53 protein-coding genes and 1 tRNA gene (1 of these 54 cut by a window edge) are annotated in these 55582 nt (G+C 71.3%); 36 read left to right on the top strand and 18 right to left on the bottom strand.

Annotation, left to right across the window (positions count from 1 at the left end):
• A protein-coding gene (locus tag GUI43_RS20050; RefSeq protein WP_112699505.1) for a cation-translocating P-type ATPase crosses the window boundary here: on the bottom strand, window positions 1-796 show its 5' end (the start). Its footprint begins 3677 nt before the window's first position; only the first 796 of its 4473 coding nucleotides appear in the window; its start codon is at window positions 794-796; the stop codon falls past the left edge of the window.
• Window positions 797-1014: 218 nt separating this feature from the next.
• On the opposite strand from GUI43_RS20050, the gene GUI43_RS20045 reads away from it, so the two are divergent.
• The 6 genes from GUI43_RS20045 to GUI43_RS20020 all read left to right on the top strand — a co-directional run bounded on the left by GUI43_RS20045 (window position 1015) and on the right by GUI43_RS20020 (window position 5166).
• Complete coding sequence (locus tag GUI43_RS20045; RefSeq protein WP_112583944.1) at window positions 1015-1275, top strand: hypothetical protein; 261 nt, start codon at window positions 1015-1017, stop codon at window positions 1273-1275.
• 59 nt (window positions 1276-1334) lie between these two features.
• On the top strand, window positions 1335-2723 hold the full coding sequence (locus GUI43_RS20040; protein WP_112583945.1) for an MFS transporter: 1389 nt from the start codon (window positions 1335-1337) through the stop codon (window positions 2721-2723).
• A gap of 51 nt (window positions 2724-2774) precedes the next feature.
• Window positions 2775-3428, top strand: coding sequence for a GAP family protein (locus GUI43_RS20035; RefSeq protein ID WP_112699504.1), 654 nt, complete (start codon window positions 2775-2777; stop codon window positions 3426-3428).
• 79 nt (window positions 3429-3507) lie between these two features.
• Window positions 3508-4290 carry an SDR family oxidoreductase gene (locus tag GUI43_RS20030; protein WP_112583947.1) on the top strand — a complete coding sequence of 261 codons (783 nt, stop codon included), beginning with the start codon at window positions 3508-3510 and terminating at the stop codon, window positions 4288-4290.
• A 37-nt stretch (window positions 4291-4327) separates the two neighbouring features.
• Window positions 4328-4522 (top strand): hypothetical protein, encoded by a 195-nt coding sequence (locus GUI43_RS20025; protein WP_030331904.1) that lies wholly within the window; start codon window positions 4328-4330, stop codon window positions 4520-4522.
• Between the two features lie 95 nt (window positions 4523-4617).
• Window positions 4618-5166, top strand: coding sequence for a YbaK/EbsC family protein (locus GUI43_RS20020; RefSeq protein ID WP_091396461.1), 549 nt, complete (start codon window positions 4618-4620; stop codon window positions 5164-5166).
• An 80-nt stretch (window positions 5167-5246) separates the two neighbouring features.
• Here the strand turns inward: GUI43_RS20020 and GUI43_RS20015 are convergent, their stop codons facing one another.
• Genes GUI43_RS20015 through GUI43_RS20000 form a run of 4 tightly spaced genes read right to left on the bottom strand, consistent with a single transcriptional unit; the run spans window position 5247 to window position 8619 of the window.
• The gene (locus GUI43_RS20015) at window positions 5247-5882 is read right to left on the bottom strand and encodes a DsbA family oxidoreductase (RefSeq protein ID WP_112699503.1); all 636 of its coding nucleotides are present in this window, start codon (window positions 5880-5882) and stop codon (window positions 5247-5249) included.
• A 20-nt stretch (window positions 5883-5902) separates the two neighbouring features.
• On the bottom strand, window positions 5903-6331 hold the full coding sequence (locus GUI43_RS20010) for a SufE family protein (protein ID WP_112601230.1): 429 nt from the start codon (window positions 6329-6331) through the stop codon (window positions 5903-5905).
• Between the two features lie 35 nt (window positions 6332-6366).
• Complete coding sequence (locus GUI43_RS20005; protein WP_030487636.1) at window positions 6367-6792, bottom strand: CBS domain-containing protein; 426 nt, start codon at window positions 6790-6792, stop codon at window positions 6367-6369.
• A 57-nt stretch (window positions 6793-6849) separates the two neighbouring features.
• Window positions 6850-8619, bottom strand: a complete 1770-nt coding sequence (locus GUI43_RS20000) for a proline--tRNA ligase (RefSeq protein WP_112699502.1) — start codon at window positions 8617-8619, stop codon at window positions 6850-6852.
• Window positions 8620-8759: 140 nt separating this feature from the next.
• On the opposite strand from GUI43_RS20000, the gene GUI43_RS19995 reads away from it, so the two are divergent.
• The 6 genes from GUI43_RS19995 (at window position 8760) to GUI43_RS19970 (ending at window position 14139) form a co-directional block, all read left to right on the top strand.
• The gene (locus GUI43_RS19995; RefSeq protein WP_112583951.1) at window positions 8760-9290 is read left to right on the top strand and encodes a SigE family RNA polymerase sigma factor; all 531 of its coding nucleotides are present in this window, start codon (window positions 8760-8762) and stop codon (window positions 9288-9290) included.
• Window positions 9287-10468, top strand: coding sequence for a TolB family protein (locus GUI43_RS19990; RefSeq protein ID WP_112699501.1), 1182 nt, complete (start codon window positions 9287-9289; stop codon window positions 10466-10468). The genes GUI43_RS19995 and GUI43_RS19990 overlap by 4 nt, the downstream gene beginning before the upstream one ends.
• 228 nt (window positions 10469-10696) lie before the next feature.
• Window positions 10697-11827 (top strand): TolB-like translocation protein, encoded by a 1131-nt coding sequence (locus GUI43_RS19985; RefSeq protein ID WP_112699500.1) that lies wholly within the window; start codon window positions 10697-10699, stop codon window positions 11825-11827.
• Between the two features lie 173 nt (window positions 11828-12000).
• The gene (locus GUI43_RS19980) at window positions 12001-12768 is read left to right on the top strand and encodes an SGNH/GDSL hydrolase family protein (protein WP_112583954.1); all 768 of its coding nucleotides are present in this window, start codon (window positions 12001-12003) and stop codon (window positions 12766-12768) included.
• Window positions 12769-12770: 2 nt separating this feature from the next.
• On the top strand, window positions 12771-13217 hold the full coding sequence (locus tag GUI43_RS19975; protein WP_112699499.1) for an imidazolonepropionase-like domain-containing protein: 447 nt from the start codon (window positions 12771-12773) through the stop codon (window positions 13215-13217).
• 19 nt (window positions 13218-13236) lie between these two features.
• The gene (locus GUI43_RS19970; RefSeq protein ID WP_112699498.1) at window positions 13237-14139 is read left to right on the top strand and encodes a sulfurtransferase; all 903 of its coding nucleotides are present in this window, start codon (window positions 13237-13239) and stop codon (window positions 14137-14139) included.
• A 127-nt stretch (window positions 14140-14266) separates the two neighbouring features.
• On the opposite strand, the gene GUI43_RS19965 is transcribed toward GUI43_RS19970, so the two are convergent.
• From GUI43_RS19965 to GUI43_RS19955, 3 genes are all read right to left on the bottom strand, one after another.
• On the bottom strand, window positions 14267-15460 hold the full coding sequence (locus GUI43_RS19965; RefSeq protein WP_112583957.1) for a hypothetical protein: 1194 nt from the start codon (window positions 15458-15460) through the stop codon (window positions 14267-14269).
• Entirely contained in the window at window positions 15457-16005 is a 549-nt protein-coding gene (locus GUI43_RS19960) for a SigE family RNA polymerase sigma factor (RefSeq protein WP_112583958.1), read from the bottom strand. Before GUI43_RS19960 ends, GUI43_RS19965 begins: the two co-directional genes overlap by 4 nt.
• Window positions 16006-16076: 71 nt before the next feature.
• Window positions 16077-16658, bottom strand: a complete 582-nt coding sequence (locus GUI43_RS19955; RefSeq protein WP_112583959.1) for a TetR/AcrR family transcriptional regulator — start codon at window positions 16656-16658, stop codon at window positions 16077-16079.
• A 105-nt stretch (window positions 16659-16763) separates the two neighbouring features.
• On the opposite strand from GUI43_RS19955, the gene GUI43_RS19950 reads away from it, so the two are divergent.
• Entirely contained in the window at window positions 16764-17921 is a 1158-nt protein-coding gene (locus GUI43_RS19950; protein WP_112699497.1) for an FAD-dependent oxidoreductase, read from the top strand.
• On the opposite strand, the gene GUI43_RS19945 is transcribed toward GUI43_RS19950, so the two are convergent.
• Entirely contained in the window at window positions 17918-19141 is a 1224-nt protein-coding gene (locus GUI43_RS19945; RefSeq protein ID WP_112699496.1) for an MFS transporter, read from the bottom strand. The two genes, GUI43_RS19950 and GUI43_RS19945, sit on opposite strands and share 4 nt — an antisense overlap.
• A 120-nt stretch (window positions 19142-19261) precedes the next feature.
• Between GUI43_RS19945 and GUI43_RS19940 the strand changes: the two genes are divergently transcribed.
• The 5 genes from GUI43_RS19940 to GUI43_RS19920 all read left to right on the top strand — a co-directional run bounded on the left by GUI43_RS19940 (window position 19262) and on the right by GUI43_RS19920 (window position 27109).
• Window positions 19262-21049 carry an HSP90 family protein gene (locus GUI43_RS19940; protein WP_112699510.1) on the top strand — a complete coding sequence of 596 codons (1788 nt, stop codon included), beginning with the start codon at window positions 19262-19264 and terminating at the stop codon, window positions 21047-21049.
• 2 nt (window positions 21050-21051) lie between these two features.
• Window positions 21052-23937, top strand: coding sequence for a hypothetical protein (locus GUI43_RS19935; protein WP_112699495.1), 2886 nt, complete (start codon window positions 21052-21054; stop codon window positions 23935-23937).
• 100 nt (window positions 23938-24037) lie between these two features.
• Window positions 24038-24637 (top strand): TetR/AcrR family transcriptional regulator, encoded by a 600-nt coding sequence (locus GUI43_RS19930; RefSeq protein WP_112601222.1) that lies wholly within the window; start codon window positions 24038-24040, stop codon window positions 24635-24637.
• A gap of 71 nt (window positions 24638-24708) precedes the next feature.
• Window positions 24709-26046: an acetyl-CoA carboxylase biotin carboxylase subunit gene (locus GUI43_RS19925; RefSeq protein ID WP_112699494.1), complete on the top strand. Its 1338-nt coding sequence runs from the start codon at window positions 24709-24711 to the stop codon at window positions 26044-26046.
• A gap of 142 nt (window positions 26047-26188) precedes the next feature.
• On the top strand, window positions 26189-27109 hold the full coding sequence (locus GUI43_RS19920; RefSeq protein WP_112601220.1) for a hydroxymethylglutaryl-CoA lyase: 921 nt from the start codon (window positions 26189-26191) through the stop codon (window positions 27107-27109).
• Between the two features lie 55 nt (window positions 27110-27164).
• Here the strand turns inward: GUI43_RS19920 and GUI43_RS19915 are convergent, their stop codons facing one another.
• On the bottom strand, window positions 27165-27725 hold the full coding sequence (locus GUI43_RS19915) for a snapalysin family zinc-dependent metalloprotease (protein ID WP_112583964.1): 561 nt from the start codon (window positions 27723-27725) through the stop codon (window positions 27165-27167).
• 168 nt (window positions 27726-27893) lie between these two features.
• Here GUI43_RS19915 and GUI43_RS19910 point away from each other — a divergent pair, with 168 nt between their 5' ends.
• From GUI43_RS19910 to GUI43_RS19900, 3 genes are all read left to right on the top strand, one after another.
• Window positions 27894-29426: an acyl-CoA carboxylase subunit beta gene (locus tag GUI43_RS19910; protein ID WP_112583965.1), complete on the top strand. Its 1533-nt coding sequence runs from the start codon at window positions 27894-27896 to the stop codon at window positions 29424-29426.
• Between the two features lie 79 nt (window positions 29427-29505).
• Window positions 29506-30654, top strand: coding sequence for an acyl-CoA dehydrogenase family protein (locus tag GUI43_RS19905; protein ID WP_112699493.1), 1149 nt, complete (start codon window positions 29506-29508; stop codon window positions 30652-30654).
• A 133-nt stretch (window positions 30655-30787) separates the two neighbouring features.
• On the top strand, window positions 30788-33442 hold the full coding sequence (locus tag GUI43_RS19900) for an ATP-binding protein (RefSeq protein ID WP_112699492.1): 2655 nt from the start codon (window positions 30788-30790) through the stop codon (window positions 33440-33442).
• 229 nt (window positions 33443-33671) lie between these two features.
• On the opposite strand, the gene GUI43_RS19895 is transcribed toward GUI43_RS19900, so the two are convergent.
• Window positions 33672-34190, bottom strand: a complete 519-nt coding sequence (locus tag GUI43_RS19895) for a MarR family winged helix-turn-helix transcriptional regulator (protein ID WP_112601218.1) — start codon at window positions 34188-34190, stop codon at window positions 33672-33674.
• Between the two features lie 99 nt (window positions 34191-34289).
• Here GUI43_RS19895 and GUI43_RS19890 point away from each other — a divergent pair, with 99 nt between their 5' ends.
• Window positions 34290-34871 (top strand): YceI family protein, encoded by a 582-nt coding sequence (locus GUI43_RS19890; RefSeq protein WP_112699491.1) that lies wholly within the window; start codon window positions 34290-34292, stop codon window positions 34869-34871.
• A 310-nt stretch (window positions 34872-35181) separates the two neighbouring features.
• On the top strand, window positions 35182-36660 hold the full coding sequence (locus GUI43_RS19885) for a glutamate-cysteine ligase family protein (protein WP_112699490.1): 1479 nt from the start codon (window positions 35182-35184) through the stop codon (window positions 36658-36660).
• Between the two features lie 147 nt (window positions 36661-36807).
• Here the strand turns inward: GUI43_RS19885 and GUI43_RS19880 are convergent, their stop codons facing one another.
• Complete coding sequence (locus tag GUI43_RS19880) at window positions 36808-38232, bottom strand: hypothetical protein (RefSeq protein ID WP_112699489.1); 1425 nt, start codon at window positions 38230-38232, stop codon at window positions 36808-36810.
• Window positions 38233-38354: 122 nt separating this feature from the next.
• Here GUI43_RS19880 and GUI43_RS19875 point away from each other — a divergent pair, with 122 nt between their 5' ends.
• Together GUI43_RS19875 and GUI43_RS19870 are read left to right on the top strand one after the other, a co-directional pair.
• Window positions 38355-39041 (top strand): PASTA domain-containing protein, encoded by a 687-nt coding sequence (locus GUI43_RS19875; RefSeq protein WP_112699488.1) that lies wholly within the window; start codon window positions 38355-38357, stop codon window positions 39039-39041.
• Window positions 39042-39201: 160 nt separating this feature from the next.
• Window positions 39202-40077 carry a PASTA domain-containing protein gene (locus GUI43_RS19870; RefSeq protein ID WP_112583973.1) on the top strand — a complete coding sequence of 292 codons (876 nt, stop codon included), beginning with the start codon at window positions 39202-39204 and terminating at the stop codon, window positions 40075-40077.
• 7 nt (window positions 40078-40084) lie between these two features.
• Here the strand turns inward: GUI43_RS19870 and GUI43_RS19865 are convergent, their stop codons facing one another.
• A complete protein-coding gene (locus GUI43_RS19865; RefSeq protein WP_112583974.1) occupies window positions 40085-40546 on the bottom strand; it encodes a hypothetical protein in 462 nt (153 codons plus the stop codon).
• Between the two features lie 98 nt (window positions 40547-40644).
• The gene (locus GUI43_RS19860; RefSeq protein WP_091396374.1) at window positions 40645-40929 is read right to left on the bottom strand and encodes a hypothetical protein; all 285 of its coding nucleotides are present in this window, start codon (window positions 40927-40929) and stop codon (window positions 40645-40647) included.
• 625 nt (window positions 40930-41554) lie between these two features.
• On the opposite strand from GUI43_RS19860, the gene GUI43_RS19855 reads away from it, so the two are divergent.
• The 3 genes from GUI43_RS19855 (at window position 41555) to GUI43_RS19845 (ending at window position 43237) form a co-directional block, all read left to right on the top strand.
• The gene (locus GUI43_RS19855; protein WP_091396372.1) at window positions 41555-42436 is read left to right on the top strand and encodes a helix-turn-helix domain-containing protein; all 882 of its coding nucleotides are present in this window, start codon (window positions 41555-41557) and stop codon (window positions 42434-42436) included.
• A complete protein-coding gene (locus GUI43_RS19850) occupies window positions 42406-42627 on the top strand; it encodes a DUF397 domain-containing protein (RefSeq protein WP_091396369.1) in 222 nt (73 codons plus the stop codon). The genes GUI43_RS19855 and GUI43_RS19850 overlap by 31 nt, the downstream gene beginning before the upstream one ends.
• Window positions 42628-42838: 211 nt before the next feature.
• Entirely contained in the window at window positions 42839-43237 is a 399-nt protein-coding gene (locus GUI43_RS19845; RefSeq protein ID WP_112583975.1) for a hypothetical protein, read from the top strand.
• On the opposite strand, the gene GUI43_RS19840 is transcribed toward GUI43_RS19845, so the two are convergent.
• Window positions 43205-43804: a hypothetical protein gene (locus GUI43_RS19840; protein WP_112699487.1), complete on the bottom strand. Its 600-nt coding sequence runs from the start codon at window positions 43802-43804 to the stop codon at window positions 43205-43207. The two genes, GUI43_RS19845 and GUI43_RS19840, sit on opposite strands and share 33 nt — an antisense overlap.
• A gap of 217 nt (window positions 43805-44021) precedes the next feature.
• Here GUI43_RS19840 and GUI43_RS19835 point away from each other — a divergent pair, with 217 nt between their 5' ends.
• Both GUI43_RS19835 and GUI43_RS33505 read left to right on the top strand, forming a co-directional pair.
• Window positions 44022-45578 carry a S8 family peptidase gene (locus GUI43_RS19835; protein ID WP_112699486.1) on the top strand — a complete coding sequence of 519 codons (1557 nt, stop codon included), beginning with the start codon at window positions 44022-44024 and terminating at the stop codon, window positions 45576-45578.
• Between the two features lie 236 nt (window positions 45579-45814).
• Window positions 45815-46354, top strand: a complete 540-nt coding sequence (locus GUI43_RS33505) for a hypothetical protein (RefSeq protein WP_146754736.1) — start codon at window positions 45815-45817, stop codon at window positions 46352-46354.
• Between the two features lie 245 nt (window positions 46355-46599).
• Here GUI43_RS33505 and GUI43_RS19825 read toward each other — a convergent pair whose 3' ends face one another.
• The 3 genes from GUI43_RS19825 to GUI43_RS19815 all read right to left on the bottom strand — a co-directional run bounded on the left by GUI43_RS19825 (window position 46600) and on the right by GUI43_RS19815 (window position 48668).
• Window positions 46600-47406 carry a WecB/TagA/CpsF family glycosyltransferase gene (locus tag GUI43_RS19825; RefSeq protein ID WP_112584015.1) on the bottom strand — a complete coding sequence of 269 codons (807 nt, stop codon included), beginning with the start codon at window positions 47404-47406 and terminating at the stop codon, window positions 46600-46602.
• Window positions 47403-48518 (bottom strand): NAD-dependent epimerase/dehydratase family protein, encoded by a 1116-nt coding sequence (locus GUI43_RS19820; protein WP_181518397.1) that lies wholly within the window; start codon window positions 48516-48518, stop codon window positions 47403-47405. The genes GUI43_RS19825 and GUI43_RS19820 overlap by 4 nt, the downstream gene beginning before the upstream one ends.
• Window positions 48519-48582: 64 nt before the next feature.
• Window positions 48583-48668: transfer RNA gene (locus tag GUI43_RS19815), tRNA-Leu, on the bottom strand.
• 206 nt (window positions 48669-48874) lie between these two features.
• Here GUI43_RS19815 and GUI43_RS19810 point away from each other — a divergent pair.
• The 6 genes from GUI43_RS19810 to GUI43_RS19785 all read left to right on the top strand — a co-directional run.
• Window positions 48875-49663, top strand: a complete 789-nt coding sequence (locus tag GUI43_RS19810) for an FHA domain-containing protein (RefSeq protein WP_007454122.1) — start codon at window positions 48875-48877, stop codon at window positions 49661-49663.
• A 6-nt stretch (window positions 49664-49669) separates the two neighbouring features.
• Entirely contained in the window at window positions 49670-50155 is a 486-nt protein-coding gene (locus GUI43_RS19805) for an FHA domain-containing protein FhaB/FipA (protein WP_030487599.1), read from the top strand.
• Window positions 50152-51627 carry a PP2C family protein-serine/threonine phosphatase gene (locus GUI43_RS19800; protein WP_112583979.1) on the top strand — a complete coding sequence of 492 codons (1476 nt, stop codon included), beginning with the start codon at window positions 50152-50154 and terminating at the stop codon, window positions 51625-51627. The genes GUI43_RS19805 and GUI43_RS19800 overlap by 4 nt, the downstream gene beginning before the upstream one ends.
• A gap of 30 nt (window positions 51628-51657) precedes the next feature.
• Window positions 51658-53151, top strand: coding sequence for an FtsW/RodA/SpoVE family cell cycle protein (locus tag GUI43_RS19795; RefSeq protein ID WP_112601214.1), 1494 nt, complete (start codon window positions 51658-51660; stop codon window positions 53149-53151).
• Window positions 53148-54653, top strand: a complete 1506-nt coding sequence (locus tag GUI43_RS19790; protein ID WP_112699485.1) for a peptidoglycan D,D-transpeptidase FtsI family protein — start codon at window positions 53148-53150, stop codon at window positions 54651-54653. The genes GUI43_RS19795 and GUI43_RS19790 overlap by 4 nt, the downstream gene beginning before the upstream one ends.
• A 1-nt stretch (window position 54654) precedes the next feature.
• Window positions 54655-55582, top strand: a 928-nt coding sequence (locus GUI43_RS19785; RefSeq protein WP_112699484.1) for a serine/threonine-protein kinase, incomplete at its 3' end; no start/stop codon positions are given.

Here is a 55582-nt window from a genome sequence, read left to right as displayed (position 1 = left end):
GCCGTGGACGTTCGATCACCGGCCAGCGGGCGGTGGCCCGTTCGGCGTCGCCGGTCAGCCGTGGTTCGGCCTTCTCCCAGGCGGAGAGTTGGGCCCGATCCTCACCCCACTGCACGACCCGTTGGGCGCCGTCCAGGACGATGCCCGTCCAGCGGCCGGTCAAGCCCTGCACCACCGCCTCGGCCAGCGGAAACAGGATGTCGGCGCGCGGGTCGGAGCGCAGGCGTTTGCCGATGAACTCATGCAGTTTCGGCTGGAGATCCACTGCGGAGAGCAGGCCGGCCACCTCACCGGGCAGCGGTGCGAACGGCAGGATCCGGGTGGCCGCCGAGATGGTCAGGCCAAGTGCGTCCGAGGCGAGCGCGCCGAGGGTGCGCGGGGTGCGCGGCCCTTCCTCCGGCGGGTGCGGCGGTGGGATCTCCGGGTCGGGTTCGTGGTCGCAGGTCCGCTCGACGCGGTCGATAGTGGCGATCAGGTCGCGCAACGTCGGCTCTGGGGTCTGGACGGCGACCACCACCCGGCCGGATGGTGCGTTGACCCGGGCCCAGGCCACCCCGGGCATCTGCTCCAGCGCGTCCTCCACCTGACGGGCCAGCCGATTGCCACCGTCCTGGCAGACACCGTGCACCTCGATGTGGTGCCGGCCCGGCCGGGACCAGACCCGACGCCGCGTCAGCCCGGCCGTCCGGGCCAGCCGGACTGCGGCCGAGCTGACCGACCGGGACGCCTCTCCGACCAGGTGCGGCACACCGAAGGACGGCAGGATGCGGCCGGCAGCGCGGCCCGCCGCCGTCATCGAGGCGTACGGGTGGACGGGCGCCGGCCCGGCTCCCTGTTGCCGCTCGTCCTGACCTTGGCCATGTCGTCCTCCCACCGCACTCACGTCCGGCGGCCTGGCTTCCCGACCTGCCATCCGTTATGCCCCCTGAGCGGCGGAATTTTGCGCCGTCGCTGGCGCATGGACGGGATGGGCCGTGGAACCCGACGACCATCACCGGACATGGGGAGGCCGGCATGAGCACGCTGACGCGACATCTCAACGGTTCGCGGGAGAACGTCAAGATGTACAACCGGCGGGTGCAACTGCCGATGCTGGGCGAGGTGGCGGTGCCGCCACCGGACAAGGTCGCCTACTACGCAGGGCTCGGAGTGCTCGCCGCGCTACAGGTCATCGAGTGGCCGATCGCTGTGGTGATCACCGCTGGTCACCTGCTGGCAGACCAGCATTTTTCCGGACTGGTGCGCGGTGTCGGGGAGGCGCTGCAGGACGCCTGACGAGAGCCGGGTCACCGGACGGTTGACATGAATCAGGGTTGAAGTCGCATGCTCGGTCGATGCCGAGCACAGCCGTCACCGCCACACCCGCCGCACCGGGACTCTTCGCACCCCGGCTGCGCGCGATGACGGTGGGCAGCGTCGCGCTGATCTCACTCCTCGCGTTCGAGGCGTTGGCGGTCGGTACGGCAATGCCGACCGTCGCGCGCAGCCTGGACGGGCTGGCGCTCTACGGGATCGCGTTTGGTGGCCCGTTCGCCACCGGTGTGCTGGCCATGGTGGTCTCCGGCATCTGGTGCGACGCCCGGGGTCCGAAGGGGCCGATGTGGCACGGCGTCGCCTGGTTCGTGGTCGGGTTGCTGATCGCCGGGACCGCCCCCGTGATGAGCGCGCTGGTCGTCGGGCGGGTCGTGCAGGGTTTCGGCTCCGGGCTGCTCTCGGTGGCGCTCTACGTGATTGTCGGGCAGGCGTACCCGCAGGACCTGCACCGGCGGATCTTCGCGGCGTTCGCGGCGGCGTGGGTCGTACCGTCGCTGGTCGGGCCGGCGGTTGCCGGCCTGATCGTGCAGCACCTGGGCTGGCGGTGGGTCTTCCTGGCGGTGCCGGCGGTGGCGGTGCCGGCGGGGCTGCTGATCCATCCCGGCCTGCGGTCGCTGGGCCGGAGTGCGGCGACGAGCCCGCCGACGGGTGCGGCGGCGCGGATCGGTTGGGCGTGCGGGGCCGCGGTGAGTGCCGCACTGCTGCACATCGGGGGGCAGCAGCGCGGCGCCACGGCCCTGGTGCTGGTCGCGTTCGCCGTTGTCGGCCTGTTGGTCTGTGCCCCACGCCTGCTGCCGGCCGGGTTCCTTCGGGCAGCACGGGGGCTGCCCACCGTCGTGGGGCTGCGTGGCCTGGCGTCGGCGGCCTTCGTCGGCAGCGAGGTGGTCATCCCGTTGATGCTCTCCCGGGAACGGGGCCTCTCGCCGACCGCGGCCGGGCTGGTCCTCACGGTCGGCGCGCTGGCATGGTCGGCGGGCTCCTGGTTGCAGGGCCGGATCCCGGTGCCGGCGTCGCGGGCCAGCCTGCCGCGCGCCGGGCTGAGCTGCATCACCGTCGGCACCGCCACTGTGGCGCTGGCCGTCCGGCCCGAGCTGCCGGTGGCCGTCGCCGTGGCCGGTTGGGCGATCGCCGGTCTGGGCATGGGGTTGCTCTATCCGCCGTTGTCGGTGCTCACCCTGGAGTTGTCCGCGCCGGGTGAGCAGGGCCGCAACAGCTCGTCACTGCAACTGAGCGACTCCCTCTTCGCGGCGACAGTGCTCGCGCTGACCGGGGCCGTGTTGGCGGCAGGAAGCGCGCCGGGCCCGGCCAGCTACACGACGACGCTCGTGGTGACCGCGGGGCTGGCGCTGCTCGGGGCGTTGCTCGCCGGCCGGGTCGTGGTGGACGGGGGTGTGCGACAGGCCGGGTGATCCGCGGATTCCGCCGCGTCCCGCCCGCTCGTGCCGGAAGGATGGCGGGCGATGAACTTCCTGACCGTGCTGCCCCTCGCCGTGGTCATGGTTGCCGGGACGCAGTTGGTGGTGGCGGTCTTCCTGGCTTCGTCGGATCGGCCCCGGGCGGCGTCGCTGGGCTTCCTCGCCGGCGCGGGGCTGGTGGTCGCCGCCGGGGTGACGGTGGCCTGGTTGTTGGCCAAGCTGGTGCGTGGGGTGGCCGCCGACGCCAGTGCCGTCGCCGGGAAGGTCGACCGCGGCCCCGCCATCGACCTGGTGGTGCTGGCTCTGCTGGTGTGCCTGGCCGTGCTGATCTGGGTGCGCCGGGACCGCTCGGGACCGCCGCGCTGGCTGGGGAGCATCGAGCATGCCGGTCCGCCGCAGGCGCTGCGGCTGGGTGCGCTGCTCTTCGTGGCGACGCCCACCGACGACCTGACCATGGCCACCGTCGGGGCGAGTGTGGCCCGACATGATCTGCCGTGGTGGCACCTGGTGCCGTTCGTGCTGCTCACAGTGCTCCTGCTCGCGCTGCCCCTGCTGGCGTTGCTGCTGCTGGGGAGTAGCGCCTCGCGGGTGCTGACCCGGATGCGGAACTGGGCCGAGGGGCACGCCTGGATCGTCAACGAGATCGTGATCGCGTTCTTCGCGCTGCTCACCGTGTTGGACCTGATTCGATCGGGGTGAGTGGCCACCCGCCGTCACGGGATGCCGTGTCGTTTCGTCGGCACGAGGTAAGGGTCGGACGGGTTCGCAGGAGGACGAGATGAAGGTTCTGATCACCGGGGCATCTGGCAATCTGGGCCGTGCGGTGCTGGGCCGGTTGCGCGACGATCGGATCAGCGTCCGGGCCACCAGCCGCAGGCCGCCCGCCGGCTCGGACGTGGAGTGGGTGGTGTCCGACCTGGCCACCGGGGACGGGCTGACCGAGGCGGTGACCGGGGTGGACGCCGTACTGCACCTGGCATCCGCGCCTCGGGGTCGGCAGACCTACCAGGTGGACGTGTTGGGCACCCGCCGACTGGTGGTGGCCGCCGGCACGGCCGGTGTCCGGCACATCGTCTACATCTCGATCGTCGGGGTTGATCGGGTGCCGATCCCGTACTACCGCCACAAGCTCGCCGCCGAGCAGGTGATCGCGGCCGGTCCGGTGCCCTGGTCGGTGCTGCGGGCCACCCAGTTTCCCCAGTTCCTTGACGACATGCTGACCGCCAGCGCGCGGCTGGGCCCGGTGATCGGGGACCGGGCGGTGCTCGCCCAACCGGTCGACCCGCGCGAGGTGGCGGCGCGGCTGGCGGCCCGACTGGTCGCCGGCCCGTTGGGCGGCGTCGAGGAGCTGGGTGGGCCGCAGGTGCTCCGCTTCGACGAGGCCGCCCGGGCTTGGCGAGCGGCCCGAGGCTCGCGCCGACCCTTGCTGCCGGTGCGGATTCCCGGCCGACTCGGTCGCGAACTGCGGGCCGGTGGTCTGGCCACCGAGGCGCTGCCCCGGGGCGTACGAACCTGGGCCGACCACCTGGCCGACACGTACGGGGGAACCGGCCGGAAATGAGAGCAACAACGGTTCACGTTCGTCTTACGGTGACGCCATGTTCGCTGTCGTCACCACTGTGATCCTCTACGTCTTCGGCTTCGTCTTCCTCTACGGCGTGATCCGGCTGGGTGTCCGGCACGCCTTCGAGGATCTGGAGCTGCAACGGGCCAAGGCCCAGCGCGAGGAGGAGTTGGCGGCTGCCCGCGACCGCTCCTTCATGCGCGACAACGCTTTCCTCGCCGGCAGTTGAGCACCGGATCGATCCGGCCCGGGCCGGTGGCGTCACCGGGGGGTCGGGGAGCCGCTGGGCGGTTCAGCGTCGCGGATGCGAGGATCGCACCCGTGATGGGAACGCTGAAGACCGAACCGGCCCGCGCCCGCCTGGATCTGCTCGCCCCGCCGGTCGCGGAGGCCATCGCGCAGTGGCCCGCCGACGCGCCGGTGGACGTCAACGACGTGCTGGTCGCGCCGATCGACGCCGACCTCGCCGACACCGCGGCGTTCTGCGCGGCGTACGAGGTGGGGCTGGACGTGTCCGCCAACTGTGTCGTGGTGGCGGGCAAGCGCGAGGGCGTGGTCCGCTACGCGGCCTGCATCATCCTGGCCACCACGCGGGCCGACGTGAACGGGGTGGCCCGCCGGGCGCTGGACGTCCGCAAGGCGAGCTTTGCCCCGATGGACGACGCTGTCGAGTTGACCGGAATGGAGTACGGCGGCATCACCCCGATCGGGCTGCCGGCGCAGTGGCCGATCCTGGTGGACGCGCGCGTCATCGCCACACCGCACGTGATCGTCGGGTCCGGCGTACGGCACAGCAAGATAGCGCTGCCGGGGCCGGCGTTGGGCGCGCTGCCGGGAGCCCAGGTGGTGGAGGGGCTGGCCAGGCCGGTCTGACCAGGCATCGGCATCGATGTTGTTGCACGTGAAACATCGTGATCATCGATGCCGGACGCCCGGACGTCGGTGACTCAGTGTTAGTGCGCTGCGGACTCTCGCTGCTCGACCTCGGCGAACGCGGCGAGCAGCGTCTGCACCTCCTGCGCGCCGGAGACCGCGTACTTTCCGGCCAGCACGAAGGTCGGCACGCTGGTGATGCCCAGATCCCGGGCGGCGGCCAGGTCGGCGGCGACGTCGACGACGCGCTCGTCGGAGTCGAGGAACCGGCGCGCGTCGGCCGCGTCCAGGCCGATCTCACCGGCCAGGGTGGCCAGCGCCTCCCGCGAGCCGACGTCGACCCCGTGGTTGAAGTGCGCCTGGTAGAGCGCCTCCACCATCTCGGCCGCCCTGCCCTGGTCGGTCGCCCAGGAGACCAGCCGGTGCGCCTCGAAGGTGTTGGCGATCACCGCGCGGTCGTAGTCGAGCCGCAGCCCGTCGGCCGCCGCGACCTGGGTCACGTGGTCGACCATCTGCCGGGCGCGCTCCGGGCCGCCGAACTTGCCGGCCAGCGCCTCCACCAGCGGCTGCGGCTGTGGCACCGGCGACGGGTCGAGCTGGAACGGCCGGTAGCGGACCGTCACCTCACCCTTGTAGCTGGCGAGGGCCTGATCCAGGCGGCGCTTGCCGATGTAGCACCACGGGCAGATAACGTCCGCGTAGATCTCGATCTCCATGATCGGTGCCAACCTCGCGGTCAGCCGAGTTGTTCCCGGATCTGTCGCTTGAGACGGCCCAGGATCGCCGTACCGCCGCGGACCCGCAGCGGGCTGATCGCCTGGGCCAGCCCCATCCGCTGATAGAGGTCGTCCGGCACGGCCAGCACCTGCTCGGCGCTCGCCCCCGCCAACCCCTCGGCGAGGATCCCGGCGAACGCCCGGGTGGTGGGCGCCTCCGGTGGGCAGTCGAAGAGCGTCTCCACGGTGCCCTCCGGGGTCACCCGGGCGCGCAGGAAGAACGCCGTCTGACACTCGGGCACCTGTTCCATGCCCTCGCGCTCCGCGGCGCCCTCCGGCAGCGCCGGGAGCACGTCCGCGTACTCCAGGAGCAGCTCCAGGACCAGGTCGCGCGGCGCGGCGGCGAACTCGTCGACGATCTCGGCCAGTCGGGCCGGCATGTCAGCCATGCGTCGAGGCTACCGCCGTCGTGTCGGGGCCCCGGTCACACGGTGGGCGACTGCTCGCTGATCTCGCTGAGCGCGCTGGTGGGATCGAGCTGCATGGCCAGGTCGCCGAGCGAGACGATCCCCACCAGCTTGCGGTCACTGTCACAGACCAGCACGCGTCGGATGCCCCGGTCCCGCATGAGCGCCGCCGCCTCACCCGCCGTGCAGTGCTGTTCGATCATGACAACCTCGCGGGTGACGATCGAGCCGATGGTGGTGGCCGCAGGGGAGCTGTTCTCCGCCACGGCCCGCACCACGATGTCCCGGTCAGTGAGCATGCCGGCGAGGCTGGCGCCGTCGGTGACCACCACATCACCGATGTCGGCCTCCTTCATCACCCTGGCCGCCTCGTCCAGGGTGGTCTCGGCCGGCAGGTACACGACCTGCTTGGTCATCACGTCACTGACCCGGTAACCGGTCATGAGAGCCTCCGAAGACGTTTCCACCCGATCCGACTGCACTACCCCGTGACGCGACAGCTACACCAGGCTCGCACGTTCGTGGCGTACGTCGTGGACGAGTCGATCCACCAGACCGTCCAGCGGCAACTCGGTACGCCCGTCACCGGCCCGCTCGCGCAGCTCGACGTACCCCTCGGCGAGCCGGCGGCCGACCACGACGGCCCGGGGGATGCCGATCAGCTCGGCGTCGGTGAACTTGACCCCGGCCGAGACGTGCGTGCGGTCGTCGACAAGCACCCGCAGGCCGGCGGCGGCGAGACGCCCGCCGAGCTCCAGCGCCGCGTCGAGCTGCGGGCCCTTGCCCGCAACCACCAGGTGTACGTCACACGGCGCGACCGCCGCCGGCCAGACCAGCCCTCGGTCGTCGTGATGCTGCTCGGCGACGGCCGCCACCGCCCGGGAAACCCCGATGCCGTAGCAGCCCATTGTCGGCCGGACCGGCTTGCCGGCCGGCCCGAGCACGTCGACAGCGAAGGCGTCGGTGAAGCGGCGGCCGAGCTGGAAAATGTGCCCGATCTCGATGCCCCGCCGGATGGTCAGCTCGCCCGCCTCGCACTCCGGGCAGGGGTCGCCGGCGCGGACGTCGGCCGCCTCGATGGTGCCGTCGGGGGTGAAGTCCCGTCCGCACACCACGTCGGTCGCGTGTCGGCCCGGCTCGTTCGCCCCGGTCAGCCAGGCAGACCCGGTCACCACCCGAGGGTCGACCAGGTAGCGGATGCCCAGCTTGTCGAGCAGTTGCGGTCCGATGTAGCCGCGAACCAGCTCCGGATGCTCGGCCCACTCCTCGAAGACGGTCACCTGTGCAGGGTGCAGTGCGGCACCGACCCGCTTCAGGTCGACCTCCCGATCACCGGGCAGCCCGACGACCAGCAGCTCGGCCCGGTCGGCACCCGGCTGACGAACTGACAACACGACGTTCTTCAGGGTGTCGGCGGCGGTCCAGCCGTCCCGGCCGCCCAACCGGCGCGCGTTGGCCAACTCCACCAGGCTCGCGATCGTCGGAGTCTCCGGAGTGTCGTGCACCTCGACGGCCGGCTGCGCGCTCGGATCACCGGCGCTCGGCACCCGGGTGGCCACCGCCTCGGTGTTCGCCGCGAAGTCGCAGGAGGTGCAGCCCACGAAGGTGTCCTCGCCGACCGGCGTTGCCGCCAGGAACTCCTCCGACGCGGACCCGCCCATCGCGCCGGACATCGCCTGCACCACCGTGTAGTCCAGCCCCAACCGGTCGAAGATCCGCTGGTACGCGGCGCGATGCCGCCCGTACGCCTCCCGCAGCCCCGCCTCGTCCAGGTCGAAGGAGTACGCGTCCTTCATCAGGAACTCCCGGCCGCGCAGCAACCCGGCCCGCGGCCGCGCCTCGTCGCGGAACTTCGTCTGCACCTGGAACAGCGTCACCGGGAAGTCCCGGTACGAGGTGAACACGTCCTTGACCAGCAGCGCCGCCATCTCCTCGTGGGTGGGTGCCAACAGGTGCTCGGCACCACGCCGGTCGGCGAGGGTGAAGATGTCGTCGCCGTACTCCGTCCACCGGCCGCTGGTGCGGTACGGCTCGGCGGGCAGCAGCGCCGGGAAGTGCACCTCCTGGTCGCCGATCGCCAGCAGTTCGGCGCGCACGACCTCGGTGATCCGATCCAGCACCAGCTTGCCCAGCGGCAGCCAGGTGTAGCCGCCCGGTGCGGCACGACGGATGTAGCCGGCGCGCAGCAGCAGCCGATGGCTCGGCACCTCCGCGTCGGCCGGATCCTCGCGCAGGGTCCGCAGCAACAGGGTCGACATGCGTAGCAGCATCCGCGCAGCCTACGGCCGGTGCGGCAGGATGAGCGATCCATTTCGATCCGATCCGGACCCGACCCCGGCAACCATCGGCGCCGTTGCTGGCGTCTGCAAGGACACCAAGCGCTCGTATCCGACCTGAAGGATTGGCCCGTGTGGACCCTCTGCTGAGTGAGTTCGACTCGTTCGTCCGTACCCGCACGCCGGCGTTGCTGCGCTCGGCCTACCTGCTCACCGGCGACCAGCACCTGGCCGAGGACCTCGTCCAGTCCGCCCTGGCCCGGACCCACCGCTCCTGGAACCGCCTGCATCACAGCGGCAACGCCGAGGCGTACACCCGCAAGACCATGTACCACCTACAGGTGTCCTGGTGGCGTCGGCGCCGGGTACCCGAGTCGATGCCGGGCGACCTGCCCGAGCCACGCGGAGGCGACTCGGCCCCGGACCACGCCCACCAGACCAGTCTGCGGCTCACCCTGCGGGCGGCACTGGCGAAGCTCTCCCCGAAGCAACGTGCCGTGCTGGTGCTGCGGTTCTTCGAGGACCGCACCGAGGCGGAGGCGGCGGACCTGCTCGGCGTCACGATCGGCACCGTGAAGAGCCAGACGGCCAAGTCACTGGCCAGGCTGCGCACCGTTGCGCCCGAACTCGCCGAGCTGTACGTCCTGGAAGGGAGTACCCGATGAACGACCAGCGCCTCCGGCTCGACCTGACCGCCCTGGCCGACGAGGTCACCTCGGTCGACCTGCGGGACCGTACGTTGCGCACGTCCCGCCGGCTCGGTATCCAACGGGCGGTGGCCACGTCGGCAGCCGCGCTCGTGCTGATCGCCGCGGCGGCCGGTACCGCCTTCGCCATCCGACCGGACCAGTCCCCGACCCCGCTGCCGGCTGACACCCCGTCGGTCACCGCGACGCCGACGCCGACTCCCACCCCGACGCCGTCCACCAGCGCCGGCGACACCCCCGGGGCTCCGCCCAGCGGCGGGACCGGCACGAACACCCCGTCCGTGCAGTTCGGCAAGCTCTTCTACGGCCCCGCCAGCGTGACCGACGCGAAGATGGTGAATCTGCGGTCCTGGCGCCCGGGTGACAGTCCGGTGCGTTTGCTGGCTCTGCCCGAGCCTGCGGCGCTTGGCAACGCGAGCATCTCGCCGGACGGGCGCCGGGTTGCCTGGGTGGACCGCGACGACAGCGGCGAAAGCACCCTCGTCGTCGCCGACGCCGACGGCTCCGACAGGCAGGAAATGCGCTCGCACGTGGCGGGCGACTGCGCCCCGGTCTGGTCACCGGATGGGCGGCACCTGCTGTTCGTGGAGGCCGCCACGGCGACAGGTGAGCCTGTTCGGCGCGGGGTGCTGGACACCCGCAGCGGCAAGAGGACAGTCACCTGGTGGCCCGGTCAAGCCCGCGGCTGCCACGCCCTCTGGTCGGCGGATGGCCGGAGCATCGCCGAGGCCGTCTACATCGGGGTCACCCTCTATGCCACGGACGGCACGAAGAAACGGACCGTCCCAGGCTTCTCCATCCGTGGATTGCGAAGCCACGACATCGCCAGCCTGTCCTCGGACGGCTCTCGCATTGCTCTGCTGCTGAGGAAGCCCAACGAGGATTCCGGCGATATCGCTCGTGAACTGTGGGCCAACGCGGTGCTGGACACACGCAGTGGCAAACAGGTCGCTTTGCCGCTGGGCGGGCGCACCCTACGGCAGGTCTACTTCCAGTCCGACGATTCGATGGTCGTGCGGGTCCAGTCCGGCAGCGGGTACGCCGTGCTGCTGGTGGACAAGGACGGCAGGAAGGTCTCCGAGACCGCCGAGCCGGCGAGTTTGAAGGACGAGCAAATCCTGGCCGTCGTCGACTGACCGGTCGGCGCGAGAAGGGGCGGGTCACCCTCGGGTGGCCCGCCCTTTCTGCGTCTGCGCACCGTCGACGGCCCAGTGTTGATCACGGTCGGTGAACTGCGGAAAAGGTTGCCGGTGCGAGCGGATCCGACTGTCCGGTAGTAGCGCGCCACGGCGGCAACTCGCCGCGGCCGGGCGCTCGTCTTGGGTGGTGTCAGACACGGTATGCCTCCACAAAGGATGGAAACGATGAACCTCGGCCCGTTCACCCACACCACCCGTCCCGCCTCGGTCCGTCGCTCCGGCGCGCTCGCCGGTACGGCCGCCCTGCTGCTCCTGGCATTCGGTGCCGCTGCCTGCGGCTCCGCCGACCCGAAGACCGCGCCCGCTCCGGCCGAAACCGCCACCGCCACTGCCGCTCCCTCGGCCGGCGACACCTCGGCCGCCGGCACCGGCGGCTCCGTGCCGGATGCGGCTCCGGCCGTCGCGCCGGCCCGCCCGGCCGTCGGCTCGACGCAGTGGCCGCAACTGACCTGGTACACCGCCGAGGAGCACGGCCAGAAGGAGAACGACCCGGCCCGGATCTGGCGGCGTACCCCCGCTGGGACGTGGGAGTTGGTGCGTTCGGGTCGTCGCGAGAACGGTAAAGCCCTCAACGGCCCGCTCGCCGTCTCTCCGGACGGCCGACGGGTGGCCTGGATGGAAGGGTCCGCCCGCCGGCTGGTGATCAGCGCGTTCGACGGCACGAAGCGGCACGTCATCCCGACCCAGGGTCAGCAGACCTGCGCGCCGAGCTGGCTCGACTCCGGGCGGGTGCTGTACGGCCTGGGGCGGGAGAAAGAGCTGACGCTCATCGCGGTCAACGCCGACGGGACCGGGCGGAAGGTGCTCGCCACCCACTACCCGAAGTGCCCGACGGTGTCCGGCGGATGGATCGCCCAGGTCGGCGCGCAGACCGTGGCGATCGGGGACGAGCGAGGCGTCCGACGCGCGATCAGCCCGCGCCTCCCCGCCGGCCTCGTCATTGGTGGGGTGGCGGCGATCTCCGGCAACGGCCGGACGCTGGTGATCAGCGCCCACACGACCAGCCCCGGGGGATGTGGCTGCGGCTGGCGGTTCCGCAACTACCGGCTCGACGCCGCCAGCGGGGCCGTCACTGAGCTGGCGCCGGTGGACTCGGCGTGGAAGCAGCCGACCGGGCACGGCGAAGCCATCGACGGGGTCGTCCTGGCCGACGGCGGCTCGGTGGTGCAGGTCAACGCGGCGACGCCGGCCGACGGTGCGCCGGCGTACCGGTTGGTCCGGTACGCCGCCAGCGGCCGGGTGCTGGCCACCGCGTCGGTGCCCGCCGGCCAGCCGTGGGGCGGTCTGCTGGGCTGAGCTCCCGGTGCGGCGTCACCGGGTACGAGGGACCGGCCACTCACGGGGGTGGCCGGTTCCGCCCGTCGTCTGCGCAATGACCTCCGACACGTACTGGATTCGGGGCGGTGCCGGGCGTTCCTGCGGTGACAGACTGGTCGCCGCAGGCAACGAGTGGCGTGAGGGAGGCGCGGGTGCGCTGGCGCAGTTTTGTCGCGGTCGGGGACAGCTTCACCGAGGGTATGGACGACGCGTACCCGGACGGCACCTTCCGGGGCTGGGCGGACCTGGTGGCGACCCGGCTCGCCGCCGACGCGGGGCCCGATTTCCGGTACGCGAACCTGGCCATCCGGGGCCGGCTCTTCCCCAGCGTGGTCGCCGAGCAGGTGCCCTCCGCCGTGGCGATGAAGCCGGACCTGATCAGTTTCGCGGCCGGTGGCAACGACGTGCTGCGCCGCACCTTCGACCCGGACACGCTTGTCGCCCGCTTCGACGAGGTGGTCCGGCAACTGCGCTCGGGCGGCGCGGACGTGCTTCTCTTCCGGTTCGCGGACGTGATGGCCCGACTGCCCGGCCAACGCCTCGTCGCCCCCCGGGTGCAGCTGCTCAACCAGGCGGTCGGCGAGACCGCCGAGCGGCACGGCGCCATCATGGTCGACCTGTACGCCGACGACACGTTCCTCAACCCCATGCTCTGGAGCACCGACCGGCTGCACCTCTCCCCGGCCGGGCACCGCCGGGTCGCCGGGCAGGTGTTGAACGCCCTCGGGGTTGGTTGCGACGAGGAGTGGCTGATGGTTCCGCCGCACCCGGCGCCGTCGCCGTGGCTGGCCGCCCGCGCTTCCGACCTGCGGTGGGCCGGTCAGTACCTCGCCCCCTGGGTGAAGCGGCGGTTGACTGGTCGGTCGTCCGGCGACACGGTGACGGCGAAGCGCCCGCAACTCGGCCCGCTCGTCGACTGAGCATGCTCACCCTGCACACGGCGGCCCTGCTGCGCCGCGACCCCGACGGCGAGTCGTTGCCCGACCACGCCGTGCTGGTCAGTGGCGACCGGATCGAGGCCGTCGGCCCGCTCGCCGAGCTGAGTTCGGCGTACGCCAACGCCCGCGTTCGCCGCTGGCCCGGCACGCTGGGGCCGGGTCTGCTGCACGACGGTCCGCTGCCGCCCGCGCCGACCCCGCGTGAGCGGGTGCACGCGCTGCTGCGTACCGGGGTGACGGCGGTGCTGGCGGAACACCTGGCCGACCCCGCCCTGCGGGCCGCCGCCGAGCGTGGCGACCTGCTGGTGCTGGCCACCGCAGTGGCGCCGACGCTGCGGTCGGCCGGGCGGGCCGACCTCGCGGTGCACGGCGTCGACGGGACCTGTCTGGTGACCGTCGTCGCTGGTCGGATCGCCCACCGTCGCGCCTGAACGGCGTACCTTGGGGATCATGTCTGTGCCGAACGATCCCGATCCCCGCCTCCAGTCGTACGCGGACCCGCAGCGGCTGGTCACCACCGAGTGGCTGGCCGAGCATCTGGGCGATGAGGGCCTCGTCGTCGTCGAGTCCGACGAGGACGTGCTGCTCTACGAATCCGGTCACATTCCCGGTGCGGTCAAGGTCGACTGGCACCTGGAGCTGAACGATCAGGTGACCCGGGACTACCTGGACGCCAAGAGCTTCGCCGAGATGTGTGCCGCGAAGGGCATCGGCCGGGGCGACACTGTCGTCTTCTACGGCGACAACTTCAACTGGTGGGCGGCGTACGCCCTCTGGGTCTTCACGCTCTTCGGTCACGCCGATGTGCGACTGCTCGACGGCGGCCGGCAGAAGTGGATCGCCGAGGGACGCGAGGTGACCCGGGACAAGCCGGCTCGGCCGCGCGCCGACTACCCGGTGCCGCTGCGCGACGACGCGCCGCTGCGGGCCTTCCGTGAGCAGGTCATGGCGCACGTCGCCTCCGGTCGGCCACTGGTCGACGTCCGTTCGCCAGGTGAGTACACCGGCGAGATGCTGCACATGCCGGACTACCCGCAGGAGGGTGCGCTGCGCGGTGGACACATCCCGGGCGCGCTCAGCAAGCCGTGGAAGTCCGCCGCCAACGAGGACGGCACGTTCAAGTCGGCCGACGAGCTGAAGGCGATCTACGCCGACCAGCTGGGGCTGAGCCCGGACGACGACGTGATCGCGTACTGCCGGATCGGCGAGCGGTCCAGCCACACCTGGTTCGTGCTGCGGCACCTGTTGGGCTACCCGCAGGTGCGCAACTACGACGGCTCGTGGACCGAGTGGGGCAACCTGGTCCGGGCACCAGTCGTCAAGGGCGACCAGCCCGGCGGCCTGGCCGTCTGACCAAGCCGGCCACCGGTCGGTCGTCGTGTGATCGACTCGGGTTTCCTGATGTCGGGCCGTCCCGCTCGCTCGGACACCTCGATATCAACGAACCCGAGTCGATCACGTCGAGACGACGCGACCCTTGTCAGCTGGCGAGTGCGAACACGCCGCGCAGGTCGCGGACGATGCCGGTGATCTCGCCGGTCTCCGGGTGCCAGCGCGCCAGGGCGGCCGGTTCCAGCCGGAGCAGCACCGCGCCCTTGTTGTCCCAGCCCAGCACGACACAGCAGCCCTTGCTGCGATCCCGGCCCAGGTCGAGCAGGTGCAGCACGGCCCCGGTCCGCGCGTCCAGCACCGCGGCTCCCTCGGCACCGTCGATCTCGCTGCTGGTGATCCAGGCTGCCCGCGCCAGTCGCTCGCCGTGCAGCCAGCCTCGGCCGTAGAACTCGTTGACCTGGTAGGGCGAGGGCAGCGCCGCGGCGGTGACCGGCTGTTCGGAGCGGAGTTCGCCCTCCCGGGCGGTCCGGGTGCGTAGCTTCAGGCTGGCCCCCTGGCCGTACATGTCGATCAACGGGGCCTCGCGGCCGGCGGCCGGGTCGGGGGCGATCAACTCCCAGGTCGACACGTCGATCGTGCTGGCCGCCCCGGTGACCCTGTCCACCGCGTACGTCCGGTCGTCACCCCCGACCAGCACCCGGTCGTGCGCCCACACCACCTGCTCCAGGTAGCCGTCGAGCGGTATCCGGCGAACGGCTGCGGTGGTGAGGTCGATCATGATCAGCTCTTTGGTCTGCGCGAACGCGGCCGACCGGCCGTCCGGCGACAGCACTCCCGGCTTCAGGGCCGTTGCCTCGTTGCCGCCCGCGTCCCGGGTGGGTGCCAGTGCCACCACGTCGAGGCTGCGCACCACGCCGTCGTTGCCGAGCACCCGAACCGGGCCGTCCTCGCTGCCCTCCTCGGTCAGCGGCTGGAACAACGCCAGTGCCCGCTGGACCGGTCGCTCGGAGAGCGGCACTGTCGCCGGGTCGCCGAGCCTGGCCAACGGATCGGGCGGGAAGGTCAGCTCGGCGGGCGGTTTCTGCACCGGACCCGCGTGGGACGGGTCGACGGTCGGGGTCACTGTCGGGCCGACCGGAGGGGCCGGCGCCGGGTCGGCGGGCGGTCGCAGCGCCGCCACAGTGCCACCACCGACCAGCACCACGGCGAGAGCGACCACTGCGACGGCGCGCCGGGTACGCCGGGTACGGCGGGCCCGCTCCCATCCGGCGGCGGCCGGCTGGCTGGGGAGCACGTCCTCGACGCTGACGGTCAGCAGTCGGCGTAGTTCCTGCTCGTTCACGGGTTCACCTCCAGACCGCTGGCCAGATCGGCCGAGCCTCGGCCCGGTCGGGCATCGCGGGCGAGTTCCGGGGCGACCTCGCGGAGTCGGCGCAGCGCCGCATGGCACTGGCTCTTCACGGTGCCGACGGTCACCCCGAGCGCTTCGGCGGTGGCGACCTCGGTCAGGTCCTCGTAGTAGCGCAACACCAGCACGGCCCGCTGCCGCGGTGGCAGCAGGCCCAGCGCGTCGTGCATCGTCAGCCGTAACGCGCCGTCACGGTCGTGGGCCACCTGGTCCGGCGGCGCGGCGCTGAGCCATTCCCGCCGTCGGCGACGCCACCACGAGACCGAGTCGCGGTAGAGGATGGCGCGCACGTACGCGGAGGGGTCGCCGTCGCGGACCGAGGACCAGCGCAGCGCCAGCTTCAGCAGCGCGTCCTGGAGGAGGTCTTCGGCCTGATGCCGGTTGCCGCAGATCAGGTAGGCCGCGCGGAGCAGCCGGTGCTGGTGGTTCTCCACGAAGGCGAGGTAGCCGTCGCGTCCGTCGTCCCTCGTCGGCGCCATCCGCCCCCCTCCCCGGCCGTCGCGCTGTACGCGTCATCTGGCAGACGCACGGGAGGTGGGAAAAGGTTGGGTCAGCTCGGTGGCGTTCCGGTCAGATAGCGCTGGAGGGTCGGCGCGATCCAGGAGACCAGCTCTTCCGGCGTGGTGTCCACCATGGGCGGCAGGCGGACGATGTATCGGGTGAAGGCGAGGCCGAGGACCTGACTGGCCACCAGGCCGGCCCGTCGGGCGGTCAGCGCCGGGTCGCTGCCGAACGTGGCCACCGCGGCGGTGAGCTGGTCGGCGAAGATGCCGCGCATGCGTTCGGCCGCGCCGGGGTTGGTGCTGGCGGCCCGCAGCAGCGCCACCAGGGTCTCGTCGCCCTCCCAGCGGGCGAGGAAGTGCCGGACCAGCACCTCACCGAGTTGAGCTGGCGGCACCGAGGTCAGGTCGGGCAGGCGTAGGTCGAACTCGGCCGCCGCCGCGAAGAGCCCCTCCTTGCTGCCGTAGTAGCGCATCACCATCGACGGGTCGATCTGGGCGTCGGCGGCGATGGCCCGGATAGTGGCGCGCTCGTAGCCGTCGGCCGCGAACCGTTCCCGGGCCGCTCGCAGGATCGCCGCCCGGGTGGCGTCGGAGCGGCGGGGCTGGGTCGACTGCGCGGACGGGGTCATGCCAACGACCGTAGGCCAACAGGTGTTGACACGCAATCAGGAGGGCCCTAGCGTTGCCAACAAGTGTTTGCCAACAGATGTTGGCAATGGTTTCTGGAGGTGGCCATGCTGCCCACGAGCACCGACGTTCTGGTGGTGGGCGCCGGCCCCACCGGTCTCGCCACCGCGTTGACGTTGGCCCGGCGCGGGGTCGAGGTGACAGTGCTGGACCGGTTGGCCGCGCCGCCGACGACCTCCCGCGCCGCCGTCGTGCACGCGTACACCCTGGAGGTGCTGGACGGGATCGACGCCGCGGCGCCGCTGATCGCCCAGGCGGTGCGGACGCCGCGTTTCACGGTGCGCGACCGGGACCGGGTGCTGCTGTCGGTGCCGTTCCACGAGCTGCCGTCCCGCTTCCCCTACGCGCTGCTGGTCTCCCAGGCGGTCACCGAGGCAGTGCTCACCGAGAAGTTGGCCGAACTCGGTGTCCAGGTACGACGGCCGTCCCAGCTCACCGGGCTGAGCCGCGCCGGTGACGGCATGCTCGCGCAGGTCGACGACGAGGCGCTGCGGGCCCGGTTCGTGGTCGGTGCGGACGGCCTGCACAGCACGGTCCGGCAGTTGGCCGGCATCGGCTTCACCGGCGGCAGCGACGAGGAGTCCTTCGTGCTCGCCGACGTGCGGGTGCACAGTGTGCTGCCCCGCGACGAGGCGGCGCTCTTCCTCGCCCGGCCCGGACCGCTGGTCTGGGCACCGCTGCCCGGTGGGGTGGTCCGGTTGGTCGCCGCCGTGGCGAGCGCCCCGGCCGAACCGGACGCGGCCTACCTCCAGGCGTTGCTCGACGAGCGCGGCCCGGCGCGACGACCCGACCGGGTGACCGAGGTGCTCTGGGGCTCCCGGTTCCGGGTGCACCACCGGATCGCCGACACCTTCCGCGCCGGGCCGGTGCTGCTGGCCGGCGACGCCGGGCACGTGCACAGCCCGGCCGGTGGGCAGGGCATGAACCTCGGCATCTGCGACGCGGTCGCGCTCGGCACCGCAGTGGCGGACGTGCTCGACGGCGGCCCGGAGACGCTGCTCGACGACTACAGCGCCCGGCAGCGGCCGATGGCCGAGGACGTGCTGAGCTTCGCCGCCGGGCTGACCAGGTTGGCCGGCGTCTCCCCGGCTCGTCGGCCCGCCCGCGACGTGCTGCTCCGGCTGCTCGGTGCCGTCCCACCGGCCCGTCGGCGCATCGCGCTGCGCCTGTCCGGGCTGTCGCACCGGGAGCGGACGCCGGGCTAGCCCGCGCGGCTCATCACGACGGGCGCGGTCGGTCGCAGTGTCCGCCACGCGGCGCCGGTGACCAGCGCGAACGTCGCCGCCGCCGCGCCCGCCACCGGCGCCGTGCCGTACGCCGCGGCGGCCAACCCGGCGAGCGCCGCCCCGAGCGGTGCGGTGAGCAGACCGACCATCCGCTGGGCCGCGCCGACCCGGCCCAGCAGTTCGCTCGGCACCTGCCGCTGCCCGTACGACGCCCACAGGCTGTTCCACACGACGGTGCCGGCGGCGAAGACGGCCAGCGCGATCCCGCCCGACACCGGATGCCGAGCCAGCGCGAACCCGGTCAGCGCCACGGTCTCCACGGCCAGCACCGCACGCAGCGCCGGCACCGTGCCGAGCCGGGCGGCGAGCCGCCCCGCACCGAGCGCCCCCGCCACGCCCCCGACGATGGCGGCGGCGGTGAACAGCCCGTACCCGGCCGGGGGCACCCGCAGCACGTCCAGCGCGTAGAGCACCAGCACCGCCATGATTCCGCTGATCGCCAGGTTGCTCGCGGCGGTGAGCAGCGTGACCCGCCACAGGGTCCGGTGCGCCCGCAGCCAACGCAGCCCCTCGACGATCTCGCTCCACACCGAGCCGCGCCGCCGCGCAGTCCCCGGGGTGATAGCGAGAGGCGGACTGAGAGCCAGCACGAGCAGGGCGGCCGCCGCGAAGGTGACGGCGTCGAGGGCGAACGGAAGGGCCGGGGCGACGGCGAACAGGAGACCGGCGGCGGGCGCTCCGAGGAAGCCACCGGCCACCGCCGACCCCGCCTGGAGCCGGCCGTTCGCCCGGGGCAGCGCGTCCGGCGGCACCAACGCGGGGAGCAGCGCGAACGACGCGGAGTCGAAGAGAGTGCCCAACGTGGCGAGCAGAAACGCCGCCACCAGCAGCACCAGGACGCTGACCCGGTTGAGCGCGACCACCACGGCCAGCGCCGCCACCACGGCAGCGCGTACCCCGTCGACCACTGCCATCGTTCGACGGCGGTCCCAGCGGTCCGCGTACACACCGCCGAGCAGGCCGAAGAGCAGCGGCGGCAACTGCCCGACCACGGTGACCGCCGCGATGATCCGCGGATCACGGGTCACTGTCGCGGCCAGCAGGGCCAGTGCCGGGGTACGCAGCGCGTCCCCGAACCGGGACGAGACGGCCGCGGACCACAGGAGCCGGAAGTCCCGGCCCAGAGCGGAGGAAGTCATGCCGGCGACCGTGCCGGTTCGACCGGGTCGAGGGTCAAGCCGCCGGGCAGAAGGGGACCGCGCCTGTCGGTGATCATGGGTACGGTGAGCGCCGGCATCGGGACCGGGGAGACATCAGGCGTGGACCACACTTTCCAGGTCGACCTACGTGGCGTGGTTGACCTGCTCAGTCATCACCTCTACGGCAGCCCGCGGGTCTACGTCCGCGAGCTGCTCCAGAACGCGGTGGACGCGATCACCGCCCGACGCAGGACCGAGCCGGACGCGCCGGCGCTGGTACGCATCGAACCCCCGGACAGCACCGGCGACGGCACGCTACGGGTGCACGACACCGGCATCGGTCTGACCGAGGCGCAGGTGCACGAGCTGCTGGCCACCATCGGCCGCAGCTCAAAGCGCGACGAGCTCGGTTTCTCCCGGCACGAGTTCCTCGGCCAGTTCGGCATCGGCCTGCTCTCCTGCTTCCTGGTGGCCGACGAGATCCAGGTGCTCACCAGGCACGGCGACAACCCCACGGTTCGCTGGACCGGGTACGCCGACGGCCGCTACGCGGTGACGGTGGCCCCGCCGGAGGCCGCTCGCACCGAGCCGGGCACCACCGTCACGCTGGTGCCCCGCCGCGACGCGGACCAGTGGTTCACCACAGCGACAGTCACCGACCTGGCCCGGCTCTTCGGCGCGCTGCTGCCGGTCACCGTCCGCGTCGGCGACGTCGTCACCACCACCGGGGAGCCGCCCTGGCCGACCACGCCGGGTGCGCCACTGGACCGCGCGGCGCTGATCCGCTACGCCCGGGAGACGCTCGGCGTGGACCCGTTCGACGTCCTGCCGCTGGCCGTGCCGGAGGCCGGGCTGACCGGTGTCGCCGTCATCCTGCCGACGCCGGTGAACCCGGCGGCCCGGGCCGGGCATCGCGTCTACCTCAAGCGGATGCTGCTCACCGAGAACGCCGACGGGCTGCTGCCGGAGTGGGCGTTCTTCGCGCACTGCGTGGTGGACGCGACCGAGCTGCGCCCGACCGCCAGCCGGGAGGCCCTCTACGAGGACACCCTGCTGACGGCGACCCGGGAGGCGCTCGGCGACCAGGTGCGCGGCTGGCTGGTCCGGTTGGCCCGGCACGACCCGCACCGGCTGGCCGAGTTCCTCCAGGTACACCACCTCGGCGTGAAGGCCCTGGCGCTGCACGACGACGAGATGCTCCGGCTGGTCGACCGGTGGTGGCCCATGGACACCAACGTCGGCACGCTCACCCTCGCCGAGTTCCGCGAACGCCACGGCGTGGTCCGCTACGCGGCGAGCCTCGACGAGTTCCGTCAGCTCGCCGCGGTCGCCGCCGCGCAGGACCTGGCTGTGGTCAACGCCGGCTACACGTACGACACCGAACTGATCGAGCGGCTGCCGGTGGTGGACCGCTCGGTGCTGATCGAACGGCTGGAACCGAGCGACCTGACCACCCGGTTCGACGCGCTCGACCCGCAGGTGGAGTTGGCGCTGCGACAGTTCCTCACGGCGGCGCAGCGGGCCGTCGAGCGTTCCGGCTGCGAGGTGGTCATCAGGGCGTACGACCCGGTCTCGCTGCCCGCGCTCTACCTGGTCAGCCGGTCGGCGGCGTTCAACGACCAGCTCGCCGCCAGTCGGGACCGGGCCGACGAACTGTGGGGCGGAGTGCTCGACGCGCTCGCCGCCACCGCCCCGCCGGACCGTCCGCAGTTGGTGCTCAACCACCGCAACCCGCTGGTACGACGGGTGACCATGCTGGGCGACCCGGAGCTGGTCGGTCTGGCCATCGAGGCGCTGTACGGGCAGGCGCTGCTGCTCGGCCACCATCCGATCCGCGCGGCCGACGCCGCGCTGCTGAACGATTCCTTCCTCGGCCTGCTCGGCCGGGCTGTCCCGGGACGGGAGTGAGCATGAGCGACGAGGATCTGTGGCGGGTGCTGCGCGGCATCGCCGACATGCCGTACGGGGCGGGGCAGATCGCCGCGCTGGAGCAGCTGCTGCGCCGGGTGGACGCCGCCGACGACCGGCACCTTGCGTTCGTCACCCGCATGCAGGCCACCACCGGCTACATCTACGGCGGTGAGCCGGCCAAGTCCTTCGTGACCTTCTCCTGGTGCCTGTCCGAGTTCGACAGGGACCCGCAGCCCTACCATCAGCGCCACCTGCACCAGCTGCTGTGGCACTTCAAGTACATGGCGTCCGGCCTGCTGAAGTTCCCCGAGGTGCCACTGGACCGCACGTACGCGGTGCTGGACGACATGGAGCGGCGCTACCGGGCTGGCGGGCACAGCCTTCAGGCAGTGCACAAGCACCGGTTCCGGGTTGCCGAGCACGTGGGCGACGTCGAGGTCGCCGCGCACTGGTACCGGCTCTGGCAGACCACCCCTCGCGACGAACTCTCCGACTGCGCCGGCTGTGATCCGACGAGCCAGGTGAGCTACCTCGCCGACACCGGCCGGGACGCCGAGGCGGTGGCGCTGGCCGAGCCGGTGCTCGCCGGTCGGCTCACCTGCACCGAGCAGCCGCAGGCGATCCTCACCGCGCTGCTCCTGCCGTACCTGCGCACCGGGCGGGCCGAGGAGGCGCGGGACGCGCACCGGGAGGCGTACCGCCGGCTGCGCGGCAACCTCGCGGACCTGTGGGACATCGCGGACCACATCGAGTTCTGCACGCTGACCGGCAACGAGGCGCGGGCGGTCGAGCTGGTCGAGCGGCACCTGGACTGGCTGGACCGGCCGCCGTCGCCGGCCGCCGCCATGCACTTCGCGGCGGCGGCCTCCGCAGCGATGCGTCAGGCCGGGCCGTCGACCGTGTACCGCCGGGCCGCCGAGGGCCGGCCGGCCGCCGAGGTGTCGGCGGCGTCGTTGGCGGACGAACTGGCCGAGACGGCGGCCGGTCTGGCCGCCCGCTTCGACGCCCGTAACGGCACGAGCCAGCAGTCGGAGTGGATCGCTCGTCGGCTCGCCGCGCAGGCGAGCGGGGAGCATGTACCGCTGTCGGCGAGCGTCCGTCGTCGCCCGACCCGCCCGGTCGCGGATCAGTCGGTCGTCGGGGCGGGCACACCAGCGTCGTCAGCCGACCGGGCCCGGCGAGTGCGAAGCGGCGGGGCTGAACCACAGGCCGTGACCCTGCCGGTCGACGCCGGCCCGGACGATCTGCTGGACCTCGCGGAGCAGAGCTGGGGTCGGCACGACCGGGCCACCTTCCGGGCGGCGCTGGTCGCCTTCGACGACCGGTTCGGCTCCGCCGAGCTGTCCGCCCGCACGTCCGCGCACCGGCTGGCGCTGCGCGCGTCGGAGCGTGGCGACGAGGACGACATCGATGGTGCGATCAAGCTGAATCGGGCGGCGGTGGAGCTGTACCGGGAGGCGGGCGAGGAGGTGGCCGCCCAGACGGTCGCCGGGCGGCTCGGCGTGCTGTTGACCCGGTCCGACGAGGAAAGCGAGGAAGGCGTGCTGCTGGTCCGGGAGGCGGCCGAGGTCCTGGACCGGCTCGGCGACGCCCGGCAACGGGCGGCCGGACACGACCGGGTGGCGTTGGCGCTGCTGCACCGCGAGCGTTGGGCGGACGCGCTCGCCGCGCTCGACCGGGTACCGGCCGACGCGGGCGGCGACCGGCACCTGGCGGCCCGGATCGCACTGCACCGCGGGCACCTGCTGGAGCAGTTGGACCGCGTCGACGAGGCCCGCGCCGCCGTCGACGAGGCACGCCGGATCGGCCGGGAGTTGGGTGTGGGCGAGGTGGTCACGGGCGCAGGCCTGGCGTACGCGCGGCTGGTCGACGATCCGGCGGACGCCGTGGCCGCCTGCGACGAGGCGTTGGAGGCGGCACCGGCGGACGCGGAGCTGCCGGTCCGGGTCGCTCGCGCCCGGGCGTTGCTGGCGGCCGGCCGGGCCCCGGACGCGGTGGACGACTTCGTCGAGGCGGTGACGCTGTGCGTGGAGCGGGGCGCCGAGGGGGACGCGTTCCTGCGGTGGGAGCTGGCGAACGCGTACCGGATGGTGGGCCGGCTCGCCGAGGCCGCCGAGGTCGCCGAGGAGGCCGTGCTCGGTCTGGATCGGCTGGGCGCCCAGGCGGAGGCCGACCGCTGCCGGCACCTGCTGGCTGGCGTCTACGCCGGACTTGGTGAGATCGATCCCGCGTTGGCCCTGTTGGAGCAGTTGGCCAGCAACCTGGACGGACCGGACAATCTTCCGCACCGGGCGCAGGTGCTGGAGGAGGCCGGCGGGATCCTTTACGACGCCGACCGGGACGCGGCGGCGGGCGAGCGGTTCGCCGCGGCGGCTGAGGCGTACCGGCTCGGTGATCTGCCGCTGGACGAGCTGCGTGCGCGCCGACGGGAGACGTACGCCTGGTTCTGGGCCGACGACCGGGACGCGGCGTTGCGCGCCGTCGAGGTGGTGGACGGGTTGGCGGCGAAGCTGGCCGGGCAGGCCGATCCGCCGGTGCTGTACGAGCTGGCGATGGCGGCCGAGGCCGGAGCGCGGGTGCTCACCGGGGAGGAGCGACTGGACGAGGCGCTGGGCCGGCTCACCGGGGTACCGGACCGGTTGCGCTCGATCGAGGCGTTCGGCGAGGCCGCCCAGGTGGAGGCCCTGATCGGTGAGCTGCTGCTGCGCCTGGACCGGCCGGCCGAGGCGGAACCGCTGCTGCGCCGCGTGCTCGGTGGGTTGCCGGCCGCTTCGCGGCAGGTCCGCCAGACGGCCTGGCTGCTGGCTAGGGCACTGGATCTGCTCGATCGACCCGCGGAAGCCGCCGCGCTGCGCGCGGAGCACGACCTGGACGAGGACGACTGACCTCGCCGGCCGCCCCTGGCCAGGTCAGGGGCGGCCCGGCCGGGGGCGGACGGAACTGACCGGCAACCATCGCGGGCTCGTCGCGGTCTAGGCTTGCCCGGTGACGGTGGAGCAGCAGGCACGGGGTGCGGCGGGTGCGGGCCGGCGCAGGTCCCGCAAGGACGAGATCCTGGAGATCGCGGTAGGTCTGTTCGCGGCGCGTGGTTATCACGGCGTGTCGATGGACGACATCGGCGCGGCCGCCGGGGTCACCGGTCCGGCGCTCTACCACCACTTCGCCGGCAAGGAAGCCATGCTGGCCGCCGCGCTGATTCCGGTCAGTGAGGGGTTGCTGGCCGGTGGGCGGGAACGCGCCGCCGGGGGTTCGGACGACCCGCGCGGGGTGCTGGAGTCGCTGATCGACTTCCACGTCGAGTTCGCGCTGGCCAACCCGGCGGTGATCGCGTTGCACCTGCACGAGCTGGACCGCCTGCCCGAGGAGCCGCGGCGCCGGATTCGTCGCCTGCAACGGCTCTACGTCGAGGAGTGGGTGACAGTGCTCACCGCGCTGCACCCGGGGATGCCCGACGGTGAGGCGCGGGTGCTCGCGCACGCCGCGTTCGGCCTGATGAACTCGACGCCGTTCCTCGGTGGTGAGGTGGATCGGCGACGTCGCGCCGAGCTGCTGCGCGGCGCGACCCTGGCCGCGCTGCTCGCCTGAGCCGACTCGTCAGAACCGTGCCGGTCATGATTCCCTGACATCGTCCCACCATCCGGACGCCGGGAGGAAACATGATCGAGTCACTGCTGGTCGCCAATCGGGGCGAGATCGCCCGCCGGATCATCCGGACCGCCAAGCGGCTCGGCATCCGCGTGATCGCGGTGCACTCGGAGGCCGACGCCGACCTGCCGTTCGTCGCGGAGGCGGACGAGGCCGTCCTCATCGGCCCACCGAACCCGGCGCTGAGCTACCGCAACACCGAGGCGATCCTCGCCGCCGCGAAGTCGACGGGCGCGCAGGCGATCCACCCCGGGTACGGCTTCCTGTCGGAGAACGCCGAGTTCGCCCGTACCGTCGAGGCGAGCGGCCTGATCTGGGTCGGACCCGACGCGGACGCGATCACCGCGATGGGCGACAAGATCAACGCCCGGAACCTGATGGCGGCGGCCGGTGTTCCGGTCGCACCGGGTACCACCGACCCGGCCGCCGACCTGGACGCTGCGGTGACGGCCGCGGCCGAGATCGGCTACCCGGTGATGGTCAAGGCCGCCGCCGGCGGCGGCGGCATGGGCATGGGCGTGGCCGTCGACGAGGCGGCGCTGCGCACCGAGTACGACAAGGTGCGCGCGTTCGCCGAGCGGATGTTCGGCGACGGTTCGGTGTTGATCGAGCGGTACTTTCCCCGGGTACGGCACGTCGAGGTGCAGATCCTCGGCCTGGCCGATGGCCGGGTGGTGGCGCTCGGCGAGCGGGAGTGCTCGGTGCAGCGGCGCAACCAGAAGCTGGTCGAGGAGTCCCCGTCGCCGGCGGTCTCACCGGAGCTGCGATCCCGGCTGCTGGCGGCGGCGGTGCGGGCCGGCGAGGCGGTCGGCTACCGCAACGCGGGCACTGTGGAGTGCCTGCTCGACCCATCCACGGGCGAGTTCTTCTTCCTGGAGATGAACACGCGGTTGCAGGTGGAGCACCCGGTGACCGAGTACGTCTACGGCATCGACCTGGTCGAGGAGCAGTTGCGGGTGGCCTCCGGGTTGGCGCCGACGTTCGACCCGGACGCGTTGACCCCGGGTGGGCACGCCATCGAGATGCGGATCAACGCGGAGGACCCGAAGCGCTTCCTGCCCGGCCCGGGTGTGATCAGGACGTGGGTGGAGCCGACGGGCGAGGGGGTCCGGGTGGACTCCGGCTACACCGAGGGCAACACGGTCACCCCGTTCTACGACAGCCTGCTGGCCAAGCTGATCGTCAGCGGCGCGACCCGCGACGAGGCGCTCGATCGCGCGAAGGCAGCCGTCGCGGCCTTCCAGATCGAGGGCCCGAAGAACAACGTTCCCTTCTTCGCCGAGCTGCTCACCAACGACGAGTTTCTCTCCGGCGCCTACGACACCGGCATCGTCTCCCGCATGCGCTGACCGCCCCCCGCCCACCCGCGGTGATCAAGAGGTTTGCGTCAGGATCTGCGCCGCGGATGACGCAAACCTCTTGATCAACAGTGGGGTGGCATGCTGGGAGGACCCCCTAAGCGCTGCTTTCGTCACAGTGAGGTGACCCCTTATGGCGGACCTGCCAGATTCCGTCTCGATCCGCGAGGTTGGGCCGCGGGACGGGTTGCAGAACGAGGACCCGATCCCGACCGACGCCAAGGTGCGGCTGCTCGACGCCCTCTCCGGCACCGGCGTACGCCGAATCGAGGCGGTGTCGTTCGTACACCCCAAGGCGATCCCGCAGATGGCGGACGCCGACGAGGTGTGGCAGCGGGCGGTGAAGGCCGACGGCGTGCGGTACTCCGCGCTGGTGCCGAACACCCGAGGCGCCCAGCGGGCCCTCGCCGCCGGATTCACCGAGATCGAGGTGGTGGTCTCGGCCAGCGACACCCACAACCGGCGCAACGTCAACCGGTCCACGGACGAGTCGCTGGACGACATCGCCGAGCTGATCGACCTGCTGCACGGTGCGTCGGCGCGGGTCGAGGTGATCGTGGCGACCAGCTTCGGCTGCCCGTACGAGGGGGACATCGACCCGCAGCGGGTGGCCGGGATCGTGGACCGGGTGGTCCGCGACGGCGCGGACCGGGTCGCGTTCGGCGACACCACCGGCATGGGCACCCCACGTCGGGTCCGCGAGCTGCTGACCGCGGTACGCGACAGCAACGCGCACGTGCCGGTCCTGCTGCACTTCCACAACACCCGGGGTACGGCGCTGGCCAACCTGCTGACCGCGTTGGAGCTGGGGGTGACCGAGTTCGACGCCAGCGTCGGTGGCCTCGGTGGCTGCCCGTACGCGCCGGGAGCGAGCGGCAACCTGGCTACCGAGGAGGCCGTGCACATGCTGCACGACATGGGCATCGACACCGGCATCGACCTGCCGGCCCTGATCGAGGCGGCGGAGCTGGCCGAGGAGTTGCTCGGCAAGAAGCTGCCGTCCGGTGTGCTGCGGGCCGGTCCGCGTACCCGGCTGACGCCGCTGCCGAGCTGAGGGCGCGACGGAAGGGGCCGGCGCACGCGCCGGCCCCTTCCACGTGCCAGGTCGATCAGCTCACTGAGGTGAGGGCGCTCGGCCAACTGTCGCGGAAGATGTCCGCGCTGCGGTCCGTGGCGCTGAACGTGCCGGCGAAGAGGTTGCTCACCCGGCTCGCCTCGGCGGAGCTCGGGTAGGCGTTGGTGCAGCTGGTGCCGGCGCTGCCGCCGGACATCAGCAGGGCGCAGTTTCCGTTGTAGTTGTCCGGCAGGCCGAGGATGTGCCCGATCTCGTGGGTCATGATCCGCAGCACGCTGTACTGGGCGGCCTGCTGGGTGTCGATGTAGACCCGGCCGTTGCCCAGGCTGGTCCGCTGGGCGTACGAGCCGCCGCCGGTGATCCGGTAGATGCGCAGGTTGGAGCCGCAGTTGGCGGAGAGCGTCAGGTTGACGGTGGCGTTGTTCCAGATCGAGGCGGCCTGGTTGGCGACGCTGGCGTAGCTTCCCGCCTGGCTGGTGTTGTAGCAGATGGTCATGGCGGCGGACGCGGGCGACGGGTTGGCGACCGTGATGCCGAGGGTGGCGAGTGTCGTCGCGAGCAACGCGACGGCGAGCCGGTTGAGTCGTGAGGTCATCGCTGACTCCGATCTGGGAGGAGGGGTGCCAGGAGCCTAGCGATGTGTATTCATGTTTTTCAATGTCTTGCTCTCGGCTTCGCTGTCTGGTTCGCTCGTAGGTCGCCGACAACCGCGCCGATGCGCTAGCCTAACGATCGTTCAGGTCAGTATGGCGGAGGAGTCGGCGTGACGCTCGACGGTGAGGCACTGGAGCAGCTGCGCAAGCGGGCCCGGTCCGGCGGCGCGGACAAGTACCACGCGGCCAACGCGGCCAAGGGCAAGCTCTTCGCCCGTGAACGGGTCGCGCTCCTGGTCGACGAGGGCTCGTTCGTCGAGGACGGCCTCTACGCCAACGCGCTCGCCGAGGGGTTGCCCGCCGACGGCGTGGTGACCGGCACCGCCACGATCGACGGCCGACAGGTCTGCCTGATGGCCAACGACTCCACAGTCAAGGCCGGCAGCTGGGGCGCCCGCACCGTCGAGAAGATCATCAGGATCATCGAGCGGGCGTACGGCGCCGGCGTGCCGATGGTCTACCTGGTCGACTCGGCCGGCGCCCGGATCACCGACCAGGTCGATCTCTTCCCCGGTCGACGCGGCGCCGGCAAGATCTTCTGGAACCAGGTTCGCGCCTCCGGCTCGATCCCACAGGTCTGCGCGCTGTTCGGCCCGAGCGCCGCCGGTGGTGCGTACATCCCGGCGTTTTGCGACGTGGTGGCGCTGGTCGACGGCAACGCCAGCATGTACCTCGGCTCCGACCGGATGGTCGAGATGGTCACCGGCGAGAAGACCACCCTGGAGGCGATGGGCGGGGCGAAGGTGCACACCGCCGAATCCGGCGTGGGGCACTTCCTCTGCAAGACCGAGGCCGACGCGCTCGACGTCGTGAAGACCTACCTGTCGTACCTGCCGGCGAACTGGACGCAGGCGCCGCCGACCGCACCGGCGGTCGCCGCGTCCGCGAAGGCCGACCTGGCCGCGTTGGTGCCGGCCAGCGAGCGGCAGGCGTTCGACATGCGGCGGTACGTCAAGGGCCTGCTCGACGAGGGTTCGTTCTTCGAGATCCAGGCGCTCTGGGCCAAGGAGTTGACCATCGGCTTCGGCCGTCTCGACGGTCAGGTCGTCGGCGTGGTCGGCAACAACTCGATGTTCAAGGGCGGCGTGCTCTTCGTCGACTCGGCCGACAAGGCGACCCGGTTCGTGCAGCTCTGCGACGCGTTCAACGTGCCGCTGCTGTTCCTCAGCGACGTGCCCGGCTTCATGGTCGGCAGCGCGGTGGAGAAGCAGGGCATCATCCGGCACGGCGCCAAGATGATCACCGCGATCTCCGAGGCGACCGTGCCGAAGATCTGCGTGGTGGTCCGCAAGGCGTACGGCGCCGGTCTCTACGCGATGGCCGGCCCCGGGTTCGAGCCGGACGCCACGATCGCGCTGCCGAGCGCGAAGATCGCCGTGATGGGCGCCGAGGCTGCAGTGAACGCGGTCTACGCCAACAAGATCGCCGCGATTGCGGACGAGGACGAGCGGGCGGCCTTCGTCGCCGCCAAGCGGGCCGAGTACGAGCAGGACATCGACGTCGTCCGGCTGGCCAGTGAGCTGGTGGTGGACGCCATCGTCGAGCCGCACGACCTGCGCACCGAGCTGGTCCGTCGATTCGCGGCGGCGCGTACCAAGGATCGGCACTTCTCCCGCCGTCGGCACGGCGTCACCCCGGTCTGATCATCGACTCGGGCCCGCACAGCGACCCGCCCGCCGGCGTCACGAGCGCCGAGGCGGACCGTCCTTACAGGAGGATGAGATGGACTTCCGGCTCACCGACGAACAAGCGGCGCTGCGCGAGAGCGTGCGGGAGTTCGCCCGCGAGGTGATCGCCCCGGTCATCGCCGAGCACTACGAGCAGCACACCTTCCCGTACGAGGTGATCCGGCAGATGGGCAAGATGGGTCTGTTCGGCCTGCCCTTCGCCGAGGAGCACGGCGGCATGGGCGGCGACTACTTCGCGCTCTGCCTGGCCCTGGAGGAGTTGGCCCGGGTCGACTCCAGCGTGGCCATCACGTTGGAGGCGGCGGTCTCGCTGGGCGCGATGCCGATCTACCGCTTCGGCACCGAGGAGCAGAAGGCGACCTGGCTGCCCCGGCTGCTCAGCGGCGAGGCGCTGGCCGGCTTCGGTCTCACCGAGCCGGGCACCGGCTCGGACGCCGCCGGCACGCAGACCCGGGCGGTGCTGGACGGCGACGAGTGGGTGATCAACGGGTCGAAGGCGTTCATCACCAACTCGGGCACCGACATCACGGCCATGGTCACGGTCACCGCGGTGACCGGCATGAACCCGGACGGCTCCAAGGAGTTGTCGACGATCATCGTGCCGACCGGCACGCCCGGGTTCACCGTCGCGCCCGGCTACTCCAAAGTGGGCTGGACCGCCTCGGACACCCACGAGCTGACCTTCGACGACTGCCGGGTGCCGGCCGCCAACCTGCTCGGCGCGCGGGGTCGGGGTTTCGCGCAGTTTCTGCGGATCCTCGACGAGGGCCGGATCGCCATCGCCGCGCTCGCCGTCGGCCTCGCGCAGGGCTGTGTCGACGAGTCGATCAAGTACGCGAAGGAGCGGCACGCCTTCGGTCAGCCGATCGGCGCCAACCAGGTCATCCAGTTCAAGATCGCCGACATGGAGCTGAAGGCACACACCGCTCGCCTGGCGTACTACGACGCCGCCGCGCGGATGCTGGCCGGCGAGCCGTTCAAGCGGCAGGCCGCCATCGCCAAACTGCACGCCAGCACGATCGCTGTGGACAACGCCCGGGAGGCCACCCAGATCCACGGCGGGTACGGCTTCATGAACGAGTACCCGGTGGCCCGGTTCTGGCGTGACTCCAAGATCCTGGAGATCGGCGAGGGCACCAGTGAGGTGCAACGCATGATCATCGCCCGGGATCTGGGCCTCTGAGTGGCCCAGCCGAACTGATCGGCCGGTCGTCCCGGACGGACTGTCCGTACGGCTGTCGGGTTTCGGCGAGCGGGCGTCAGTAGCCCGACGTTCGACTGCCGACGGTCGGAGTCCATCCGTACTCTTCGTGCCCATGACTCCGGATCATGACTGGTCGCGGAGCCCGGCTGGACGTACCACTCTGCCGGAGCTGCTCCGCGGGCATCGACGCGCCGCCGGCCTCACCCAGGCCGAGCTGGCGTCCCGGGCCGGGGTGGGTGTGCGGACAGTGCGTGATCTGGAGCGTGGCCGGTCGATCCGGCCACAACGCACCACTGTCGAGCTGCTCGCCGGGGCGCTGGCGCTGACCGGCACCAGTCGGGCGGCGTTCCTGGCCGCGGCCCGCGGCGCCGGTGCCGAACCGGCCCCGCCGGACGCCACCTCGACGGCGTTCGCGGTCGGCGGCAACGCCACGTCGGCGGCCGCACCCGCCGACCCGTCGGTCGCGCTCCCGCCGCCGGTCGCGTTGATCGGCCGGGAGCGCGACCTCACCGAGCTGGCCGGAATGCTGACCGCGGAGCGAGGACCCCGGTTGGTCAGCCTCGTCGGATTGGCCGGCGTCGGCAAGACCGCCCTGGCGACGTCGGTGGCGCACCGGGTGGCCGCCGCTCACCCGGCCGGTGTCGCCGGGGTGCTGGTGGGCGAAGGCGCAGACGGTCCGGACGTGCTCGCCGCCTCGATGTCCATGCTCGGCGTGGCACGCCTGTCCGAACTCGTGGCGCTGCTCGCCGGGCGGCCGACGCTGCTGGTGATGGACGCGGTGGAGCGCGCCCCGGGCCCGGTGGCCGCGACAGTGCACCGGTTGCTCGGCGCACTGCCCTCGCTGCGGGTGCTGGTCACCGGGCGGCACCCGGTCGGGTTGCCCGGTGAGCGGGTCTGGCCGGTCGCACCGCTCGACGTGCCACCAGCGGAGGCCGAGCACTCCGGGCTCGAATCGTGGCCGGCGGTCGCGTTGTTCACCGCCCGGCTCGCCCAGGTCCGCCGCGAGCCACCCACCCCCGCTGAGCTGCCTGCGCTCGCCGCATTGGTGCGCCGGTTGGGTGGGCTGCCGTTGGCCATCGAGCTGATGGCCGCCCGGGGCCGTCTCCTCGACCTCACCGAACTGCTCGACCGGTACGGCGACCGGGTGCTCGACCTGGCCACTCCCGCCGACGCGTCCGCCCACCCGGCCTGGGACGCACCGGAGCCGCTCAGCAGCCGGACGAGCGGACCCGACACCCGTGCGGCGGTCTCGGTCGCCGTCACCCTGCGGGATGCGGTGGCGTTCAGCTACCGCCTGTTGGCGTCGGACGAACAGGCCGCGCTGCGGCAACTGGCCGTCTTCGGCAACCGGTGGTCGGTCGAGTTGGCCGAGGAGATGCTCGCCGACGAGGCCGACCGGGACGGCACTGTGGCGATCGACCCGGTTCCACTGTTGGACCGCTTCGTCGAGTTGGGGCTGCTGAGCGTACGCGGAACCGGGTCGTTCCGGTTCCGGCTGCTCGACGCGGTCCGTGACTACGCCGTCGAGCAGGCGGCCGGTGCAGGTGAGCTGACCTGCATCCGCCGTCGACACGCGGAAGTCATCGCGCGCCTGGTGGCCCGTACCGCCACCGACCTGATCGGCCCACGGTTACCCGACGCGGTGCACCGGCTGGACGAGATGAGCAGCGACATCAGCTCGTCGTTGGCCCACGCGGCTACCGACGACCCGTTGACCGCGCTGCGGCTTGCGGCCTGCCTGACCCGGTGGTGGCGGTTCCGCGGACGCGACGTCGTCGGGCGGCAGTGGTTACGGCGGCTGATGGCGGACCCGCGGACCGCCGACGCCGATCCTCTTCTGCGTGCGTGGGCCGCCCTCGGGGTCGCCCGGCTCGCGGCGGAGCACGGCGCGGGCGCCGAGGAGTTGTCGACGGCCCGTGCGGCGTTGGACACCTTCCGGCAGGCCGGCGACGTCACCGGAGAGTTGGAGGCGCGAAACGTGCTCGGCACCCTGCTGATCTCCGTCGGGCTGCAGGACGAGGCCCGCGAGCAGGCCGAGGCGCTGCTGCGGTTGGCGGCCCGCAACGGGCGGACCCGGGACCTGGCGGTGGCCCAGAACAGCCTCGCCTGGCACGAGATCCGCGTGGGCGATCTGGCCGCCGCCCGCCGCCGGCTCGCCGCGGTGGACCGACTCGCCGCCGAGAGTGGGGAGCAGCGACTGCGGGTGCTGGGCTGGGCCAATCGAGCCGAGGTCGCCCGACTGGAGGGCTGGTACGCGGACGCCATCGATCGTGGCCGGCGGGCGATCGCGGCCCTGTCCGAGTTGAGTGATCCCGGGCGTCGCCGTCGGGTGCTCGGGACCGTCGGGCTGGCGCTCGCCCAGGACGGGCGAGCCGCGGAGGCGACCGAGGTGCTGACCGAGCTGCGCGCCGGGGGCGTGGAGGCGCTGCCGGCGCGACCGACCGTGCCGCGGCAGCGCTCGGACGACGCGGCGCTGGCCTGGGGTGGGCCGGAGGCCGGGCTCTGTGCGCTGATCGAGGGGAACCTGGCGCTGCACCGGGGCGACCGGGAGTTGGCTGCCGAGTGGTTCGCGGCCGCCGCTGACCATGCGGGGCAGGATCGCCGCGACGTGGTGGAGGCTTTGGTTGGGCTGGCTGCGAGCACTGCGGACCCGTCAGTGCTCGATCGACTGGACCGGGTCTGTGCGGAGGGCGGCATCCGGCTGTTGCCGCAGGAGTCGGGCCTGCTCTACGCGCTGATCGCCGCCCGAGGCGGACCGGCTCAGTAGCCTGCGCTCTCCCCGAGCGGATCGTGACGGGAGAGTGGCGCGGGCGAAGAGCCCCCTTTGGTGCTACCCCTCGCTGATCGCCCGCGCCGTCACCCCCCGGTGATCCCCGGTGCGGGAAGCCTGCCACCGGCGCGGTGGCAGAAAGTCGGCTTGGACCGAATTCTCCAGCTTGGCTGGGTCATTTCTGCCGGTCTTTCTGCCGCTGCCGCCGCCCGACGGCGGGTGCTGATCAGTGCCGTCGGGTGGCGTTGTCGGTGGCGGCGACCTGCTCCGGACTGACGTCGTCACTGCCAGCGGTGGCGCACGGATGCGCGGCGTCGCGGACCCGCCGCAACCCGTCGAGGAGGGCCGCCAGCGCCCCGGGGTCGAGCTGCCCGGTGAACCACTGCTCAATCATCTGCAGATGCCCGGGCAGCGTCTCGTTCAGGCGTTGCATCCCGGCGGCGGTGACCACCGCGTACGAGCTGCGTCGGTCATTCGGGCAGGCCCGGCGGGTGAGCAACCCGTCGCGCTCCATTCGGTCCACCACACGGGTCACTCCGCTGGTCGACAGGGAGGTCTGTGCGGCGAGGTCGGTCATGCGTAGTTGGTTGCCCGGCGAGCGGGCCAGTCGGGTGATGACCTCGAACTCGACCGCGGAGAGGCCGTGCTCCTCGAGTTGGGCGTTGAACCGGGCTGACAGCCCGGCGTGTGCCTCGAAGAGCAGGCCGACGGCGGTGATCCGGGGATCGTCGAAGACGTTGGTCACCCGTTCATCATACCAGTGCTTGACACGGGGAATGTTGTTGCGGTTATATTTGCTCAAGCAGTCGTTGGGCTACTAAACAATCTCCTGGAGGACAGCAGCATGACCAGCAGCATCGATGCGGTTACCCGCGACTGGGACGGCCTCACGATCCCGGCGGCCGGCACCTACGCGCTCGACGTGGCGCACAAGCGGGTCGGCTTCGTTGCCCGGCACATGATGGTGAGCAAGGTTCGCGGTGAGTTCAACGAGGCGACCGCCACCATCACCGTCGCCGAGGACCCGCTGCAGTCGTCGGTCGTCGCCACCATTCAGGCCGCCAGCGTCGACACCACCCAGGCCGACCGGGACGCGCACCTGCGCAGCCCCGAGTTCCTGGACGCCGAGAAGTTCCCGACGCTCGAGTTCCGCAGCACCGGGGTCAAGTCCCGCCGCGGCAGCGAGTTCGTGCTCACCGGTGAGCTGACCATCAAGGACGTCACCCGCCCGGTCGAGCTGGCGGTGGAGTTCGAGGGTGTCGGCCGCAGCCCGTTCGGCCAGGACATCTTCGGCTTCTCCGCGAGCACCGAGATCGACCGCGAGGAGTTCGGCCTGACCTGGAACGTCGCCCTGGAGACCGGGGGCGTGCTGGTCAGCCGCAAGATCAAGATCGAGATCGAGGGCGAGGCCGTCCGTCAGGCCTGATCCCCGGGGATCGCCGGAGGGCAGGGGGAATCCTCCCGGCGATCCGGTACGCAGGGCCCGCGCCGCACGTCGGCGCGGGCCCTGCGTCGTTCCCACTGGTGGTAATTGTCACGGGTTGTTCGCACCGCAATCGGGTCCAGCCGGTCGACGACGGGGTACAGATGGCGCCACGAGCGCGTCCGCCCCGGTCGACGTCGGATCACCGCCGTCGGCCTCTGGCCCCGGTCAGGTGGGCGCTCTTACCGTGGATGCTTCACAAAGCGCTTCCGGGACGGCAGGATCCCGACCGCGCCGGCTGTCGGGAGGACACATGGGCAGGGACGTCTCAGAGGGCGCCTTCACCCGGGATGATCGCGTCCGATATCGGCAGAAGGTGCGGCGGTGCCTGGACGTCTTCGCCCTGATGCTGGACGACTTCGGCTTCGACGCCGACCGGCCGATGACCGGCCTGGAGATCGAACTCAACCTGGTCGACTCGGCCGCCGAGCCGGCGATGCGCAACGAGGAGATCCTCGCCGACATCGCGGACCCCCTCTTTCAGACCGAGTTGGGGCAGTTCAACCTGGAACTCAACGCCGAGCCCCGACTGATCGAGGGCACCGGCTTCGCCGACTACGAGCACGACCTGCGGGGCAGCCTCTCCCGGGCCGACGAGCGTGCCGCCAGGTCCGACGCGAAGATCGTCCTGGTCGGTATCCTGCCCACCCTCACCGAGGGGCACCTGGTCGAGGACAACCTCTCCACCAACGAGCGTTACCGGGTGCTCAACGACCAGATCGTCGGCGCCCGAGGCGAGGACATCGAGCTGGACATTCGCGGGGTCGAGCAGTTGCGCACGCACACCGACTCGATCGCCCCGGAGGCCGCCTGCACGAGCCTCCAGTTCCACCTCCAGGTCGCCCCGGACAGCTTCGCCGACTACTGGAACGCGTCCCAGGCCATCGCCGGAGTGCAGGTGGCGGTCGGGGCGAACAGCCCCTTCCTGTACGGCCGCCAACTGTGGGCCGAAACGCGGATCGCTCTGTTTCAGCAGGCCACCGACACCCGCCCGGACGAGCTGAAGGCCCAGGGCGTACGGCCGCGGGTGTGGTTCGGCGAACGGTGGATCACCTCGATCTTCGACCTGTTCGAGGAGAACGTGCGGTACTTCCCGCCGCTGCTGCCGATCTGCGAGGACGAGGACCCGGTGGAGGTCCTGCACGCCGGCGGTGTGCCACAGCTCGGGGAGCTGCGGCTGCACAACGGCACCGTCTACCGGTGGAACCGTCCGGTGTACGACATCATGAACGGCCGCCCCCACCTGCGGGTGGAGAACCGGGTGCTGCCGGCTGGCCCGACGGTGGTGGACATGCTGGCCAACGCGGCCTTCTACTTCGGGCTGGTACGCGGTCTGGCCGAGGCCGACCGCCCGATCTGGAGTCAACTCACCTTCAGCTCCGCCGAGGAGAACTTCCACGCCGCCGCCCGACGTGGCCTCGACGCCGTGCTGCACTGGCCCGGGCTCGGCGACGTGCCGGTCACCAAGTTGGTCCTGGACCAACTGCTGCCCACCGCCGCCACCGGGCTGGACGGGTTCGGTGTCGCCCCAACGCAGCGGGACCGGCTGCTCGGCATCATCGAGCAGCGTTGCCGTACCGGCCGCAACGGCGCCGCCTGGCAGACCGAGGCGGTGTGGGCGGCGGAGCGGCACCACGGCATGGACCGGACGGCCGCGCTACACCACATGGTCCAGCGCTACGCCGAACTCCAGCGCACCAACCAACCCGTCCACACCTGGCCAACCACCTGACCCCCCGCCTCGAACGCGTTGATCATGAAGTTATTGCCATGACACGCCGAGAGCGGTGGCAATAACTGCATGATCAACAGGGTGGGTCGGGGGCCCAGGGTGGGTCGGGGGCCCAGGGTGGGTCGGGGGTGCAGGGTGGGGCGGGGGTTAGTCGGTGGTGGGGCGGGTGGTGCGGCGGGCTGCTCGGGTGCGCCGGCTGGTGGGGGTCAGGTCCTCTGCCGCCGTTGCTTCGGTGGGACGGCCGGCGGGATCCGCGAGGTCCGGGTCCGTACGCGGGGCGGGAATCTGCGGTGCGGCGGTGGCGTCGCCCGGCAGCGAGCCCGTCCGAGGTGTCTGCGGTGGGGCGTCGGCCCTTCTGCGACGCGCTGAGGTTCCGGCCGTCGAGGCTGCGGTTTCGGCCGTCGAGCCGGAGACCGGCGGCGCGGGCTCGCTCTCGGCAATCGGGGCCGGGTCGGCCACCGTGTCCCGAGCGACCGCATCCAGCTCGGCCGAGCGGCTCTGTCCGGCCGGGCGGTTCCGTTCGCGTCGCTCGCCGAGGCGGGCGGCCAGCACCGAGCCGCCGATACCGGCGATCACCGCGTACGGGGCGATCAGCTGGGTGGACAGCTGCGCGGGGCCCAGCGTCGACCAGTGCGGCAGGGTGGTCAGGTAGGCGAGCGCGACGAGCACCGGGCCCGCCGCGCCGGAAGCCGCCGCACCCACGCGGTGCCCGCCCGAGCGGGCGGACCGCCGGGCGGCCAGTACGCCGATCAGCAGCGCGGGCACCAGTGCCAGCAGCGCACCGGGCCAGTAGAGCTGGCCCCCGATCCAGTACCGGGCGTGGTCCGGGTCGAACTGCCAGGTGCCGAGTTGCGCGCCGGTCAGCCCTCGTCCGACGCGTACCCCGTCGATCACGGAGATCACCGCGAGCAGCCAGAGCCAGGCGGCCGTCGCGGTCACGTTGACAGCGGCGGCTCGGGAGCGAAGCGCCCAGATCGCGACGAGGACGCCGATCAGGATGCCCAGCGTCGCCTGTACGGCGGCCGTCCGTTGCGGGGCGCCGGTGTCCGCGCCGGTCGCGACCCGCGCGGGTACCGCGATCAACAGCACCGTGACCAGCCCGCCCAGCCCGGCGCCAAGCGCCAGGGCCACCCGGCGCAGCAGGCCACCTCGGTCGTGGACCGGCGGCTCGGCCACCGGTGGTGGCGTGTCCACCGCCTCTGGCCGGGCGGTGTCGACGGCCGGTGGAGGCCCGTCGACCGGGCTCTCGTGCTCCGGCGCCTGATCGTCGAGCTGCGGGCCCTCGTGGCGGGCAACACCGGCGGGCGACGTTTCCGGAGAGATCACGCTCTTCGCCGGGACGTTCCGTTGGTGCAGCCGCTGCGCGCAGACCGCGCCGAGGACCGTCGAGCTGGCGGCGAGCCACGTGGCCCAGGCGAGGCCGTCCGCCCAGGCTGTGTCGGTCGCACCGGCATCGGTGGGCGTCCAGGTGATGACGCCGAGCCCGTAGCCGAAGCCCAGCTGTGCGGCACCCGCGCCGGCAGCGACCCCGATCGCCGTCGCGATCGACACTCCCCAGCCCTGTCTGGCCATGCCGGGCAGCGTAACGTCCCGTCGTCGGCGCGGCGAGTCGCAACGACCCGCCGGTATGGACCGCCGGTGCGGCGGATTGGGCGGCGGGCGGTACGGTCGCCGGTGATGAGGCGGTGGGCGTTATGACGGATACGAACACGGGCCAGCAGGGTGCCGCCGGTGGCGGTGCGGGCCGGGCCAGCGTCGTGCTCGGTGGTGGGTTGACGGCGGTGCTGCTCGCCGCGGTGGGCGCGACCGGCGGCTGGTTGCTGGCCGGCGAGGACGACGCACCCTCTGGTGATCCACTGGCCGTCGCGACCACGGCTGGCACGCCGACCAGCCGGAGCACCGCACCCCGACCGAGCAGCGGCCGACCGGCACCGTCGGCGGTCCAGACCTCCGCCACCTCGACCAAGGGGGCCGGCCTGACCGTGCCGCCGGTGATCGGCACCGACTTCGAGCAGGCCCGGGAGACGCTGCGCAAGCAGCGGCTGGGTTGGCGGCTGGTCTTCGGTGGCGGCGTCGGCCGTACGGTCGAGGGCACCACACCGGACGTGGGCACCGAGGTCGCCCGGGGGACGACTGTGCAGCTACAGGTCGCCGGGCCGGCGCCGGCCGCCGAGGTGCCGGACGTGGTCGGCAAGAGTTGCGCCGATGCCGCCGACGAGTTGGTCGACGAGGGCCTCTACCCGCGCTACGTCAGCGGACGCACTGGGAAGGTCAACCGGCAGGAGCCCGCCGAGGACGGCCCGGCCCGGTGGAACGACCAGGTCAGCATCTGGTGTGGGGCGGATTCCGGCGACCAGCCGACCACAAGACCCACGCCCTGATTCCGGGCCGGCGGGTCGGGTCTCCCGGCGGGTACCCGCCGCTCTGCCTCGACAGCAGCCGGCGCGGCTCGGCACGCTGATCCCCACTGATGGCGGTGTGGGCGACTAGGTTGGCGGTCGAGGGCCATGACGCCCGTCCGGGTTCGGGAAGGGACGTGCGATGAGCGACGACCGCCAGGAGCCGCCCGCCGGCGAGCACGACGACGACCGGACCCGGCCCCTGCCCTCCGCCGCCGATCGGCCGGCCCCGACCGGGCCCGCCGCCGACCGCCCGGCCCCGACCGGGCCCGCCGTCGACGGCCCGGAGCCGACGCAGCCGACGCCAGCCGCCGCCGACGAGACGGCACCGATCGACCGGACTGTTCCGGCTCGTCCCGACCAGTCGCCCGACCAGACCATGCCGATCGACCGGTCCGCTGGCACCCGGCCGGGTCCGCCGGCCGACCGCACGGCGCCGATACCGCCGGCGTGGTCCGGTCGGGCCGAGGTGCGCTCGCCCCGACCGGATGACGCCGGCGGTGAGTGGTACGTCGAGGAGCAGGGTGGTCGGCGGTGGTGGTTGCCGATCCTCTGGGGCGTACTGGCGCTGTTGCTCGCCGCCCTGCTCGGGGGCGCGCTCTGGTTGGTGCGCTCCCAGCAGGATGACGACCCGGACGATCCGGGGTCCACCCCGTCCCTTCCGCCGACCAGTGCCCCCAGCACCCCGCCGACCAGCGCAGCCCCCACGTCGGCGGCGCCCACCAGCGAGTCGCCGAGCAGTTCGCCGACGACGGACGCGCCGGACGAGCTGCCGGTGCCACCGCTCGCCGGCCTGCCGCAGGCCACCGCCGAGGGGCTGTTGGCTCGGCTCGGCCTGGCCTACCGGGTGGTGTACCGCCCGTCGGAGCTGCCACCGGGGACGGTGGTGGGAACCGAGCCGGAGGCGGGCACGTCGGTGTCGACCGACGACGAGGTGTTGTTGATCATCTCGCAGGCCGAGGCGCCGACCGGGGCGAGCCCGACCACGCCGAGCCCCACTGTGACGAGCACACCGTGACCGCTGGTCACCACATCCGGCGGCGGGTGCCGACGAGGCCGATGCCGGCCAGCGAGATGGCGAGGCCGAAGATGCCGGACCAGAAGAGGGAGCGGCGGATGTCCGTGGCGCTGTGCCCGGCCGGAGCGGCTTCGGTGAGTTCCTGACGGCCGTCGGACTGGCCGCCGGCACCAAGGCCGGACACCGGCCCGGTCGGGTCGGCGCCACCAGCGTGGTCGGCCGGGGAGTCGGTGTCGATCCAGCCGGGTTCCTCGTAGACCGACTGACCGTCGCCCGTCGGCGGGTCGGAGTCGAGCACGGTGATCTCCGGTGCGGGCACCGGTGCGGTCAGCCGGGTGGACGACATCGCCGGGTCGCGGACGAGGACCAGGAGTGTCGCCATCGCCCCGAGGAGGGCGAGGAGTCCGAAGGCATAGGCGATACGGGAGCGGTGGTGCCGCCGCAGGGCGGGCTGATTGACCATGACCATCCCAGGGTCAGGGTCCTGGACGAGCGGGTGGAACGGTGCCGGGGTGGGCGTACCGATTCTATGGCGACGGCACGCCCACCGGCGGCGGTTCGGGCCGGTCAGCCCACCCGGAGCGGGGTACGCGCGACCGGGCGGCGGGCCCGCACGGTGTGTGGGCGGGGTTCGGGGGCGGCCTGCAGTTGCTGCAGCCCTTCCCGCTGGACGAAGATCGACCGTCGGGTGACCGCGTCGCCCGCGGCGTTCAACTCGTAGCCGTCGAGCCAGAGCCAGCCGTCATAGGTCGGCCAGTCGAGCACCCGGATCACCCGGAACTTGATCGGCCTGAGGAACTGGACACTCGCCGCGCGTGTCACGTGCAGTACGTCACCGGTGCGGGGAAGCACATGGGCTCCTGGGGAGGATCGGCCGGCGGTTGCGCCGGCGGTGCCTGAACGGGGGACGTCTCGGCCGGTGACGGGGTCGTGCCTCGTGAACCGGTGGTGCGGATGGCGGTGGTCGGGCCGTACCTCGCTGGTGACGTGCCGCCACCCGACCACCACCCGGTTGCTTCCGGGAACGCGCCCGCCGCCGCAGCTTGCCGGCTTGCAGCGGCGGGGTCCTTACCCCGGAGCAGGTCGCGTTGTCGTCGGCCGGGCCCGCGCCGTGCCCGGTTTCCGCAGAGCGGTGGGGTCACCACTCCGAGGGACCGAACGGAGACGCTGAGTGATCCGTGCCATACGGACAGACTGCATCAGGGACGTGCTTGATGCAAGTTGCACGTCGACTTTTGCCGATACGTGAGCGTGTCGCGCGAAAGGCCTATTGAAGCCATCCGCGTCCGGGCGGCAGACTGGGGGCCGGTTTCGCCCGTCGCGGCCGGCCGAGGACCGGCACCATCCCCTTCGTCGCGAACGCTCGCCGGTCGACGGTCGCGCCCCCGGCGGGTGTCACCCAGTGGCGCGTTACCGGAGGTAGCCCGAGTGGGGTCGAGCAGCCAGCGGCGGGGACCAGTGACTCACGGGTTGCGCGATGAGTGAGCGGCGCAGTCCCACCATCAGACGGCGGCGGCTCGGAGCCGAGCTGCGCCGCCAGCGGGAGTCCGCCGGGATCACCATCGAGGTGGTCGCCGAACAGTTGGAGTGCTCGGCGTCGAAGGTCTCCCGGATCGAGACCGGGCACACCACTGCCACACCACGCGACGTGCGGGACATGCTGCGGATCTACGGGGTGGTCGGCGCCGAGAGCGACGAGCTCGTGCAGATCGCCCGGGAGGCCCGCCAGAAGGGCTGGTGGCACCCCTACAGCACGGTGCTCGTCGGCGCGTACGTCGGGCTGGAGGCGGCGGCCAGTTCGATCCGGGCGTACGAACAGCAGGTCGTTCCGGGTCTTCTGGAGACCGAGGAGTACGCCGGGGCCATGATCCGTGCCGCTCGGCCGGACTTCACCGCCGATCAGGTGCATCAAAGAGTGCGTGTCCGTTTGGGCCGTCAGTCGTTATTGACCCAGGACGATCCGGTCGATCTGTGGGTGGTGCTCGATGAGGCGGTGGTAAGTCGGCCGGTGGGCGGGGACGAGGTGATGCGCGGTCAACTCAAGCGGTTGGTTGAGGTGGCCGAGTTGCCGAACGTGACGCTGCAGATCCTGCCCTTCGAGGTGGGTGCGCATGCCGGCATGGACGGCACGTTCACGATCCTCAGCTTCCCTGAGCCCGGTGATCCGGATGTTGTGTACGCGGAGAACGCCACGGGTGGGCTCTTCCTCGAGAAGAGCGACGAACTACAGAAGTACAGCTTCATCTTCGATCACATCCGCGCTGCGGCCATACGTCCGGAGGAGTCCGTCGCACACATCGCAAAACTGGCAGAGGAGCCGTTGTGGAAATGGCGACCAAAGGGTTCCCCGTGGACCTGACGCAGGCAGCATGGTTCAAGAGCTCGAAGAGCGGGCCGAACTGTGACAACTGCGTGGAGGTGGCGTACGTGACGGGGGCGGTCGGAGTGCGGGACTCGAAGGACAAGGCGGGCCCCGCCCTGGTCTTCGCACCCGGTGACTGGCACTCCTTCGTTGCCGGCACCCGGGGTGGTGTGTTCGGCGCGGTCTGACCGACTGGTCAATGGAGTCCCCGTCCGGTTCGCCGGACGGGGACTCTGTCGTGTCCGCGGTAGGCGCGGCTGACGGCCCCGCCGCGGCGGGGCGGCGAGGTTCCGTCGGGATTCCCGTCGCCAGAGCGTCCCCGTCTCGTTGAACCGGTCGGTACGGCGCTGGTCGACGACCCGCCGCACCGACCCGCAACCGAGCGAGTAGGCGAGACGGATGACGACGATCGGTTCAGACAACCTCACCACCGGTCCGGCCAAGCCGGAGCGGTTCGGTGGCAAGTACCGCGGCGCTCGTCGGGACACGGTTCTGACCGAGGTGGTCTCGACCGACCAGGAGTTGAGCGGGCGGGAGGGTGCTTCCGAGACGACGGATCCTCCGCTCTCGCTGCCCTCACTGGACCCGAACCCGCTGATCGAGCCGTCGTTCCCGCCGACGGGCTGGCCGATGGAGCCGCCCCAGTCCCTGGCTGACCACCCGTTGCTGCGTGGTCTGCTGATGGAGTTGCCGCCGAAGGGCACAGTGCCCTCGCAGGACTGGCTGGACCGCTGGTTCGAGGCGACCAGGTCGATCCTGGAGCTGCTATACGTGCAGAGCGCCGGCCGCCCGCGCTGATCCTGCGACGGTGGGCTGGGCCCGCTCCGCGAAGCGGTTGTGGCGTAGCGCGTGCCGGACCCCGATGGCGATCACCGCGAGCGCGCCCACGGTGATCGCCGGCCCGGTGACGCCGGGGTCGGCTCCGAGGTCGGCGCCGGCGGCGGCGATCAACGCCGGCACCGTGGCCAGGGCGGTGACCTGGAGTGGCAGCCCGACGAGCGGGTGGGCCGCGGCGGCGCGCAGCCCGTGCGGCGCGGGGGTGGCGGGGGCACTGGCGAACGCGCCCGCACCGGCCCAAAGCCGGCGGATCCGTCGTACCGACCAGACCGTCGCCACGAGCGCCGGGCCGGCGGCCACTGTGAGCCCGGCGGCGGCCCGGTCGACCGGCGCGGTGCCGGCGCTGAGCAGCCCGCCGCCGAGTACGGCCGCGGTGAGCGCCACGCCGGTGAGGGCCAGCACCAGCAACCATCCGGTACGCCGACGCAGCATGCGGGTGTTGCGCAGCCGGGGAAGGCCGTCGGCAACGACGCCGGCGGCCAGCCAGACGGCGGCGACCGGGAGCAGGATGGTGAGCTGACTCTCCATGTTCGAGAGTCTTTCCCGAATCCTGGCGAGGCGAATCCGGGCGTGTCCCCCGTTCGCCCCGGACGCCGGGCCCGTAGGGGGGTCATCACTCGAAGGTATGGCCGTTTCGACATGTTCAACTGCCCGACGCCTGACTTACCCTCAGCTAGATCGGCGAGTGTCGATTGATGTTGGGACCGGTGGTCACGTTCCACTGCCGGTCAGAGGGAGGTAGGAAATGGGTCTTCCACGAAGGTCCGTACTGATCGGGGTGGCCGCGGCGACCGCGCTCGCCGTCGGTACCCCAGCCCTGGCCGCGGAACCCGTGGGTGTGGTTCGGGCCGCCGGCGGAGCCACCGCCGTGCCGGACAGCTACATCGTCGTACTCAAGGACAGCGCCGTGGCCCGGGACCGGGTCGGCGACACCGCGAAGCGGCTCTCCGGCCGCCACGGCGGCACGGTGGCCCGCACCTACGGTGCGGCGCTGCGCGGCTTCGAGGTCACTGTGAACGCGAGCGCGGCGGCGCGGATCGCGGCCGACCCGGCGGTGGCGTACGTCGAGCAGAACCACACCGTCTCGATCTCCGGCACGCAGGCCAACCCGCCCTCCTGGGGCCTCGACCGGATCGACCAGCGCAACCGACCGTTGGACAGCTCCTACACCTACCCGAACACGGCGAGCAACGTGCACGCCTACATCATCGACACCGGCATCCGGTTCTCCCACAACGACTTCGGCGGCCGGGCCACGTCCGGCTACGACGCGGTGGACGGCGGGTCGGCCGACGACTGCAACGGGCACGGCACGCACGTGGCCGGCACAGTCGGCGGGTCCGCGTACGGGGTGGCCAAGGGCGTCCAACTCGTCGGCGTACGGGTGCTGAACTGCTCCGGCAGTGGCACCAACGCGGGTGTGATCGGCGGCGTCGACTGGGTCACCGCGAACGCGATCAAGCCGGCGGTGGCGAACATGAGCCTCGGCGGCGGCGCGAACAGCTCACTGGACAACGCCGTCCGCAACTCGATCGCCTCGGGTGTCACGTACGGCCTGGCGGCCGGCAACGACAACGGCGCGAACGCCTGCAACACCTCGCCGGCGCGTACCACGGAAGCCATCACGGTGGGCTCGACGACCAACACGGACGCCCGGTCGTCGTTCTCCAACGTCGGCACCTGCCTGGACATCTTCGCGCCCGGCTCGTCGATCACCTCGGCCTGGTACAACAGCAACACCGCTACCAACACCATCAGCGGCACCTCGATGGCCACCCCGCACGTGGTCGGAGCGGCGGCCCTGGTGGCCAGCGCCAACCCGAGCTGGACCCCGGCTCAGGTCCGCAACCAACTGGTGGCCAACGCCACCCCCAACGTGGTGAGCAACCCCGGCTCGGGCTCGCCGAACCTGTTGCTCTACGTGGGCACCGGCAGCACCCCGCCGCCGCCCACCGGCTGCACCGGCACCAACGGCACCGACGTGTCGATCCCGGACGCCGGCTCGGCGGTGACCAGCTCGATCACCATCTCCGGCTGCGGTCGCAACGCCTCCTCGGCCTCCACCGTGGCGGTGAACATCGTGCACACCTACCGCGGTGACCTGGTCATCGACCTGCTCGCCCCGGACGGCAGCTCGTACCGGCTGAAGAACAGCAGCACCTCGGACAGCGCCGACAACGTGAACGCCACGTACACGGCCAACGTTTCCGGTGAGGCCGCCGACGGCATCTGGCGGCTCCAGGTGCGGGACACCTACTCGGCCGACACCGGCTACATCAACACCTGGACCCTGACCGTCTGACCAGTCTCCTACGACCGAGGCCCCCGCCCTCCTTGGGAAGGGGCCTCGTGCCGTGGGTGAGAACCACACTGCCTCGCTGCTTTCCCGAACCTTTCGTGCTGTAGCGGTAGTTCCTGCTCGGTGTGGCCAGCCGATCCTCCCGGGTCGGGATCGGTGCGCCAACAACGATCCGGTTTCCACTGACCGCGGACTGGCGGACGCCGATTAACCATGCCCGACAGGATCCGCCCCCGACAATGCTTGATGCCGTCTTAGCTGAAGTGGATTTGTGCGTCATTGGTGGGGAATGTCTGCGCAGGATCAAATGTTGCGGGACAACCGGACCTTTTGTTAGCCTCGATCAAGGCAACAGCCACTGTTCCTTTGAGGTAGCAAGGAGTGTGTTTCGGTTGAGATTTAGATTGTCTGCCAAACGCGCAGGAATTGTTTCGGCGCTGGTGGCTCTATCTGGCATGTTCATGGTGACGCCAGCGCAGGCTACTACCGCCTACGGCTGCGCCTATCCAGGCATCTGCTACTACCAGTACCACGAGTCATGGGTTGGCCACGACCCAGACGCACGCTACGTGGACACGTACTATCAGCGGCTCAGTTCGTCGGCCTATGACCCCAACTACGTTTACAACAGTCGTAATGACGATGGCGTGCTGCTCTACGCGGCTATTGACGGCGGCGGCTCACGGACCTTCTGCCTGTTTCCCAACCAGTATTACCGGGTAACTGGGGAAACGGTCTACGCCATGGACATTAAAGACGCGCCAAACTGCGCATATTAATGCCTGCCAGAAATTGGGGTTGCTCATCTCTGAGTTATTGGACAGGTGCGAGCAGGGGCTTGATCTGAACGAGCCGGGCGGTGGCGGTGGACCGCTCGGGTGGGATTAATGTCGACTCGCGAAGCTACTGGTCTGTCTGAGTAAGGGATGCCGTTGTTGCCCGGCACCACGGCCGCCTGGTGGGCGGGGTCGAGCCTGTAAAGGCGTCCGGTGGTCACCCTGGTGGTGCCACCGGACGCCTTCGGTCAGACCGAGAAGGTGGCCGGCCGCTCGGTGGCCGGCGCCGGCGGGCGGGCCTTCCACAGGCCGATCTTCTGCGCGGCGAGCCGGCTCAGGTAGGCCGGGTTGAGGATGACGTAGCGGCGCCAGAGCCGCTTCGGCTCCAGACCGAGGCGCCAGAACCACTCAAGGCCGGCACGCTGCATCCACGGCGGGGGCTGGCGCAGCAGGCCGGCGTGGTAGTCGAAGGCCGCGCCGACCGCCATCAGCGGCATGTCGAGCAGCGGCCGCATGGCGTACGCGAAGACCTCCTGGCGCGGGCAGCCGAGCCCGACCAGCACCAACCGGGCACCACTGGACCGGATCCGGTCGGCGATCTCGGCGTCCTCACCGGGCTGGACGGCACGGAACTTGGACGGCTCCACCCCGGCTATCTTCAGCGCCGGGAACATCCGCTCCAGGGCCGGGATCAACCGGGCGAGGGTCTCCTCGGTCGAGCCGTACAGGTAGACCGGTAGCCCCTCGTCAGCGAAGCGCGACAGCACGTGCAGGGTCAGGGTCGGCCCGTACACCCGGTCGCTGAGCCCGGTGTGGTGCAGCAGGTTGAGCGCCCACCGCACCGGCTGCCCGTCCGGCGTGACCACGTCGAAGGAGTTGAGCCGCGCGTTGTGCGCCGGGTCGAGCACCCCGGTCATCACACCGTGCACGGCCAACGCGGTCAGCGCGAGGGGACGCCGCTCGTGTGCCGCGGTCACCACCGCGTCGGTCGCTGTGGCGTAGTCGGTGGCGTCGACCAGGACGCCGAGCACGTTGCGCTTCGTCCGGGCGCTCATGGCTGGGCCACCCACTTGTCCACGTTGGCCTCGTAGATTTCCCGCAGGATCATCGGCACGTCGTAAGTGATCTCCCAGTCCGGATACTGCGCCTCGAACCGGGCCATGCTGCTCACGTACCACTGGTGGTCGCCGGTGCGGTTCTGCTCGACGTAGTTGATCCGCGCCTCCTGGCCGGTGATCTCCTCGGCGATCCGGAACGCCTCGATGTGCGAGGTGTTGGAGTGCCGGCCGCCACCGAGGTTGTAGACCTCCGCGGATCGCGGGGAGCGGAAGAACGCCTCGAACGCGGTCAGCACGTCGTGCGAGTGGATCGCGTCCCGGACCATCTTGCCCTTGTAGCCGAAGAGGTTGTACGTCCGGCCCTCCATGACGCAGCGCATCAGATAGGCCAGGAACCCGTGCAGCTCGGCTGCGGAGTGCGCCGGGCCGGTGAGCGTGCCGCCCCGGAAGCAGGCGGTCTTCATGTCGAAGTAGCGCCCGTACTCCTGGACCATCACGTCCGCGGCGACCTTGGAGGCGCCGAAGACCGAGTGCAGCGAGTGGTCGATCGACATCTCTTCGGTGATGCCCTGGTACCAGCGGTGGTCCTCGGGCAGCTCGTACCGGGTCTCCAGCTCGATGAGCGGCAGGCTGTTGGGCCGGTCGCCGTACACCTTGTTGGTCGAGCAGTGGATGAACGGCGCGTCGATCGCGTGCCGGCGGGTGTTCTCCAGGATGTTGAGCGTGCCGCCGGCGTTCACGTCGAAGTCCGTGTACGGCTCTTTGGCTGCCCAGTCATGGCTCGGCTGGGCAGCGCTGTGGATCACCACGGCGATGTCCGAGCCGTACTTCTTGAACACCTGCTCCAGGCCGTCCCGGTCCCGGATGTCCACCGCGAAGTGGGTGTACGCGTTACCCAGGTCACGGCCGAGCCGTTCCAGGCTCCACGAGGTGGAGCCGTCCTCGCCGAAGAAGTACCGGCGCATGTCGTTGTCGATGCCGACGACATCCAGACCGAGGCCGGCGAAATGCCGGACCGCCTCGGAGCCGATCAGACCACCCGACCCTGTCACCAACGCGACACTCACACGCCACTCCTGGTCCATCGGAGGCAGAATCCATCGGAGCATAGCGTGACGTCCAGCACGCCCCGATATGACGGAAGGGCCCCGCATAAAGCGGAGCCCTCGTCGGTGGTGGGGATGGGGGGAGTTGAACCCCCACGCCCTTTCGGGCACACGGACCTGAACCGTGCGCGTCTGCCATTCCGCCACATCCCCGTGGCACAACCCGGAACACTCTAGCCGCCCGGCCCCGCTGTCTCCAACGGGCCTCGGGAATACTACGCTGTCCCTGGCGCTCGCCACGAGCGATTACCGTTCGTGGCGGACGAAAGATTAGCACGACAGTCGCGGCCCTTCCGAACGGGTCGAGAGCAGCCGGCCGAGCGGCGTGTGAGCTGCGCGCGCGCCGGCCGGATACCATCATGTCCTCGGGACCCGAGGAGGAGCCGGTGAGCGTGCTGCAACGCTTCGAGAAGCGTCTGGAAGGCCTGGTCGAAGGGGCCTTTGCCAAGGTCTTCAAAGGGGTGGTCCACCCCGTGGAGATCCTCAACGCCATGCAGCGGGAGGCCGAGGCGCACAAGGCGATCCTGGCCGGTGGGCGCACGTTGGTGCCCAACCGCTACGTGATCGATCTCTCGCCGTTCGACCACAGTCGGCTGGCGCCGTACGCCGCCGCGCTGGCCCAGGAGTTGGCCCAGTCGCAGGCGGAGTTCATCGGCGAGCAGGCGTGGACGGTCTACGGCGACGTGATCGTCGAGATCGAGCGAGGCGAGGGTCTGGACACGGGCATGTTCCGTGTCACGGCCGAGGTCTACACCGGTGGCGAGGTCGCCCCGGTGTCGGCGCCCGGCTACGACGCCGGCCCGCCCGCCTACCCCGCGTACGACCAGGGCGGTGGCTACGGCCCGCCGCCCGGGCACGGTGGCGGTCGCAACGTGCGGCTGGTCTCCGGCGACGGGCGTACCTACCCCCTCCAGATGGGGTCGACGGTGATCGGTCGCGGCGACCAGGCCAACCTGCGTCTGCCCGACGTCGGCATCTCCCGGCGACACGCCCGGCTGGATTTCGACGGCGGCCAGGTCGTGTTGACCGACCTGGGTTCGACCAACGGCACCATGGTGAACGGGCAGCGGGTCTCCGCCGTCGCGCTCAACCCCGGTGACATGGTCCAGCTCGGGACGACGACGCTGACCTTCCGCGTGGACGGCTGACCCGCCTTGCCGGAACTGGTCATCACCGTTGCCCGGTTCGGGTTCCTGATCCTGCTGTGGATCTTCGTGTTCACGGTGGTCGGTGTGATCCGCAGGGACCTCTTCGCGGGCGCCCGGTCCGGTCGTCTGGTGGCCGCGCCGCGCGCCGTGGGCGCCTCGACGGGGCAGGCGGCCAAGCCAGCGAAGGTGAAACGGGGCAGAGCGGCGCATCAACTGGTGGTGACGGCCGGTCAGTTGGCCGGCACCAAAATCACTCTCGGTGAAGCGCAGATCACCATCGGTCGGGCTGAGGACTCCACCCTGGTCATCACCGACGACTACGCCTCCGCGCGACACGCCCGGCTCGTGCCGCGTGAAGGGCAGTGGTACGTCGAGGACCTCGGCTCGACTAACGGCACGTACCTCGATCGCGCTAAGGTCTCCGGACCAACCCCCGTCCCCCTCGGCGTGCCGATCCGGATCGGCCGCACTTCCCTCGAATTACGGCCATGACTCTGACCCTGCGCTATGCGGCCCACAGCGACCGCGGTCTGATCCGAGACGGCAATCAAGACTCCGTCTACGCCGGGCCGCGGTTACTCGCCGTTGCCGACGGCATGGGCGGTATGGCCGCCGGTGACGTCGCCAGCAACATCGTCATCGGTGCCATGGCGCCGCTCGACGAGGACGTCCCGGGGGACGCTCTCGTCGATGCGTTGCGTTCGGCCGTGGGCACCGCCAACCAACAACTCCGCGACACGGTGGACGCCAACCCACAGCTGGAGGGGATGGGCACCACGCTGACGGCGACCCTCTTCACCGGCAGCAAGCTGGGGATGGTCCACATTGGCGACTCGCGGGCCTACCTGCTGCGCAATGGCGAGTTCGCGCAGATCACCAAGGACGACACCTACGTCCAGATGCTGGTCGACGAAGGCCGGATCAGCGCCGAGGAGGCGAGCAGTCACCCGCAGCGGTCGCTGCTCACCCGCGCCCTCGACGGTCGGGACATCGACCCGGAATACTCGGTCCGCCAGGTCATGCCCGGCGACCGGTACCTGATCTGCAGCGACGGCCTCTCGGGCGTGGTCAGCGCCGAAACCATCGGCGAGACCCTGCGGGAGTACACCGACCCGCAGCAGTGCGTCGAACGGCTGGTGCAGCTCGCGCTGCGCGGCGGTGGGCCGGACAACATCACGGTGATCATCGCCGACGCCACGGACCAGGACATCGTCGAGGCGACCCCGATCGTGGGCGGCGCCGCCGCCCGGGACCGGGGCATGGCGACCTCCGCCGACGACTCGACTCCGGCCGCCCGAGCCTCGGCGCTCTCCGCGCCGCGTCCGGCCGCGCCCGAGGAGCCGGCGGCCTCCGACGATGACGCCGACCGGCCCAAGCGACGCCCGGTCCGGACCGCCGCCATGGCGCTGGCCCTGCTGGTGATCGTCGGCGGTGCGGCGTTCGGTGGTTGGACCTACACCCAGCGGCAGTACTACGTGGGAGCCACCGAAGAGGGCCAGGTTGCCGTCTTCCGCGGTGTCCAGGGTCAGATCGCCGGGATGGACCTGTCCAGCGTGCACCGCCGCAGCGGCACCCGGCTGGACGACCTCACGGTCGCCGCACAGGACACGGTCAAGGTCGGCATCAGGGCCAAGAGTGAGCCGGACGCCGAGCGTCAGCTCGCCGAGCTGACCAGCGACACGCCGAGCAACCCCAACCTGAAGCCGCTCTGCCCGCTCGACCCGACCGCCGCCGGGGTCAACACGCCGACGCCGACGCCGACCCCGGTCGGTTCGACGCCGACCCCGAACGGCAGCCCGAGCGCCAACGCGTCGCCGACCCCCAACGGGGTCGTCAGCGCAAGCCCGACCGCCGGTGCCACCACCGCTCTCGGTGGGGCCGGCGCGACCACCACACCCGACGTCACGCCCTCCGACTCGGCCACGCCGGCGCTCGACCCGGCCGGCTGCCGGTCTCCTGAGTGAGCGTCGGCTGAGATCCTGAGGACCCCACCCGTGACCGTAGCGGCCACACCGGCACCCTCGCCCGCCACCGCGGGCGAGCAATCCGGCGTACGCCTGGCGCGGTCGCGCCGCAACGCCGAGCTGTACCTGCTGTTGCTCGCGATGGTGCTGGTGGCCGCGTACGGGGCGACCGTCGAGGCGAACCTGCTGGACACGGTCACCCCGGACTTCTGGATGCCGGCCGCCGCGCTCGGCGCGGTCTTCCTCGGCCTGCACCTGGTCATCCGGTTCCTCGCCCCGTTCGCCGACCCGGCGCTGCTGCCGGCGGTGGCCCTGCTCAACGGGCTCGGGGTGGGCTTCCTGCGCCGGATCGACCTGGGCGACGCCCCGGTGGCCGAGCGGGAGAGCCTGGCCGTCTTCGCGGGGCAGGGCGGGCGTCAGCTGGCCTGGACGCTCGGTGCGGTGATCCTCGCCGCCGCCCTGCTCGCGATCATGCGCGACCACCGGTCGATCTCGCGGTACGCGTACACCCTGGGGTTGGCCGGCATCGTGCTGGTGATGATCCCGGCGGTGCTGCCGTCGAGCATCTCCGAGATCAACGGCGCGAAGCTGTGGGTCCGGGTCGGCAGCTTCTCCATCCAGCCGGGTGAGTTCGCCAAGCTGGCGCTGCTGGTCTTCTTCGCCTACTACCTGGTGCGCAAGCGTGAGGTGCTGTCGCTGGCCAGCCGGCGCTTCCTCGGCATCGACTTCCCGCGTGGCCGCGACCTCGGTCCGGTGGTCGGCGTCTGGCTGATCAGCGTCCTGGTGCTGGTCTTCGAGAAGGACCTGGGCACCTCGCTGCTCTACTTCGGCATGTTCGTGGTGACGCTCTACATCGCCACCGAACGGGTCAGCTGGCTGCTGATCGGCCTGGTCCTCTTCTTCGGCGGCGCGTACCTCGCCTACGTCCTCGGCTCGACGGTCGGCGGGCCGTTCGCCAACTTCTACGTGCGGGCGGAGATCTGGCTCGACCCGTTCGCCGACCCGACCAACAAGGGCTACCAACTCGTGCAGGGCCTGCTGGCCCTGGGCACTGGCGGGCTCTTCGGTGCGGGGCCGGGCGGCGGTCAGCCGGAGATCCTGCCCGAGGTGCAGAACGACTTCATCTTCGCCGGCATCGGTGAGGAAATCGGCCTCTTCGGCCTGTCCGCGCTGCTGGTCGTCTACCTGCTCATCGTGGAGCGCGGGCTGCGTGCCGCGCTCGCGGTACGGGACTCGTTCGGCAAGCTGCTCGCCGGCGGTCTCGCGTTCACCCTCGGCCTCCAGGTCTTCGTGATCGTCGGCGGGATCAGCAAGCTCATCCCGTTGACCGGTCAGACCACCCCGTTCCTGTCCGCCGGCGGGTCGTCGCTGATGGCCAACTGGCTGCTCATCGCGGTGCTGCTGCGGGTCTCCGACGGCGCCCGCCGACCGGTGACCGGAGGAGGCGGCGGCAAGGCGGCTCGTCCCAGCGGCGGCCCGCCCGAGCAGCTGCACGGTGCTCCCACGGAGGTGATCAAGCCGTGAACGCACCCCTGCGCCGCGTTGGCGTCGTCGTCATGGTCCTGTTCGGTCTGCTCTTCGCCAACCTCAACTGGATCCAGGCCTACAAGGCGGACGAATACCGGACCAGCGACTACAACGGTCGGGTCCAGGTCGCCGAGTACGACCGCAAGCGCGGCAACATCGAGGCTGGCGGCACGGCCGTGGCCACGAGCAAGGAGACCACCGGCAACCTGAAGTTCCGGCGCACCTATCCCAGCGGCGCCAAGTACGCCCACGTGCTCGGCTACAAGCCGGTCAACCTGGCCGACCAGGGCATCGAGCAGGTGGAGAACGACTTCCTGGCCGGCACCAGCGACCAGCTGATCGGCGACCGGTTGAAGGACATGTTCACCGGCGACGACACCGGCGGCGGCAACGTGCTGCTCACACTCTCCAAGCGGGCCCAGGACGTGGCGTACGACCAGCTGCGCAACAACGAGGTGGGTGCGAAGCGGGGCGCGGCGATCGCCATCGACCCGCGCAGCGGTGCCATCCAGGCGCTGGTCTCCATGCCGAGCTTCGACCCGAACCCGCTGGCCAGCCACGACACCAACGAGGCAGCGGCGGCGTACAACAAGCTGGAGAAGGACCCGGCCGAACCGCTGAAGAACCGCGCGCTGGCCGAGACGCTGCCGCCGGGCTCCACCTTCAAGATCGTGGTGGCGGCGGCGGCACTGGAGAACGGCGTGACCAAGACGACCGAGATCCCGGCCAGTTCCAGTTGGACCCCGCCGACCTCGGGCACCCCGATCCGCAACGCCGATCCGTCGATCTGCCCGACTCGGCAGGTCACCCTGCTGGAGGCGGTCACCGAGTCGTGCAACACCGGCTTCGCCCAGCTCGGTGTGCGGCTCGGCGCCGAGACTGTCAAGGAGAAGGCCCGGCAGTTCGGTTTCGAGCAGGAGGACCTGACCGTTGGCCAGCTCGGCGAGGGCGGCCTGCCCACGGCTGCCAGTCGGACCGGGACCATGCAGAACCAGGACGGCAGCACCGACCCGGCCGCACTGGCCCAGTCCTCGATCGGCCAGAACAACGTTCGGATGACGCCCCTCGAAGGCGCCATGATCGCCGGTTCGATCGCCAACAACGGCAGCCAGATGCGGCCGTACCTGGTGCGGCAGCTGCTCGCTCCCGACCGGACCACCAGCTACTACACTGCCGATGCGCGGAAGCTGCGCCAGCCCGTCGAGCCGCAGGTCGCCACCGACCTGCGCGAGATGATGGTCAGCGTGGTGCAGAAGGGCACCGGGCGGAAGGCCGCGATCAACGGCTACACGGTCGGCGGCAAGACCGGCACCGCCCAGTCCGCCCCGGATCGGCCCGACCACGGCTGGTTCATCGGCTTCGCCCTGGACAAGAACGGCAACCCGGTCTCCGCTGTCTGCGTCGTCCTGGAGCAGGCCGGCCCCGGCGGTAGCGGCGAGGCCGCTCGGATCGCCGGCCAGATCATGAAGGCCGCCATCGCCGACCCAGGGGGTCGCTGACATGCTCAGCCCCGGTGTGCGGCTCGGCAACCGCTACCGTCTCGACGAGCGGATCGCCAGCGGCGGCATGGGCGACGTCTGGCGCGGCACCGACCAGGTGCTCGGCCGGACGGTGGCGGTGAAGAGCCTGCTCCCCGCCCTGCTCGACGACCCGGACTTCGGTGAGCGGTTCCGCGGCGAGGCTCGCACCATGGCCACCATCAACCATCCCGGCGTGGTGGACGTCTACGACTTCGGCAACGACCAGCAGATCGCCTTCCTGGTCATGGAGTACGTCGAGGGTGACGCCCTGTCGTCCACGTTGAGCCGGGTCGGCCGGCTCACCCCGGCGCGGACGATGGCCCTCGTCGCGCAGGCCGCCGACGCGCTGCACGCCGCCCACGAGAAGGGCATCGTGCACCGCGACGTGAAGCCGGGCAACCTACTGGTCCGGCCGAACGGCACGCTGGTGCTCACCGACTTCGGCATCGCCCGCTCCGACATGGTCGGCCAGCTCACCGCCGCCGGTTCGGTGCTCGGCACCGCCTCGTACATCTCACCGGAGCAGGCCACCGGCGGCGTGGCCACCCCGGCGTCCGACGTGTACGCCCTCGGCGTGGTCGCCTACCAGTGCCTGGCCGGTCGGCGGCCGTTCGAGGGCGACAACCCCCTCGACATCGCGATGCGGCACGTCCGGGAGACGCCCCGGCCACTGCCGGCCGACATTCCTCCGCAGGTGCGCGCCCTTGTCGAACGGGCGTTGGCAAAGGACCCGGCCGCCCGCTGGCCGAGCGCCGCCGCACTCGCCGGGGTCGCCCGTCAGCTCAAGGCCGCGCTCTCCCAGCAGGCCCGGGCCGGCGCCAACTCCGGGCCGGTCTCCGCGGCGCCCGCCTCACCCGCCGCGCCCGGCCGGGCCCAGGTGCCGCAGGCGCACCAGATGCGACCGCCGA

The organism is Micromonospora noduli (assembly GCF_003264365.1).
In the GTDB taxonomy this organism is placed as follows: domain Bacteria; phylum Actinomycetota; class Actinomycetes; order Mycobacteriales; family Micromonosporaceae; genus Micromonospora; species Micromonospora noduli.
Note: the sequence above shows the minus strand (reverse complement) of the source record. Positions and strands in the feature narration are given on the sequence as shown.

What these genes read in the sequence shown, in the direction of transcription:
- GUI43_RS19855 (WP_091396372.1), top strand. Translation starts at nt 41,555, where the DNA reads ATGAGTGAGCGGCGCAGTCCCACCATCAGACGGCGGCGGCTCGGAGCC.
- GUI43_RS20035 (WP_112699504.1), top strand. Translation starts at nt 2,775, where the DNA reads ATGAACTTCCTGACCGTGCTGCCCCTCGCCGTGGTCATGGTTGCCGGG.
- GUI43_RS19840 (WP_112699487.1), bottom strand. Translation starts at nt 43,804, where the DNA reads ATGGAGAGTCAGCTCACCATCCTGCTCCCGGTCGCCGCCGTCTGGCTG.
- GUI43_RS20030 (WP_112583947.1), top strand. Translation starts at nt 3,508, where the DNA reads ATGAAGGTTCTGATCACCGGGGCATCTGGCAATCTGGGCCGTGCGGTG.
- GUI43_RS19890 (WP_112699491.1), top strand. Translation starts at nt 34,290, where the DNA reads ATGACCAGCAGCATCGATGCGGTTACCCGCGACTGGGACGGCCTCACG.
- GUI43_RS20000 (WP_112699502.1), bottom strand. Translation starts at nt 8,619, where the DNA reads ATGCTGCTACGCATGTCGACCCTGTTGCTGCGGACCCTGCGCGAGGAT.
- GUI43_RS19925 (WP_112699494.1), top strand. Translation starts at nt 24,709, where the DNA reads ATGATCGAGTCACTGCTGGTCGCCAATCGGGGCGAGATCGCCCGCCGG.
- GUI43_RS19825 (WP_112584015.1), bottom strand. Translation starts at nt 47,406, where the DNA reads ATGAGCGCCCGGACGAAGCGCAACGTGCTCGGCGTCCTGGTCGACGCC.
- GUI43_RS19885 (WP_112699490.1), top strand. Translation starts at nt 35,182, where the DNA reads ATGGGCAGGGACGTCTCAGAGGGCGCCTTCACCCGGGATGATCGCGTC.
- GUI43_RS19985 (WP_112699500.1), top strand. Translation starts at nt 10,697, where the DNA reads ATGAACCTCGGCCCGTTCACCCACACCACCCGTCCCGCCTCGGTCCGT.
- GUI43_RS19870 (WP_112583973.1), top strand. Translation starts at nt 39,202, where the DNA reads ATGAGCGACGACCGCCAGGAGCCGCCCGCCGGCGAGCACGACGACGAC.
- GUI43_RS19975 (WP_112699499.1), top strand. Translation starts at nt 12,771, where the DNA reads ATGCTCACCCTGCACACGGCGGCCCTGCTGCGCCGCGACCCCGACGGC.
- GUI43_RS19920 (WP_112601220.1), top strand. Translation starts at nt 26,189, where the DNA reads ATGGCGGACCTGCCAGATTCCGTCTCGATCCGCGAGGTTGGGCCGCGG.
- GUI43_RS19850 (WP_091396369.1), top strand. Translation starts at nt 42,406, where the DNA reads ATGGCGACCAAAGGGTTCCCCGTGGACCTGACGCAGGCAGCATGGTTC.
- GUI43_RS19950 (WP_112699497.1), top strand. Translation starts at nt 16,764, where the DNA reads ATGCTGCCCACGAGCACCGACGTTCTGGTGGTGGGCGCCGGCCCCACC.
- GUI43_RS19905 (WP_112699493.1), top strand. Translation starts at nt 29,506, where the DNA reads ATGGACTTCCGGCTCACCGACGAACAAGCGGCGCTGCGCGAGAGCGTG.
- GUI43_RS20045 (WP_112583944.1), top strand. Translation starts at nt 1,015, where the DNA reads ATGAGCACGCTGACGCGACATCTCAACGGTTCGCGGGAGAACGTCAAG.
- GUI43_RS20025 (WP_030331904.1), top strand. Translation starts at nt 4,328, where the DNA reads ATGTTCGCTGTCGTCACCACTGTGATCCTCTACGTCTTCGGCTTCGTC.
- GUI43_RS20005 (WP_030487636.1), bottom strand. Translation starts at nt 6,792, where the DNA reads ATGACCGGTTACCGGGTCAGTGACGTGATGACCAAGCAGGTCGTGTAC.
- GUI43_RS19810 (WP_007454122.1), top strand. Translation starts at nt 48,875, where the DNA reads ATGTCCTCGGGACCCGAGGAGGAGCCGGTGAGCGTGCTGCAACGCTTC.
- GUI43_RS19990 (WP_112699501.1), top strand. Translation starts at nt 9,287, where the DNA reads ATGAACGACCAGCGCCTCCGGCTCGACCTGACCGCCCTGGCCGACGAG.
- GUI43_RS20040 (WP_112583945.1), top strand. Translation starts at nt 1,335, where the DNA reads ATGCCGAGCACAGCCGTCACCGCCACACCCGCCGCACCGGGACTCTTC.
- GUI43_RS19820 (WP_181518397.1), bottom strand. Translation starts at nt 48,518, where the DNA reads ATGCTCCGATGGATTCTGCCTCCGATGGACCAGGAGTGGCGTGTGAGT.
- GUI43_RS20010 (WP_112601230.1), bottom strand. Translation starts at nt 6,331, where the DNA reads ATGGCTGACATGCCGGCCCGACTGGCCGAGATCGTCGACGAGTTCGCC.
- GUI43_RS19935 (WP_112699495.1), top strand. Translation starts at nt 21,052, where the DNA reads ATGAGCGACGAGGATCTGTGGCGGGTGCTGCGCGGCATCGCCGACATG.
- GUI43_RS19845 (WP_112583975.1), top strand. Translation starts at nt 42,839, where the DNA reads ATGACGACGATCGGTTCAGACAACCTCACCACCGGTCCGGCCAAGCCG.
- GUI43_RS33505 (WP_146754736.1), top strand. Translation starts at nt 45,815, where the DNA reads ATGCTTGATGCCGTCTTAGCTGAAGTGGATTTGTGCGTCATTGGTGGG.
- GUI43_RS19960 (WP_112583958.1), bottom strand. Translation starts at nt 16,005, where the DNA reads ATGGCGCCGACGAGGGACGACGGACGCGACGGCTACCTCGCCTTCGTG.
- GUI43_RS20020 (WP_091396461.1), top strand. Translation starts at nt 4,618, where the DNA reads ATGGGAACGCTGAAGACCGAACCGGCCCGCGCCCGCCTGGATCTGCTC.
- GUI43_RS19945 (WP_112699496.1), bottom strand. Translation starts at nt 19,141, where the DNA reads ATGACTTCCTCCGCTCTGGGCCGGGACTTCCGGCTCCTGTGGTCCGCG.
- GUI43_RS19865 (WP_112583974.1), bottom strand. Translation starts at nt 40,546, where the DNA reads ATGGTCATGGTCAATCAGCCCGCCCTGCGGCGGCACCACCGCTCCCGT.
- GUI43_RS19875 (WP_112699488.1), top strand. Translation starts at nt 38,355, where the DNA reads ATGACGGATACGAACACGGGCCAGCAGGGTGCCGCCGGTGGCGGTGCG.
- GUI43_RS19915 (WP_112583964.1), bottom strand. Translation starts at nt 27,725, where the DNA reads ATGACCTCACGACTCAACCGGCTCGCCGTCGCGTTGCTCGCGACGACA.
- GUI43_RS20015 (WP_112699503.1), bottom strand. Translation starts at nt 5,882, where the DNA reads ATGGAGATCGAGATCTACGCGGACGTTATCTGCCCGTGGTGCTACATC.
- GUI43_RS19880 (WP_112699489.1), bottom strand. Translation starts at nt 38,232, where the DNA reads ATGGCCAGACAGGGCTGGGGAGTGTCGATCGCGACGGCGATCGGGGTC.
- GUI43_RS19970 (WP_112699498.1), top strand. Translation starts at nt 13,237, where the DNA reads ATGTCTGTGCCGAACGATCCCGATCCCCGCCTCCAGTCGTACGCGGAC.
- GUI43_RS19835 (WP_112699486.1), top strand. Translation starts at nt 44,022, where the DNA reads ATGGGTCTTCCACGAAGGTCCGTACTGATCGGGGTGGCCGCGGCGACC.
- GUI43_RS19955 (WP_112583959.1), bottom strand. Translation starts at nt 16,658, where the DNA reads ATGACCCCGTCCGCGCAGTCGACCCAGCCCCGCCGCTCCGACGCCACC.
- GUI43_RS19900 (WP_112699492.1), top strand. Translation starts at nt 30,788, where the DNA reads ATGACTCCGGATCATGACTGGTCGCGGAGCCCGGCTGGACGTACCACT.
- GUI43_RS19800 (WP_112583979.1), top strand. Translation starts at nt 50,152, where the DNA reads ATGACTCTGACCCTGCGCTATGCGGCCCACAGCGACCGCGGTCTGATC.